This is a genomic window from Geomicrobium sp. JCM 19038 (genome assembly GCF_000698125.1).
Taxonomy (GTDB): Bacteria; Bacillota; Bacilli; order Bacillales; family Marinococcaceae; genus Geomicrobium_A.
Map to the genome: position 1 here is coordinate 1 of NZ_BAXA01000013.1, position 57671 is coordinate 57671.

The window sequence follows — 57671 nt, forward strand, 5'->3', positions numbered from 1 at the left end:
CCCAGCTCTTGCACCACTCTGCTCTCCTCTTGCTACACCATGCCCAGCTCTTGCACCACTCTGCTCTCCTCTTGCTACACCATGCCTAGTTCTTGCATCACCCTGCTCTCCTCTTGCTACACTCCGGCGCTGTACATACCAAAAAAGCGAGCCCATCTTCAGATAGACGAACTCGCTTTGAATAGGCACGATTAATGGATCGTTTTTTTAAGTTCATATCCTAAATTTGAAAAAGCTTCCGCTAGATTCTGAACGTATCCGACTTCTAATTCAAATAACCGATTGTTAATGTACGAGTGTTCAGCAAGGCTAACTGGTACGCCGGACAACATTACTTGGACACCCATTAGCTTTAATGCATTTACAAGTCTCTCAAGTAAATGTATAAACGATTGATCGGTTCGATTCATTTGCGACAAGTCGATGGCAATGTATTGACTTTTGGCGGGCAACGTAAGTAAGCGTTTCTTCAATAATCATCAATTCGCGCTTTTCATTAATGTTTCCTTGTAATGCCAATACGGCTAGTTGATCTGACACAGGAATGATTGGTGCACTTAGAAGTTTCATATCTTCATAAGCTTCATCCAATTCAATCATATAACTTAGAACTCCTGCGACTGTTTTCATAAACTCCACTTGTTCATTCGAGAAACTTTTTTCACCGCGATCCATTACACATAATGTACCAAAGGGTTGACCATTTTTACGATATAAAGAAACACCAAGAAAGGCTTTCACTTGAAATTGCTCAGTAACCGTTCGATCTTTCGTCTCTACATCAGTGAACAGATTAGAGATTGAGCGAACGTGCTCAGGATTTTCTAGCACGAGCTTACAATTTGAGTCTTCATAATTCACGACTACATCTGAAGGGACAATTTCTTCTGTCTTGTTATGAGAATTAAGCACCGTCATCACATTGTCATCTCTTCTAGCGACATAAGCTGTGTTTACACCGAGCTCATCGACAATTAACTCAAACAATTGATTGGAAACATCTACAAGTGATTCATGTGGATTTGGGATCATACTACAGTCGAACTCCTTAGAATAAGTTACACACAGTATAACACTTTATACTTCAACTGCCTTTTTAAACGATTTGTTTTTTTCTTCATTCTTGAAAAATCAGACCGAACTCTAGATCAAAATAAAGAAGGGCTAATGATCAACTTCCCATCACTAGCCTCTTTTTTATCCTTGTGCATCAACATTCGATTTCTTATGCTTATCCCAATACGACTTTTTCCATTGTGGCTTTATAATTCGGTAAAAGCCGATCGTGAGTAACGGCAAGCCGAAGATGGCAATCATTGCGTAAGCCATGAACGTATAGCCGTAAGCAATGAGATCAATAATTCCAACTTGCGCTAGCAAAAAGGCAGACACGAGCGTTCCAACTGACACAATCGCACGCTTTTTCCCAGAGAGTGGTGCCTTCCCAAACTCCTCGAATTGCTGGTCTACTCTCGTAATAAAAGCATGAATCATTCCCGTCGCCGTTTCGATTAATGTCCAGCCGACGATAAAACCAAAGAGTATCATGACCCATAACCCATATCCATCAAGCATCACGAGCCATGGGACAGAAGAACCGAGTACCGCTTCATCTGGGTAGAACCCGAGTAATGCAAAGTAAGTGAGAAACCACGGACTTGTCATTAAGAAACCTGCAATGAGCCCAGAAACAATCGTTTCTTTTACTGATTTCTGTCGTTTAATTGTAAAGAGTGCCGCAGGGTAAACGGCTAAATTGTACCCGACGTAAATAACTCCTGTCCACAATACCATCCAGATGCTAATTTCACCGGGGATAAAGCTCGTATCCCCTGTACGAAGAACTTCAACTGCGTTTTCCCACGTCGAGGAAATAACTAGAATGCTAAAGAACACGTAACCAACCATAAGCGAGATCGTTCCAATTGTTTTGAACTTCTCAATGAGGCGATCACCATAGAAATTCAACCAACCGACGAGCACCATCATAATGACAATTCCAATCCAATTCGGAATTCCCATCGTCTGATTCAGAATTTCTCCTGTTGCCGATGCAACGATTGAAATAATCAAAACGGCGAGCAAAAGATAGACAATATCAAACAAAAACCAAAAGGGTCCGATCAATTGCTTTAGAAGCGACCGATAATCAAAGACTTGGAATTTTCTTGCCATTTCAAATGTAAGTATGGCCATCACAGAAAACCCGATAAAAATCATGATGCCCGTAATCCAACCGAGTGCCCCAAATCCTGCACCGTACTGCACAATTTCCCGGCCGGTTGCGTAACCGCCACCGATCAATACACTTTGAAGTAAGATGGCCGGTAAAAAATAACGGCCAAATCCCCCATCCATAAATGATGCTCTCTCTTTTTTCTGAGCCAACGGGCTCTCCCCCTTATGATGTCTATATACGTCTTGTTGTTAGTCTAGCTCAATGGTTGAACGATCCACCGTAAATTCTTCAAGTGCTTCGTCATTAATTTCATAACCAATTCCCGCTCCTGTCGGAACTTGAATAACCCCATTTTCAGCAACGACTTCTGGTGAAATAATGTCCTTATGCCAATAGTTTGCTGAACTAGCTGTATCCCCAGGTAAAATAAATTGCGGCAATGTCGTCAATGCAATGTTATGAGCACGCCCGATCCCAGACTCTAGCATTCCCCCGCACCAGACTGGAATATCTTGTTCTTTGCAGTAGTCATGAATTCGCTTTGCTTCAGTTAACCCGCCAACTCGACCGATTTTTATGTTAATAATTTTGCAGCTTCCGAGTGCGATCGCCTTTTTCGCATCCGCTAAAGAGTGAATGCTTTCGTCTAAGCAAATTGGCGTCTCCATAGCTTCTTGCAATAAACGATGATCAATAATATCATCGTGTTCAAGTGGCTGTTCAACCATCGTTAAGTTCAATTCATCCAGTTGTTTCAAATGATCCAGATCTTCAAGCGTGTATGCGGAGTTTGCATCTCCCATCATTTGAATGGTAGGAAATTGCTTCCTTACTTCACGAAGCACATCGATGTCCCAGCCTGGCTTGATTTTAATTTTTATTCGCTTATACCTGCATCAACATGGGATTGGACCGTTTCAATTAAGTCCTCTACTGAATCTTTAATTCCGATACTCACCCCAACGTCGATTTGTTTCGCAACGCCTCCGAGAACTTCTGCTAACGGTTTATTTTGTTGCTTTGCATATAAGTCCCAAATGGCCCCTTCTACCGCTGACTTCGCCATGTTATTACGTCTAATAAACGCAAATCGCTCACTTACTTCTTTTGGATGAATGATCGGTTTTTCTTGTAATGCTGGTACGAGAAACTTCTCGATCATATGAACGTTCGTATCGACTGTTTCTTCGTTGTACCACGGGCTCGCAAACGCAACCGACTCCCCGTAGCCGACCTTTCCATCGCCATCACGTACTTCTACAATTAGAAATTCACGATCCGTAAAGGTCCCAAAGCTCGTCGTAAATGGAGCTTTCAAGGCCATGTTAAGTCGTCTAATTGTTACCTGTTTAAGGTTCATTGTATCGCCTCTATTTCGTCAGTTTGTAATAGGTCGTCTCGTTGTTAAGATCATTTTTAACACCGGTTGCAACGTAGCCCGCTTGAAACAATTCCACAAAGCGCTGTTGTGTTTCGAACCGCCACGCTTTTGCAAGCTCAAAGTTCTCTTCTTTGATTTGTTGGAAATTACTCGGTACAGCAATGTAATATGCTTCACCCGACTCGCTGTCAAAAGAGCTGTGCTCTGTAGGATGACCATGGTTATTACGTAGCAGAAGACGAACGTCGTTAATCACGACTTCTTCGACAGCCGTTGACTTCGTTAAATCCCACTCAATAATCATTCGATCTGTCGGAAGGCCTGTATTAAATTCATCTGCCATCTCACCATAATGATTGACCTTATAATAAGCACCGACCGCTCGTAGCTTTTGGATGTTTAAGTACGCATTTGGAGTTTCCAACGGGTCAAATGTCCACGTAATTTTTTGATAACCTCGTTCTCTGGCAAGCTCAGCTTGTCTTTGCTTCATTAAGACACCGATGCCTCGCTTACGATAGTCCGGAAGAAAACCTAACATGTGAGAACATAAGTACACGTCCCCTTCTACAAAACCTGGAAAGCTATACAAAAACCCAATCATTTTGTCGTCATCATAAGCACCGAGAATGATGCCACCATTTTTCAGTACTGTAAATGTTTGATGGACTTGTAACGGCTCCATTTGCCAAACCGCTTCTTCTACGTCCATCATCTCTTCTAATTCTTCCATCGTCGTAAGTTCTCGGATGGTAATCATGCACGGTTCCTCCTAAATGTCTACCGTCGTCATCGCTTCTGTTAGAATCTTAATTGCTGGCTCCATTTGTTTATGATCGAATGTCATATGAGGGTGGTGTAACCCTGGAGATAAATCGCAGCCAACCCCTAACATCGTCGCTTTCAATTCTGGATTTTTAATCGTGTAAAAATGAAAATCATCGCCTCCAGTCGTCACGAGACGAGGCTTTAATGATTCTTGTCCAACGGTAGATACAATTGCTTCTGATAATGCTTGCTCCGCTTGAGTAGAAATGACAGCTGCTGCGACATTTGCACTCGTTGTTAATTCTATCTGTACGTTATGTAGCGTTTCAAGTGAAGATCTAAATCGTTCGATATGAGCGATCACTTCTTCCATCGTCTCATTCGTTTGCGCTCGAACGTCGATCGAGAACGTTGCGCTTCCCGGAATAATGTTCGGGCTTTTACCACCAGCATAGAACGTCGTTAATTTCGCTGAGTACGGGTGCATCGGATTAATCTGCATTGAATTTAGCTGATGGAACAAATCCATACCGACTTGAATACTGTTTGCTGTCAAATGGGGCCTCGCACCGTGTGCGTCTTCTCCACGAATCGTGCCATTTATAAAGCGAGCGGCTCCATGTTGAATAGCTGGCGCGAACTCCCCTGCGTGTAATTCTTGAATTGGTCTAAGGTGCATACCGAACAAGAAGTCTACATTATCGGCGACACCTTTCTCAATCAATGCTAATGCACCTGTTCCCTTCTCTTCTGCTGGTTGGAAAATAAATCGGTACGTGCGATCAAGCGATTTTCGTTCATGAAGCTCAAACAGCACGCCTAATACGATTGTCATATGAGCATCGTGCCCACATGAATGATTTGGTCTCCACTCACCATCAACTTCTTGATAAACGGCGTCAATATCTGCTCTGAGTGCGACAACCGGACCGCCACTGCCAACATCAACGACAAGACCTGTAAGATCGTCAAACGTCTTCACCTTAATGCCCGCTTCTTCAATTACTTTCTTCAGAAATGCTGTCGTATTCACTTCCTCATAGCTCATCTCAGGGTTTTGATGCAAATATTCAAACATCTCTTGCAGTCGTGTTTTACGTTGTTCACCCATGATTGTCACATACCCTTCTCAACTTTCGCTTTTTTCTGATAAAGATAATGTCTATCTTACCTTAATTATTTATTCTGGTAAATACAGTGATATACTTTTGTTAAATAATAGTTTACTGGGTATACTTCTTAACGTGAAAAATCTACAAAGGGGAGAAAGATCAATGACCGGATTAATGGAAAACAAAGTAGGCATCATCACGGCGGGAGGTAACGGCATCGGCCGTGCAAGTGCACTTCTTTTCGCAAAAGAAGGAGCAACTGTCGTCGTTTCAGACATTAACGAAGACATGGGTAAAGAGACCGTACAGTTAATTAAAGACAACGGTGGCGAAGCATGTTTTTCCCGTGCAATGTTGCAATCGAGGAGGAAGTCATTCAACTCGTTCAAACGACCGTTGACACATATGGAAGGCTGGATTTCGCTCACAATAACGCAGGTATTGGAGTACCTCAAGCAAAAATTGTTGAATCAAAAGGAGAGGACTGGGATCGTGCGATGGATGTGACCGCGAAAGGCACGTATTATTCAATGAAACACGAAATTCCAGCCATGTTAAAGACTGGAGGAGGTTCAATCGTTAACACAGCTTCCACTGCTGGTCTCCTAGGCGTTGAAAATATGGGTGGGTATAGCGCGTCAAAATGGGCAGTTAACGGGCTTACAAAATCCATCGCACTAGAGTACGGTAAACAAGGCATCCGAGTGAACTCGATCTGTCCAGGTATGACGATGACCGCTAGCGTTAAACAATGGGAAGATTCAGCTCCCGAACAAGCAGAACACGTAAAAAACGCTATTCCACTCGGCAGAATTGGAGAGCCCGAGGACCAAGCTCAAGCTGCAGTATGGCTCTGTTCAGACCGTGCAGCATACATTACCGGTGTGAACTTGGCTGTTGACGGTGGACAAACCGCACAATAAACAAACCCAAAAATCCCTTCTACGTAGCACTTTATCACGTGATTACGTTGGAGGGATTTATTAGCTAACTTGAACCACAGTTCTTTACTACGTTCATTGGCATCACCACCACGAGCCATGCCTTCACACTAGTTCAATTCATTTATGATTGAAGCGGCTTAACATTCGTGACAGTAATAGACCGTGGATAAAAAACGATAAAAATTACAACGATCAGAAGCAAATAAAGAATAAATGACCAAAACGGCAAAGACATCCATAAATTCAATAGACCGTAAACGATTAACATGATGAGAGGGAAAAAGATCCACACTTTGTTGCGCTTGAGCGACTTCGCACTCAAGAACTGTAGTTCATCACAATAAGGACAATTCATCCCTAAATCCACATCAATGGCACTCGTCTTTACGATCGTTTGTTTAAGACGCCAACGCTTGTTGCATGATTCACAACGGGGCACACCGCTCACCACCTCTTTTAATTGCCTCAAAACTTAGGGAATTGCTTTATGAATAATCTCTTCCACAACTGCAGATTTTGCATCTGCATAATGTTGAACATGTCGCCATGTATGCTTTGATAATTCTTGCTTTTTCTCTTTATACTTTAGGAAATCTTCTTCATTTGACCGTAAATGATCGCGAAAGGCGAGCATCCGTACGGTTTCCTCACAACCCTCACTAAAAACATGAAGATTAACACCATCATCATTTCGTTTTAACAAGCGATGTTCATACCAATCGGGTTCACGTATGACGAGTGTATAACCGACAGTTTCTAACGCCTGTACATAGCATGATTCATCAGCAGAATCGCGAACGACCAATAGGATATCAATAATCGGCTTAGCACTCATTCTTGGAATCGATGTTGAACCGACATGCTCTAGCTGAACAACTGCGCTCTGTAGCGCACGATAAATCTTCTCTTCTTCTAGTTGATATTGTGTGGGCCATGTAGGGTCGTATTCATGTAACTCAATCGTGTTATTGTGAGGCTTCCGATCACCAACTGTGACCGCTTGTAACTCTTCATCGCTTCTTACTTGGTCGCTCATCACGAACCTCCGATTTTATGGTTTACGTTTCGTATTCTTCATAGGTTTCGCGTCGAAATTAAACTCAACTTTTCCTTCTTTTAACGTCAATCCTGCTCGGAATGATTTACCTGCCTTGCTTTTAAATCCCCTCAGCTGACTTGTGCTTCCTTTCGTTAGCAATCGTTTGGCGCTCGCTTCACTTAACGTTTTCTTCGCAATCGTTTTTGGTAAGACGAACTTACACTTGGTTTCACGATAACCAGAACATCCGTACACTCGACCTTTATTAATGACTGGTGAGCCACATAATGGACATAAACCGATCCCTTCTGATTTCGCCTCTTGCATGAGTAATTCCTTTTTAAAAGTGACTTCTTTTAATGACGCAGGGGCATGATGAATCAATTGATCGATGAATTGATGGATATTTGCGATGAACGTTGTACCTTCTTTTTCTCCTTTTCCGATTTGACGCAAAAACAATTCCCATTCCGCAGTCATATCGGCTTTACTTAACAAATTCCCTTCTACTGCTTGGCAAAGGATTTTTCCTTTTTCAGTAACGTTGACTTGGTTTTTTGACACGGTAATGTACGTGCGACTTTTAAGCGTCTCAATAATATTTGCTCGTGTCGCACCTGTACCAATGCCTGTCACTTCGTCGAGTATTGCGGTATTCTCTTCGTCTTCAACATGCTTGCCCGCAGACTTCATTAATGGAATTAATTGACCCTCTGTGTACAGTGATGGTGGCTTTGTCTCATCGGCTACGGTTTTCATAACCGTATCGACTCGTTCATCAACTTCCATGGCTGGTAACGATGGTTCTTCTTGTTTCTGCCGTGGTGAAAGTAACGCTTTCCAGCCCTTCTCTCGATCAACTTTTCCCTTCGCATGTAAACGCAGCCCATTTAAGTCGACTTCAACGTTCGTTTCTTCGAACTTGTAAAGCGGCGCGAACATCGCAAGTGTCGTAAGAACAACTTCTTTATAAATGTTCTGTTCTTCTGTTCGTAATGACGCGAGCCTTTTCTCTGTAGGAATCGTCTTTGTAGGAATAATTGCGTAGTGTTCCTGCACTTTCTGATTGTCCACATACCGCTTGCGCGGTTGAAGAAAAGCCGGTTCAAACTCGACACCGACCGCATTCATGTACGCAGACAACTTCGACTTTAAATACGAAAATTCAGCAGTTGTAATATGATTACTTTCCGTCCTTGGGTATGATAGTAACTTTTTCTCGTAAAGGCTTTGCATCACGTTAAGCACCTTAGACGGACTGTACTTCCATCTACGGTTCGCTGTTGCTTGAAGGGTCGCAAGGCTGTGTAACACTGGGGAAGGTAATTGCTTGTCCTTTTTATTTAGTACAGCAATGCTTCCTTCAGTCTCACGCTCAATGCCATGCTTTTCGTACAGTGACAACACTTCTTGTTTCGTCTTTAAACGCTCTTTATACTTCGCTTTAAATGTTCCGTTTTTGGCGGTAACGTTCGCTGTAATTTCAAAATATGGTTCTGGCTTGAAGTTCTCAATCTCACGTTGACGTAAGTAGATTAAGTACAACGTTGGTGTTTGTACACGCCCAACAGAAAACGTGTCATGTACACCTTGTTCCTGCAGTAACAGTGAGTACAGAGGCTGGCATTCATGCCGACGAGCCAATCACCGATTTGACGAGCTTTCGCTTCTTCGTACAATGACACGTACTTTTCCCCAGGTTGCAAGTTCTTAAATCCTTCTCGAACGACGTCATTTTCTTGAGAATTGATCCACAGCCGTTTAATCGGGATCGAGCGCTTAACAGCTGCTTTGTCGATAATTAACCGCGCAATATTTTCCCCTTCTCGGTCTGGGTCCGTCGCAATGACTATCTCTGATGCCTTCTTTAACCATTGTTTTACAATTTGAAACTGCTCTTGCTTACTACGTGGCACTTGAAACTCAATTCTCTCTGGGCGAATCGGTAAGCTTGCTAAACTCCAACGCTTCCATTCTTTCTTGTAATAGCCTGGCAAACAAAGTTCAACGAGATGTCCGACTCCCCACGTTAAAATCGCTTCTCCTTTAAAAAAACGTTCATCTTCAATGATGATGTAACCTTTTTTCTTAGTTGTCTTTGAAAATACCGCCGCATAACTCCGTGCTTGGTCTGGTTTCTCTGCCAAAATTACCGTCGTCAAACCTATTCCTCCCTGACGTGACACCGTATGTTGTCATTATACTAGAACAGCTAGACGCTAAAACATCTAAATTCAAAAACAAAACGGTGGTCACTCACAGAGTCACCACCGCGCTAATGCGTTAAGCAAAATTCATATATTGTGCAATCATTAAAAACACGACCGCTAACAAATACCAAACGAATAGCAGTGGCCAAATGAACTTCACCCATTTATCCCAGCCGACCTTAGCGATTGCCAGGGTTGCCATAAAGTATCCCGACGTTGGGTACAAAATATTGGCGAAGCCATCTCCAAATTGAAAAGCTAATACTGCGGTCTGTCGAGTAATGCCAACAAGGTCTGAGAGTCCACTCATAATCGGCATCGTGATAACCGCTTGTCCACTACCTGACGGAACGAGGAAATTAAACCCACCTTGTACGATCATCATGAATACTGCCGTTAGAGCCCCTGGCATCGCACTCACAACTTGACTCGTTCCATTTACAATTGTATCTAGTATCTGGCCGTCTTCTAAAATGACGGACACGGCTCTCGCAAAGCCAATCACCATCGCCCCGAGCAAGATCGTCTTAAATCCATCATTAAACGTCTCGGCAATCTTACTTACGTTAAGACCGGTGATCAGCCAATAACGATACCGATCGTTAAGTACAAACCTCCTAGTTCACGGAAGTACCATCCCCACTGGATGAGTCCAAAGATCATGAGCAATATACCTGCGAATAACACAACGATTGCAGCCATTTGCCGCTTCGTCGCTTTCACTTCAGTAATGTCATCACGACCGACAAACGTTTCATCAATGCCATCACCGTATACGAGACTTTTCGTCTTATCTTGCTTAATTTTACGCGCATAGCGACTTACGAAGATAATACCAATTGTCGTAATGACAAGAAAAATGAGCGCACGGTACTCATACCCAGAATATAAAGGAAGCTCACTCACTTCGTGGGCAACTCCAACTGTCGCTGGCCCCGTGATCGCTGCTGTAAATCCTGCTACGGTACTTACTAAGACAGCTGCAAGTGCGGTTAATCGATCAAAGCCTAATCGAACCATAAGAGGAATGACGGCTGGTGCAAACACGATTGATAGCTCAATGGCACTCGTAAATGTTGTTAAAAGGCTAATGGAAACATTAACACGGCAATAATCATTACAGGTCGATCGTGAAATGTCCTCCCTAATTTACTGACTCCAATGTCTACCAGCCCACTTCGTTCTAAAACGGCAAACATTCCACCAATCATCAAAACACCAAAGATAATTTCACCCGCAGCAATCAATCCTGACGGTACGGCAAACATTAAATCAAAGAAAGATAAGTACGTTTTATCGACTTCCGTAAACGTGCCCGGAATCAACACTTCTGTGCCGTTTTCATTCACTTCTCGGTCAAACTGACCTGACGGTACGATAAATGTTGCAACAAATGCCAAGAGTAAAATCGTAAGTAAGATTACATAAATATGCGGGATCTTTAGTCTACCTTTTGACTTGTCTTCATTTTGCTCACTCATTGTCTCCTACCTCTTTTCTGTATACGATCTTCTTGATGCACCGCTATAATTTTAAACTTTCTAAAAAAACTTAGTATTTACTATACCAGTAAATCGATGCTGTTAACATACGACAAAAAGCACTATGTTCCGTTAAAGCGATTATGTATAAGCAATCATATATGATGTTTACACTTTTTCATTACAAACAATTGAAATCGTATATGATCTTCTATACAATTTAACCTATGAAAAAAGAAAAGAGCTCAAAGAGCACCCAAGCATATGAAGTGATTAAAACGAGAATTCTAGATGGAACGTATGCTCCAAAGGAACGAATTATCATCGACCAAATCGCCAAAGAAATTGGTTCGAGCCACATCCCTGTCAGAGAAGCAATACGTCGCCTTGAAGCTGATCAATTCATCGAATACCGAGCCAATGTAGGGGCTGTTGTTCAATCGTTAAACGCTGATGCGTACAAAGAAACATTAGAATTCCTCTCTGTACTTGAAGGCTACGCGACCGCTATGAGCGTGGAATCATTAACAAAGGAAGATTTTTCACAGCTTTATACTCTGAACAAACAAATGAAAGAGGCATTGCACGCCTACGATTTACAAACCTTTGGACAGTTGAACAAAGCCTTTCACTATGTAATCTATGACGCTTGTGCCAATGAACTGCTCGTCAAATCAATTAAAGATGCGTGGGACAAGTTAGACACCGTACGTACAAGAGGGTTTCATTCCTTCCCATTACGTGCTAATGAATCGGTTCTTGAACACGATCAATTACTTGAAATGCTCGAACAAAATCAACCGAATGATCGGATTGAGAAGTTCGCAAGGCAACACAAACAAAATACGTTACGTGCTTCTAAACAAACGTAGAGCAGTTCTCTACGTTTGTTTAGAAGCGTCGAACACAAAGGAGCGAGTCACTTTGGTTAACGCATACGGTCGTATTCAAGGAACAGCTCAAGTTCAAAACCTTTGGCTTCAATCGTCTTCGTACACGGGGATTTTTGCTACAACAACTGCGCCTCTTGATTGCCCTATCGATGGCTCTGTTTATGGAACAGCTTTAAACTATAAAGGAGAATTAGCAAAACTCGGTCCGAAGCTTAACGAAGAACCCTACCTTGCCCCACCTCAAGCGCCAATTTTGTACATTAAACCTAAAAATACATTCATCGCTAACGAAACACCAATACCGTTTCCAGAAGATTCGAACTACCTAGAGGCTGGGGCTGCACTTGGGATTGTATTCAAAGAACAAACGACAAACGTTTCTCCGTTAGAAGCTTGGGATAAAATTCTCGGATTCACAATCGTAAATGACTTATGTATTCCCCACGACAATATCCATCGCCCTGCTGTGAAATACAATGCTCGTGACGGTTATTGTCCTGTCGGTCCATGGATTGTTGATCGTGACGATGCTCCAAATCCCGATCAAGTCGTCATTCGCGTCTATGTAAACGATGAGTTACAACAGACAGGTCATACGAAACAGCTTGTTCGTAACGTCCGCCAACTCATTTCAGATGTGAGCGCCTTTCTCTCATTCAATGCTAGAGATGTATTGCTCGTCGGCACACCTGAAAATCGACCACTCATTCAACAAGGCGATACGGTTTCAATTGAAATAGAAGGAATTGGGAAGTTAACGAATACGACTGTCTCTATGAAGGGGGGTGTACAATGAAACGAGCAAGAGTTGTCGTTGACGGTGCCATACATGAAGCTGTCGAACACAAAGGACAATTACGATTACCGAGTGGTCGAGTTGTGGCCAATGAAGATGTTCAATGGCTTCCTCCTGTTGTTCCAGGAACGGTTTTTGCGCTTGGTCTGAATTACGCAGATCATGCCAAAGAACTTGCATTTCGGGCACCTGAAGAACCACTCGTTTTCCTAAAAGGACCGAACACGTTCGTTGGGCATCTCGGGAAAACCGTACGCCCTGATGAAGCGAACCATATGCATTATGAATGTGAACTTGCAGTAATCATCGGAAAACAAGGGAAAAACATCCCTCACTCAGAAGCGTATGATTATGTCTATGGCTATACAATTGTCAATGATTACGCGATTCGTGATTATCTAGAAAATTATTATCGTCCAAATTTACGTGTAAAAAGCCGAGATACATGTACACCGATTGGGCCTTATCTCGTTGATTCATCCGATATTCCCGATCCAATGAACCTATCACTTAAAACAACTGTTAACGGAACTATAACGCAAACTGGTACAACAAAAGATATGATCTTTTCAATTCCTGTTTTAATCGAGTACTTGAGCAGTTTCATGACGTTAAACAAAAATGACATCATCCTCACTGGAACGCCTAAAGGACTTGCGAAAGTATATGAAGGCGATCTGGTCATTACTGAAATTGAAGGTCTCGGGCAGTTACATAATACGATCATTAGTAATCGTCTAGAAAGGTAAGGAGCACATGCCACATTTTATCATTGAGTATACCGATAACGTAAAAGACACAGTTCAGATCCGTGAGTTATTACTAAAAGTGAACACCGTACTTCGCACTCGTTCCGATCTCTTTCCAATTGGAGGCATTCGCTGCCGGGCAACGATGGTTGAGGACTATGTCATTGCGGACGACCTAGAAGACGATGCGTTCGTGCACGCAACATTAAAAATAGGTGCTGGTCGGACAAATGAGGAGAAAACAGAAGTCTGCGAGGCGATTTTCAAAGAATTAAGCGATCACTTTCAACCATTATTGGACACCCGTTACCTTGCCCTCTCTTTCGAACTTCAGGAATTTAGCGGTGCAGGTACGTACAAATTAAACAACATTCATACGCGATTTAAACGCTAAGACTGAACACTACGTTCAGTCTATTTTACATTTCTACATTCTGCAAATTCAGTGCCACGATATTAATTTTCGTCCCTCTCCTATATCAGAACCCTTCTGTACCATGGGTTAACAGTTAACTATATTTTTTTCATATATAACACGAAGTTTAATAATATTTAACCTATGATTATCCTCATGCTATATTGAAAGCGTTTACAAGAAATTGTAGGTAAAGGAGGCCATTCATGTCTACGCTACGAAACGATGTAAGTGAAGACGGCAAAAAAATCATCCAGAACATATCAACGATTCAACAGTATATAAACGGTGAATTTGTCGATTCATCAAGTCATCAAACGTTTACGAATTACAACCCTTATACGAATGAGCCGATTAACGAAGTCGCATCTGGAAATGATCGCGATATCGACATCGCCGTTGCTGCAGCAAAGAAAGCTTTCAACGGTGAATGGGGACGTTTACCGATTCAAAAACGAATGGTCTATTTAAATAAGATTGCCGACCTGATCGATGAGCATATTGAAGAAATTGCTCCCCTTGAATCCTATGACACTGGCTTACCGTTAAAGCAAACGAAAAAAATGGTCGCACGCGCGGCACAGAACTTCCGATTTTATGCAGAGATGGTGTCATCGACTTGTCGGTGAAGTCTACCAAGTCGATGATGAGTTTCTAAATTATACGATTCATAAGCCTGTTGGTGTTGCAGGACTTATTACGCCGTGGAACGCGCCATTCATGCTTGAGACGTGGAAGATCGCCCCTGCCCTTGCAACAGGCAATACCGTCGTATTAAAACCAGCAGAATGGTCACCACTTACTGCAAATCGTCTCGCTGAAATTATTCATAAAGCGGACCTTCCAAAAGGTGTCTTCAACGTCGTCCACGGCTATGGCGAAACTGCAGGTGCGGCACTCGTAAGACACCCCGACGCCCCACTCATTTCATTTACTGGTGAGACGAAGACGGGTGTAGAGATTCAAAAAAATGGTGCGGAAGCGATGAAACAATTCTCTATGGAGCTTGGCGGTAAGTCACCGATCATCGTTTTCGAAGATGCGGATCTAGACCGAGCACTGGATGCGTGCACGTGGGGCATCTTCTCCTTTAATGGTGAGCGTTGCACAGCTAATTCACGTCTATATATCCATGAATCTGTTGCAGAAGAATTTATAGAGCGACTTAAAACACGCGTTGATCACATTCAAGTTGGCGATCCACTAGATCTTAAAACCGAAGTCGGTCCACTCATTCACCGTGAACACTACAACAATGTGAAACAGTATTTGAAAATCGCCACAGAAGAAGGAGCAGAACTCTACCAGACGACGGTTCCTGATGAACTACGACAAGGGTGTTACGTTCCCCCAACACTTCTCTTAAATGTTGAGCAAGACATGCGTGTCGTTCAAGATGAAATCTTCGGCCCTGTCCTTTCTGTCATGACTTTTCGTGATGAAGCCGATGTGATTGAAAAAGCAAATGCCGTTCGGTACGGCTTAGCCGGTTACGTCTGGACGAAAGATTTACAACGGGGACACAGAGTTGCCCATGCCGTTGATGCTGGAATGCTTTGGGTGAATTCACAAAATGTTCGGGATTTACGCACCCCATTTGGTGGGTCCAAACATAGTGGAATCGGCAGAGAAGGCGGACATTACGCTTTTGAATTTTATACTGAAGTTCAAATCATACACGTTGCCATGAGCGACCACCACATTCCGCAATTCGGAAAACCAACGACAAGGAGCTGAATCAAATGCCTGCCAAAACTGGAGCACAATATAAAGAGCGATTAAAAAAAGCTCGCAACAACGTTTTTATCGATGGAGCACGCGTCGAAGATCCAACAACACATCCAGCGTTTAAGAATGTCATCCAATCGATGGCCAACTTATACGATCTCCAATATGACCAACAAGAAACACTTCTTTACACATCACCAACGTCTGGAACGCAAGTAGGCACGACATTCTTACAGCCAACGTCAATCGATGACCTCATTCGACGTCGTGAAGCGATTCAGGCTTGGGCGAGAACATCTGGAGGCATGATGGGCGCTCCCCAGATTATTTGAATGCCGAAGTGATGGCAATGGGTATGAACAATGAACTGTTTAAAGAAGCGGATCCAATGTTTGCAGATAATGCTCGCGCTTATTATGAATACGCAAGAGAAAACGACATTAGCCTCACTCATACACTCATTCATCCACAAGTGAACCGTGAGAAAGCGCAACACGAACAAAAGGATGCCAACATGGCCCTTCACCTCGTCGAAAAGAAATCCGATGGCATCATCGTTGACGGTGTGCGTTTGCTCGCAACTCAAGGTGGGATCACGGATGAAATTCTCGTGTTCCCTTCAACGGTCAAACCAGCAGGCGAGTTGGATGATCCGTATTCTCTCGCATTCGTCGTTCCAAACAATACCGAAGGGTTATCATTTATAAGCCGAGAATCGTTCGATCAAAACAAATCGACGTACGACCATCCATTAAGCAGTCGCTTTGAAGAAGGTGACGCGATTGTTCATTTTGACAACGTGTTTGTTCCTTGGGAAAAAGTGTTTGTATGTGGCAATTCGTCCATTTGCAACCGTACGTTTAAAGAGACAAATGCAGTCGTTCATATGTCTCATCAAGTCGTCGCCAAAAATGTCATTAAAACTGAATTCCTTCTCGGAACCGTGCTAAACATTATGGACTCGATTGGCATTGATGGCTTCCAACACGTGAAAGATAAAGGGACCGAAATTATGCTCACACTTGAGACGATGAAGTCTCACTTGTACCGCTCTGAACAAAATGCAACACTCGATCGTTCAGGTACGATGACTCCCGACTTTGAGGCTTTAAACGCTGCGAGAAACTACTATCCAAGAGTGTACCCTCGTCTCGTAGAAATCCTACGTATTCTTGGGGCCTCTGGTTTAATGGGAATTCCAAGTGAAGCCGATTTCCAAAGCCCTGAAATCGGAATGATTGTGAATCGCGCACTCCAATCAAAGAACCTTCAAGGTTACGAGCGTGTGCAATTGTTCCGCCTCGCTTGGGATATGACATTGAGTGCATTCGGCAGTCGTCAGATGCATTATGAATACTATTTCTTTGGAGATCCAATAAAGATGGGCATGGCTTACTTCGATCAATATGACAAGGAACCTTACAAACAGTACGTTCAAGACTTTTTGCAGCAAACGACCGCTGTGAAGCCTAACTTTTCTTAACGGGGAGTGATCTGATGACGAATCCAAACATTATCCGTGCGAGCCGTGCTGTGTTGCATGTCACAGACTTAGAGCAATCCTTTGCGTTTTACGATGCACTTGGATTCATTGAAACCGCTCGAGATGAAAACCACCTCTACTTGCGAGGACTTGAAGAACATAATCATCACAGCCTTTGTCTAAAAAAAGGCACTGAGCCTGTGGTTGAAGCGATTAGTTACAAAGTAGAAGCTGAAAATGATTTAGAAACACTCGCAAAACTTTTAAAAGCACGACCGAGACGTCCGCTGGCTGCAAAAAGGAGAACAAACCGCGATGGGTCGCGCCCTTCGTGTAACTGATCCTAGTGGACTAACCGTTGAATTCTATCATGAAATGGACACGGTCAATCGACTATTGCAGCGATATGACCTTTATAAAGGAGCAAAGGTGCAACGAATCGATCATTTCAATTGCATGGTCGAAGACGTAGAAGCTGCTCACAACTTCTACCTTCGTGAGCTCGGCTTCCGTTGTTCTGAATACACCGCAACTGAAAACGAGAACATTTGGGCTGCATGGTTACATCGTAAACCGAGTGTACACGACGTTGCTTTTATGAACGGATTAGGTCCTAGACTTCATCACGTTGGTTACTGGTTGAAAGATCCGATGAGTCTCATTGATGCATGTGATGTACTTGCTTCGATCGGCTATGGTCCGAACATTGAACGTGGTCCTGGGCGGCACGGACTATCTAATGCCTTTTTCTTGTACTTGCGCGACCCAGACGGTCACCGAATTGAACTGTATAACGGCGATTATTTAACGTCTGATCCTGACTTTAAACCGATTCGCTGGGACCTTAACGATCCAAGACGTGCAACGTTTTGGGGACATGTTGCCCCTGATAGTTGGTTTGAAGAAGCGTCTCACTTCCTTACGTTACAAGGAGATCAAACGGTATCCCTCACGGAGCCTAAATTAGAAAAGAAGAAACCGACATTTATCATCTAATCCACAGCCACCCAGAAAGGAGCACTTGCTATGATGGACGATCATCAATTTCGAACAGCAATGAGCAAATTTGCGACAGGAGTGACCGTCATTGCTGCTGAATATGATGGTGAAATTCATGGCATGACGGCGAACGCCTTTATGTCAGTGTCACTCGATCCGAAACTTATTCTCATTTCGATCGGTCACCACGCAAGATGCGTAAAATGATTGAGTCGTCAGGAACATTTTCAGTAAATGTATTATCTCGAGAACAAAAAGATACATCCATGCTTTTTGCCGGCCAAAAGCAAGCGACACAGCCTTACTCGTTTAATACGTTTGCAAATCTACCCATTGTTCAAGAATCACTCGTTTCGTTAGCATGTACCGTTCATAACACCCACCGTGAAGGTGATCATACGCTCTTTGTCGGGAATGTCTACAACTTACTCATTAATGATCATGCCGAACCTCTTACATTCTACAACGGTCATTATAAGAACTTACAATTTGAAGGAGTATAAAATCAGTAGTTAACTTTTTTTGGGAAATCAGGAGGAAATAAGGCATTTTTATAGAACGAAAAGAAATAGACGTTGTCATCACAGCGTCTATTTCTAATGGGGTGATCGATGGTGAATGTCATTCAGGCTTACTACATATTAAACATGAAAATTCTACTAAAAGAAATGCTGCCGTTACTATGGTCAACGGCACTCCCTGTCATCTTTCTTTTCATCAATGGTCAGTACGTACAAGAGACGATGTTTTTAAATTACTTTTGGGCAATCATTATTTTTGCCTGTTACATCTTTGGAGTTGGACTTCAAGCGGTACGGCTTCGAGAAGCAGGGCTACTCAAAACGTATTTTTCAATAAACCTTCACGGATGCTGTTTTTTATTTCGCTCGTACTCACACAAATGACTTCAGCTTTCATTAGCATGGTCATTTTGAACAGCGTTGCTGCAATGTTTTTTCCCGTAAACTTTTTGGAAGCGATGTTGTATTCAACCTTACTGATCTTTCTTGCTTTGCCTGTTGCGTTTTTATCAGCGAATTTGACGATGCTTCACAAGAGTAGCTATCAAACACTTAGCACAGTCATTGCGATTATTTTCTTCATCTCATTATTTACGCTAACTTTTGAACACATGATTAACTATGTAAATCCGCTTCTATACCTTTCTCAAATTTTATTTATGCAAGGCGCTTTCGAATATTTCGTTTATGTCATTGGATCGGCGCTTTGTATTATTACAGGAGTGTATAGCTTACGTAACTACCGAATAAATTCTATCATGAGAAGGTGAACCGCATGATTGCCATTCAGAATTTATCCTTTGCATCGATGATCGAGAATACGAACGTGAGCTTTCAACTTGGATTGAACTATATCTACGGGAAGAATGGATCTGGGAAGTCGACCTTCCTCGATTGCCTATCTGGAATTATTCACAATTATTCTGGAACGATTACCGGTAACGATGATCTGGTTTATATGAACCAAAACTTATACTTCTCGATGAAACTTAAAGTAAAGGACTACGTACAATTTGTTTTAACTCTTGATCGTGTAAAACATACGTACAATGATTATTTCGCTTATATTGAAAGCATCAGCTTGAAAACGTTCCTTGATGAAGCGTGGAACAGCGAAGTATCTATGTTGTCTGGCGGGGAACGCCGCAAACTGTTTTTCGTTACTACGTGTTATCTTGATCGTGAATGGTACGTATTTGATGAACCGTTTGCAGGTGTTGATGATGAAGGGAAGCAACTACTAACTACAATCTTAGAGCGTTTAGTCGCCTCTAAAAAAGGTGTACTCTTTACTTCTCATGAGCGAATCCCGTTTGAAAACATGGATGCGACCATGTATACGCTTGAGAACAAACAGATTTATACACCGTTTGAGCAGAAACAAACCGCTACTTCCAATCACTAAAAAGAAGCGTAGGCACATTGAACTCGTCTTCTCTTAGTTAGTAAACCTTCCCAAGTTGACATCATTCGTTTCAGTCCATACAATTTAAGTAATTGAAATGGAGGTTTTTGTTTGTATAACTTATGTTCATTACTGGGGTGTAAACGTTCTTAATACGCTTTTTTATTAAGAACGGATGTTATCTTATTTCCACTCAACGTAAAGGAGAATCATTGTGACAATTTCCATACGAGAGGAACGCCCTTCTGACTATAAAGACATTGAATGTGTCATTGAACTAGCTTTTCGACACGCAGAGCATACGGATCACCAAGAGCATAAGCTCGTAGAGAAGATTCGTGAGACTGATGCGTATCAACCTGATTTAACGTTTGTTGCAGTTGATGACGAACGCATTGTAGGACACATCGTGCTATCTAAGATTATAATTAAAAACAACAATGGTCATGCTGACTCCTTAGCACTCGCACCTGTATCTGTCTTACCTGATTATCAAGGTAGGGGTATTGGTAGGCAGTTAATTCAGCATGCCTTATCAAAAGCAACTGAAACTGGTCATGAATCGGTGATCGTTCTCGGGCACGAGGCGTACTACCCAAAGTTTGGGTTTACACGTGCAAGTGAATGGCAGATTAAAGCACCGTTTGATGTGCCTGATGAATCTTTTATGGCGCTTGAATTACGACCAAACGCACTACAACATGTGCACGGGATCGTTCATTACTCACGTGCATTTAACGAATAGAAACGATAAGGGGAATATTTATGTTACTGGCGGTTCTTAATTAATCCAGCAATTGGATACGAAGCATACGTTTTAAATTGCGTCTCCTAGGCGCTTCTTTGTCGTGCGTATGTTTCCTTATTAAGAACTCGTTCTAAAACTAGCGTACCCATCAGCAGACTGCGGGAAAATCCGTCTGTCTATTTGATCGCTGTGAACGGTTGTTCACAGCGATTTTTGTATATACTGTGTTCAACCGTTCCGGCGATCTTCAACAAGATCTTAGGAGGATATACAATGAACAACCAAACACTAGACGTCTTAGGCTATAACAAAGTCATTCAAGATATTAAGGACTACGCAAGAACCGAGCGCGGGAAAGAAACGATTCACCAATTAAAGCCAATGGTTAACGAACGAAGAATCTCCCAGTTACTCACTGAGATTGAAGAAGCAATTGAGATTTTGAAAATCAGCAGTAGCGTCCCAATTCACACGGTTGATGACATTGAACAACTCATCACCCAAGGAAAGAAAGGCTTATTTATACGAGCAGATCAGTTCTCACGTGTCCTTTCTTTTCTTGATCATTGCACGAAGTTAAAACGATTTATGAAGGATAAAGAATATGCTGCACCTACAGTAAGTGCATATGCCTTTTCGATCGAAGATGTCTCACAACTTGAAGAGACCCTTTCGTCTGCACTTCGAAATGGGCGTGTTGATGATTACGCATCGAAGTCATTAACGGACTTAAGAAGACAAATTAGTGAACTTGAGGACCGCATGAAAGCACGAGTGCAAGACCTTGCCCGTGGCAAGAAATACGCCACCTATCTGCAAGATACCGTCGTGTCTGAACGACAAGGACGATTTGTTTTGCAAGTCAAAAAAGAATACAAAGGCAAAGTACCAGGAACTGTCATGGACACGTCCGCTTCTGGTTCTACCGTCTTCGTTGAACCTGCTGAGATTTCTTCCATTCAAGAAGAGCTCAACCTTTACAAAATGATGGAAGAAGCTGAAGTTGAACGGATATTATTTGAATTGACTGCTGTGTTTTTAGATTATGAGCATACCCTCATGCTTGCACTAGACGTGATGCACAACTATGATGTTCTCTTCGCGAAAGCAAAGTATTGCCAATCGATTCATGGAACAAGACCAATTCTAACTGACGACAAAACGATGAACCTCATTGAGGCTCGTCATCCTGAACTAAAAGACAACGCCATCCCCCTTTCGATTGAATTCGGCGAAGAAGAACGGGCACTCGTTATCACAGGACCGAACACGGGTGGTAAAACTGTGACTCTAAAGACCGTAGGACTGCTCACGTTAATGGCTCAAGCAGGATTATTAATCCCAGCAAAGAGCGGTAGCAAAACGGGGATTTTCCAGCAAGTCTTCATCGACATTGGTGATGGACAGAGCATCGAAGACAATTTGAGTACGTTCAGCTCGAGGCTCGTCTCGATTATTCAAATTCTCGAGCAGGCAAACGACCACTCTCTCGTCTTCCTCGATGAGCTCGGTTCAGGGACAGATCCAGCTGAAGGAATGGGCCTTGCGATCGCCATCCTTGAGCAGTTGTACAAAAAAGGTGCGACGCTATTCGCAACGACTCATTATAATGAAATGAAGTCTTTCGCAGAGGAGTCTGAGGGCTTTCTAAACGGCTCAATGGAGTTCGATTTAGAAACCTTAAAACCGACGTACCGCTTGCTTCTTGGCGAAAGCGGTAAAAGCCAGGCGTTTGAAATTGCCTTGAAACTCGGTTTGCACCCACAAATTGTCGAACAAGCACACGAACGAGCTTACAAGGAAAGTAGCCATTATAAAGAACGCTTTTCGTCTGAGTCATTAAATAAAGATGCACTCAAACGGCAAATTACGATCAACCGCTACGCCGATTATAAGAAAAAGAAAACCGTTGGCGACGTGAAACAATTCGATCAAGGTGACAATGTAAAAATCCAAGCGTCAGACGAGATTGGCATCGTCTATACAGGACCGGATGAACGAGGCAATTATGTCATTCAAGTTAAAGGTGAAAAGAAAACGTACAATCATAAACGGTTAACACTGTATATTCAAGCTGAAGATTTGTATCCCGAAGACTATGATTTTGATATTATCTTCAAAAGTAAGTCGTATCGGAAAATCAAAAATGACTTGTCACGTAAACATGTTGATGGTTTAATTCTCGAAGACGAAGAATAAATTATTTAAAAAGACGAAACGGCATTAACTGAGCCGTTTCGTCTTTTTAAATTTAGTCTTTATCAGTTGTAGAAGAATCATCCTCATCCTCTCTGGATTGTTTACGAATAACAAGTTGTGGCTGGTTCGTAGAAAACTGGCTGCGTTCCGACCTGAGTGACTTGATGAGTGAAAAGACCATCATGAGTAGGATAATTGAGAAGGGAAAAGCCGCGATGATCATCACATTCTGTACGGCTTGTAGTCCTCCACTATAAAGAAGAGCAATTGCTGTAACCGAAAGTACCATCCCCCAAACGAACTTAATTCCATTCGGCGGATTGTTCGAACCGTTCGTCGAATGCATCCCGAGTACGAACGTAGCCGAGTCTGCAGACGTAATAAAGAAGACGGCAATCAGTACAATCGTAACAATCGACGTAATCGTACTAATCGGCATCGTACTTAACATTCCAAACATCATTTCTTCATTTGTTAATGCACTCAAATTGATGACTTCATTCAATTCTAATGACATTGCCGTTCCCCCGACGAATGAAAACCAGATAAATCCTACAATCGACGGAACAATTAAGACTGCAATTGTAAATTCTCGTAATGTACGCCCCCGTGACACCCGGGCGATAAACGTACCCACATAAGGAGACCACGCAATCCACCACGCCCAATAGAAGATCGTCCAATCATTAATCCACTCCCTTGCATCTGGGCTACCTGGAGCAATTCTAAAACTAAGTTCTGGCAACGTTTGCAAGTAAGTTCCTAGCGTATTCGTAAACAAGTTCAATGAAAACATCGTTGAACCAAACGTTGCGATAAACATAAGCAAAATTAATGCGAGAATCATGTTGAAATTACTAAGGATTCGAATCCCTTTGTTTAACCCCGTCATTGCAGACGTTAAGAACAAGACCGTTACAATAACAATAATAATGGTTTGAATCCAAAAATTAATCGGTAAATCAAATAAAAATGAGATCCCACCATTCATCTGAACAGCACCAAATCCAAGACTCGTCACAATACCCGTTACGGTCGCGACTAACCCAAATCCGTCAATGAACTTCCCCTTTAAACCATCCGTATTCATTAAAGGAGACAACGTACCGCTAATTAACCCCGGCTTTCCTTTACGGAAGTTAAAATACGCTAAACATACAGCGATAATCGCATAGATTCCCCAAGCGTGAATGCCATAATGAAAAAACACAAACCGCATCGATTCACGTGCTGCTTCAATCGTTCCTTCTTCAACCGTCGGTGAATTAATCGCAAAGTGTGACATCGGTTCTGCTGCACCGAAGAACACAAGTCCAATCCCCATCCCTGCACTAAACAACATCGCAAACCATGTTAAGTACCCGTACTCTGGTTTGTCATCATCTTTTCCGAGCTTAATTTTCCCGTACGGACTAATGATAATAAACAAACATACGAGTGCGAAAAGAGTTACGGCAATCAAGTAGTACCAGCCAAATGTACTTGAAATAAATTGCTGGACCGTTGCAGTAATTTGTTCGAGTTGGGTCGGTAAAAGTACTGCGGCTAAAATGACGACGAGCAACGCCCCTACAGCCCAATAAAACACTGGTTGAATTCGACCATGTGCTGTTTTCATAACAATTCCCGCTCCTTTATGTTCCATTCCTTCTGCTAGTGTGGTCGTTCTCCCCTTCGAACATGTAAGCGAACGATTATGTAACTTTTACCTATCTTTGCTAAGATGTGGCTTAGGAATCTTATTAGGTTAAGTACGATCATTTATTCAACACCACATTGACCTTCTGCTCTTGTTACTATAGGCTGTATAGTGCGTTTCATTTTGTGCAACACTAAAATGAAAACTTGTCTCATCTACTACACGATCCCATACGGAGTGAACAAATGCTTACATACAAAGATGCGTGGAAAGTCGTCGACTTTTGCGAGGAACAAGGGTACGTTACCCATAAAGGAACGTTACGACTTGAAGTCGTCCGTTCAAAAAAAGAAATTAAGAACTACCCCGAACATATTCATGAAGACCTACAAAGAGTAGGTGGTGTAAGTAACATCGATCCTCAAAGCTTGATTAGCACGATTTACTTATACCCCCATCAGGTTGCTGAAAATGTAAAAGCACACGGTCACAATTCAAAGGTTGTAACGGCTGTAACAGTCCAATTGCTGCTTCATGAAATGCGACATCACGTGCAACGCACGGAATTACGCAATTACGGTTGGGAATTGCAACAAGATTATCAGCTTTATCATGAACACGACCGAGCGAATGATCATTGGACTGAAAAAGATGCGGATGCCTTTTCGACGAACCTTCTTTACGACCATGCAACTGAACTTGCGAAATTGCTAAAAGTCCAAGAAGAGCGCATGCAGATCTATGAAAATCGTGCACACGATGCATATTCTGATTTTGACCGCTTTAAAGAACAGTACAAACAAATTCGCGAAAAAATCATTGAGTTAAACAAACAGGAAAACGCCTAAAAGCTAGGCGTTTTCCTGTTTTATATTTCCGCAATTGTTGTCACGTAAAAGGCACAAGCTTCATGAATTTTTTTCACTTCACAACTTTCATTGTTCATATGCGCAAGTTTGTATTCGCCAGGGCCAAAACCGATTGTCGGAATACCCTCTGAAACTGGCGTAACCGCGTTTGTCCCAAAATCCCAAAAATCAAATGCTGGCGGTTTCGAGAATACTTTTTCATAAGCGTTTACTAAGTACTTTGTGAGCGGATGGTCATCGGCAATATTCCACGGTTCATGTAAAGGTTCATAGTGAATATTCGCGCCTGTCCAACTCGTGCGATGCAAAGAACCGATTTCCCACGTTGCATCCAACCCGTTCACGATGTGATCCATCTCTTTTTTGACTGTCTCTTCATCTTCTCCGAGCACTAGTCGGCGATCGAGATAAATCTCACACTCGGAAGGAACGGCATTTAACGATGCACTCGTGCTTGATATGTTTGATAAGACGAGCGTCCCTGACGCAATTTCACGATGCATCAATTGATGATTTTGCTCTTCTACTCTGCGAATGACTTCTGCCATTTTATAAACCGCATTGTCTCCTTTTTCAGGAGCAGAACCATGGGCAGACGTGCCTAACGTTTTTACTCGTAATTGTGCTTTTCCCCGATGACCTAGGACAATTTTGTTGTCTGAAGGTTCGCAAATAATCATATAGTTCGGTTTCGTTTGAGGAAATTCTTTAAACAATTGTTTTAAGTTCTCACCATCACAGAACTCTTCATCAACGGTGCATGTGATGTAGACGGTCTTTCCATTCAGCAGCTGTAAATCTTTCGCCAATTTTGCAGCATACATTGAAGCCACAATCGATGATTTCATGTCAACAGACCCTCGTCCGTAAATTCTACCTTCTCTAAGCTCGCCTGCAAAAGGTGGCAACTCCCATTCGTCTTCCTCATGCACTTCTACTGTATCCATATGTGAATCAAACATCACAACGTTTTCACCATTTCCAACTCGACCCACGACGTTTCCAAGCGAATCGATCCATACTTCATCAAAATCTAACGATTCCATCTTAGCTTTGATCGTATGTGCGATTTCTTTCTCATCGCCTGAAAAGCTCTTAATCCGAACGAGCTGTTGTACAAATCCAACCATCTCTTGTTCATAGTCACGTAGTGCTTCATACAAGTTCTCCATCTAATACTTTCCCCTTTCCTTCATCAATCGTAAGCGTCGACCTTACAATCACGACGCTTACGTTCGTTTGTTATGAATGTTTCCCTTCCCAAACGACTTCACGATACGTTTGAACGTCGGTGTCACCCTCCGTATTAATGAGCAATACCCGCGAAGTTTCATTAAGACCAATTTGGTCTTTGAACGATTCCAACTCCTTGTTGTGCAGAAGTCGATAAAGCAGCCCTAACGTCACTGCGCCTGATTCTCCTGATGTAATTCGTTCATCCTCTTTAAGCGGGTTAGCGTACATTCTCATCCCGAGCCCCGCCACATCGTCCGTACACGAAAAGGCGCCTTCGGCAAGTTCTTGAAGCAACTCAAACGCAATTGTACTCGGCTCACCACACGCAAGTCCTGCCATAATTGTTTCCATATCTCCATCCACAATGGTACGCTCGCCTTGATTCTTGAACGATACATAATAACAATGTGCTTGATCCGGTTCGACGAGTATAACTTTCGGTGACTGATCACCATATGCATGATGCAAAAATGTTGCAATCGCTGCAGCAAATGATCCAACACCCGCTTGCAAAAACACGTGAGTTGGAGGGTTCTGAGCATTTCTTGCCAACTCTTCAACAATTTCATGTGCAATCGTTGCATAACCTTGCATAACCCTTAATGGAATGTCTTCATACCCTTGCCATGCGGTATCCTGCACGAGAGCATAGTTGAACTTCTCAGCAGTATGGGATGCGATTCTTACTGCCTCGTCATAATTAACGTCAGTAATCTCTGCATTCGCACCTTCGGTTTGGATCGCTTTTAGCCGCTCTTCCGAGGAGCCTTTAGGCATATAGACGATTGAGTTTTGACCGAGTTGACTTGCTGCAAAGGCAACACCACGCCCGTGATTTCCATCTGTAGCTGTAATAAACGTCAGTGGATTCTGCTCGTTTGCGAGTACACGTAGGTCGCTAAATGTGAGCTCACTCAAGCTTACACCAAGCGCATTAGCTAATTCTGCACTGACTGCATACAACCCACCAGTCGCCTTAAACGCATTTAAACGAAAGCGTTTCGACTCATCTTTTACGAGTATTGACTCCACACCTAGTTCTGTTGCGAGTCGTTGCAATGAACATAGCGGTGTCGGCTTATGATCAGGAAAACTAGCAAGAAATTGAGTCACTTTTTCAATAGCCTCTTTCTCGAAATGACTTCTAAATGAAGATTGTATCTCTCTTTTTTTATAATTTCGTTCATAATGAATGCCCATCGGTCTCCTCCCCTATTAATATGTAATATATTACTTTATTCGTTATTCGTCAATCACTTGGCGAATAACAGCAATTAAAACGTGACAATTCCTCTGAACCCTCTCGATCCATAATAAGAAGAAGCACCGTTATGATAGACAAACACCTGACCATAGCGATAATCGCAGAATAATGCGCCACCAAGTTCACGTACCGAAGACGGCGTTTCAATCCAACTCGACGTCTTTTGATCAAACGGTCCATATTTCTGGAGGTTTCGGTACTCTGATTCAGTTAGCAATGTAACGCCCAACTCCGCTGCCAAATCTTGTGCAGTATTCTCTGGTTGATGCTTCTTACGCGCTTCAAGACCAGCGCGATCAAAACATACACTTCTGCGACCTTTTGGGCTCTCTTGTGAACAATCGATAAAGTGAAGTGCTTCTGGTTCCTCTTCAAAAGTCACCAAATCAGGCTCTCCTTCGGTTCGTTCCATCTCATGTAAGACGTGGAGTTTTTCAGGTTGTGCTTCTAAGTTCGTGACAACTTCTGACCATTGTCGTCCAGGATGACGATGCATGTTTTTTTCAAAACGACTTTTCAAACGTTCTAAAAGCTGCACTTGTTGTTCTTCAGTTAATTGCTTCTTTGACACAATCATTCCTCCTTTTTACTTATCATTATTATCTTCTATTCTGATATGGAAAGCTAGTTCACTTTTCGCATAGTATAAGACAAATCCCGTTTTGCATTCTTGCGCTTATAGCCGAGAAAGTAGACCGTACAAAACACATGTACTATGATAATAGTGAACTGAACGAGTGGGGGTGTGGTTTTGGAACAAAGGGTAAGCGATGAGCAATGGCAGGCGATTAGTGAGAGTGATCAGACATATGATACGATCTTTTACTACGGGGTAACTTCTACGAAGATTTTTTGTCGACTCTTGTCATTCTAGAACGCCAAAACGGGAAAACATTCGTATATTCACATGCACAACAACTGCAGAAAAAGATGGTTATAGACCTTGCAAACGTTGTAAACCCGACTTATCCGAACGACCAGAATCGGCCTTGATCAATAAGGTAACGCAACACTTAGATTTTCATTATATGAATTCAATTACGCTTGAACAATTAGGAGAGCATTTTCATGTAAGCCCGTATCACTTACAGCGAACCTTTCAAAAACGAGTCGGCCTAAGCCCGAATGAATACATTACAAAACGACGCTTAGACGAGGCGTGCAAGTTATTAACACGTACCGACAGACCAGTGAACAGCATTGCTAAGACGGTCGGGATGCCTAACGCTGCACATTTTATTACTCGTTTTCGTGACTATTATGGACTTACCCCGAAACAATACAGAGAAAAGCAAAGGTAAAGGAGCGATCCATGTTGGACACTTATACACATCAGATCCACACACCCTTTGGACAAGTCACTGTATCAAGTGACGGTCACGCACTAACAGGATTGTGGTTTGACGGCCAAAAGTATTACGGCAAGACATTAGGAGATCATACGATTGAAAACCAAGGCTTACCACTGTTTACTCAAGTTGAAGCTTGGTTAAACGACTACTTCTCAGGTAAGCAACCAACACTTGATTTCGAAGTTAAACCTGCAGGTACTGAATTTCGTAAAACAGTTTGGAACGAACTTCTTTCCATTCCTTACGGAAATCTCATAACATATGGCGAAATCGCTCAACGTTTTTATGAGACTCAAGGCAAAAACATGTCCGCCCAAGCAGTCGGCGGCGCTGTTGGACACAACCCCATTTCTATTATTATCCCATGTCATCGTGTTGTAGGTTCAAATGGTAGTCTCACAGGTTACGCTGGTGGAATTGGCGTCAAAAAGAAGCTGTTACAACTTGAAGACATCGACCTCACTCATTTACACGAACCAACCAAGGGTACAGCACTTTGATGGATCAATTCGACGATTTACGTTTCTTTAACGTCAACGAATAAAGAAGTAACGAACTCCAAATCAAACCGAACGCCATCCACTCCACAACGGCAACAGCACTCTGAAAAACAAAAACACCCATTAAAAATACAATGGTCGGTGTAATGTATTGGAAAAAACCGACCGTTGTTAGCGAGACTGTTTGTACACCTTTTGAAAACCATAACAACGGCAAAACCGTAAGTAAACCCGCCAATACAAGCTTCATAGACACTTGAATCGATGATCCGAACATCAATGAATGTTGTGAATAAAAAAACAAAAGAATGCCTATTGCCACAGGAGTAGCGATCATCGTCTCCACCGCCATCCCTACGACCGCATCGAGTTTGACCTTTTTCTTAGCTAGCCCATATACTCCGGATGTTAATGCCAGCATCAATGCGATAAAGGGAAAAGTCCCGAGACCATATGTGACTAAGATCACCCTGTGAATGCCAAAGCGATCGCCGTAACTAAACATCGATTCACTCGGTCATGAAACACAATCACTCCGATCAAAATACTGACGAGTGGTGTGATATAAAGACCCAGGCTTGCTTCGATTGCAGCACCATTCATCATTGCGTAGATAAAGACAAACCAGTTCGTACTAATCGCTACTGAAGCGACACATAATCGAACAAGCTCCCCTCTGTTTGTATGAATTCCTCTAATGAAATGAATCAGTTTCACTCGCTTACTCGGAATCACACATGTAATGATTATGATGACAACAAATCCCCAAAGAATACGATGTGCCATCACTTCAAATTCATTGACAGGATGCAACAGATTCCAATAAATTCCGAGCATTCCCCACAATACGTAAGCAGCTAAAACGTATACGTAACCTGACATAATGGATCGATCAGGGTTTACACACCAACGCCTCAATTGTGATTCACTCACACGCCTTTTCTACCTGTGGTTGATCTATCATGAATTGATAAAATGCCAAATCAAGCCAGCGCTCGAACTTATAACCAACGTTTTTCATTGTTCCTGTATGTGTAAAATTGAATTTTTGATGCAATCGAATACTTCCTTCATTTGTAGCATCAATCCCTGCAATGATCGTTTTATAGTTCTCACTTGTTGCATCCTTAATAATTGCTTGTAGTAAATCTGTTGCGACACCCTTTTGCCGATGATTTATATCTGTGTAAATTGAATGTTCAATGGTGTATTGATACGCTGGCCAATCACGAAATGCTCCATACGTTGCAAAGCCAGCAATTTCTCCGCCTCGTTCACAAACAAAAACTGGATAACCGGACTCAAGCTTTTGGTTATACCACTGTTCTCTCTCTATGATTGTCTCCGGTTGATAGCTATAAACCGCTGTTGTATGCAGAATTGCATCGTTATATATCGCTAAAATCTTCTGTAAATCGTCTTTACAAGCTTTTCTAATCACCTGTAACACCCCTTTACGCTTTTCATCATTTTGCTATTTCAAGTGTAACGTCTGCATTTATCATCGTAAAATTGAAAAAAATCATTGCCTGTTATAGTATAAAGTTATATCAAATAGATATAGGTGATCACTTTGACGTTACAACAATGCCGTTATCTTATTTCAATCGCAAAATATCAATCATTTAACAAAGCCGCCACTGCGCTTTATGTCACTCAACCTAGCCTTAGTAAAGCAATCCGTAACCTCGAAGAAGAACTATCCATCACAATTTTTGAGCGAACGAATAGAGGCGTCTTATTCACAGAAGAAGGACGGGAACTTCTCTTTTACGCACAAAAGTTAGTTGCACAAGCAGAATCAATCATCTACCAATTCACCCAAAAACCAGAGACTAAATTAAAATATACGATCTCTTCGCAACACTATAGCTTTGCAATTGAAGCGTTCACTCATTTTATGAACCTGTTTCATCAAGACTATGAACTTTCGCTGCACGAGGAAAAAACAACCGATGTCATTGACGACGTTTACGCGAGTCGCAGTATTCTTGGTGTAATTTCCATTACGGACTTAAATGAACACTTTTTCGCACGCTACTTTACGTCTAAATCATTGACATTTCAGCAACTGGGGACCGTAAAACAACATGCTTTCTTGCGTAAAGAACATCCATTAGCAACCCAATCGATCATTCATTTAGAAGACTTGGAACCTTATCCTTACCTCACGTATCAACAAAACGATATGATGCTGCATTTTGCTGAAGAAACCTTAAACTTACATAATCGAAAACAACTCATCTATGTAAACGATCGTGGAACGATGAATAACATGCTCTCTCATACAGATAGCTTTAACATTGGAACAGGATGTATTGTAAAAGGATATATGAATGCAAATATTACATCTCGACCTTTGATGGACGGATCTATGATACGCATTGGCTATATTAAGCGAGATGACACCGTCTTCCCAGAAGAAATTATTAAGTTTATAGAAGAGCTCAACAAGTCTTTGCACCTTTCTCTTCCTAAATAAAGTAAAGCAACTGCCCATAGACGCAGTCGCTTTACTCGAGCATTATTTACTATTCATAAAGAAATATTTATTACTCTTTCGCAGGCGCATCACATGAACAACAACGCACCCTAACTTGGTTCGTAATCATTTGTCCATCACCAGATGCACCACCTGTTTCCCTGTACCGTGCATAGAGAACGATGTCTCCAACTGTTCCTTGTGGGATGATCGTCACTTGATTGCCAAGCTCATCGAACCAACCGATAAATTCATATCCTTCGACTGGTCCAGGGTTACGCAACACAATTGGCAGATCTTCCGGACGATAACTCGTTGGATTAGGATTGTTATTACCTAAAACGCCAATATACGTGATCGTATATTGAAGTGGCGAAGGATTAAACACCAGTACAACTTGATTGTTGAGTAGTTGAACCTCCCAATCTTCAAAACCGGTCACAGGCTTTAAAAAAGCATTCGCATCGGATTGAGTTAACACTGGATACTGTGGTGTAGGGACAGCAACTACTATAGGACTTCGTTCAGGATCTGGAAATACGTATTCCGTTGTATCAAGTTGAAACACTGAACCTGCAAACAAAGGATTAATGATTCGAATCACGTTCTCTACATCTACAATATACACACCGTTAATATCCGTTGTTAAATCTTCTACATTCATTGTTCCAGCATTGAAGATTCCAGGAGCAATAGGCGCTTCATTAGAGCCAATTGCTCCAAAATCAACGCGATTAATTAACGTTAATGCTCCAAAATTATTAATCGCACCTGCACGTACACTAGCGTTATTATCAATAATTCTACTGTTTGTAATGATCATGCTTCCATTTGTGTTAATTGACACTGCTCCACCGATTGCCGCTTCATTACGATTGACCTCTGAATTTGAGACTGTCACATTAGCTAGGGAGTTAACAAAAATCCCTCCAGCTTCATTGCCAGCTGTATTTAAATCAATCATACTGTTTTGCAGCTGCACTATAGCGCCATTGTTTAAATACACAGCTCCTCCATTATTTACTGCTATATTTGCACGAGTCGTACACGACGTAATGATCGACTCTGTATTCGTATTCAAAAATATAGCCCCAGCATTTGTTGCTGAAACATTATTCGTAAATGACGTGTTGTCGAGATTCATCGTTGCAGCATTATTAACAAACAGTCCAGCCCCATTTACTGCTTCGTTTCGCTCAAACGTGTTTCTTGATAGTAAAGAGTTGCTATCGTTGTTCAAATAAACAGCTCCACCATTAGCTCTAGCAATGTTCTCCGTGAATACGGTATCAACGATTTCTGGTGTTGTACTCGCATTAGCAAAGATCGCTCCCCCGTTACTCGCTACATTCATCATACATTGACAGTTTGTGATAGTTGTTGCTGTATTTATATTTGCAAAAAGCACTCCTCCATTTGTAGTTGCCTCATTTTCTATAAACGTAACCGCCGTACAACTTAACGTTGCGGTTTGATTTGTGTAGATCGCTCCCCCATTACTACCAGAGAAGCTACCACTAATCGTGGAGTTTGTAATTACTACTCGTTTATTTGTCCCCCCCACATAAATCGCTCCACCGATCCCTACAGCGCTACAATTTGAAATGATGGAGTTATTAATAACATTGACAGCGCTAGCTCCTCCGACCATTAAAGCACCACCACGAAAAGTTGAAGATGAATTTTGCAATGTCACATTGTTAGTATTCAATGTTCCTGTCGAATTAATTAAAGAAGATCCATCTTCTAAGCCAATCGTACTGCCACCATCAACAATTAAATCTTGCAACAATAACTGACCGTTTGCCGTGATATTAAAGACGTATCCTGAATAAGCTGTAGAATGTTGAAGTAGCGTCGTTCTTTCAATCCCTTGAATAGCCACAGCATAATTTATCGTTATTTGTCCCTCTATAACAATATCGTTCGTAACAATAATTACAGGTGCATTCATCGCTAAAGCGATTAACAGCTCTTGATAACTAGAAACATTCATCTCAAATGTCCCCCCCTTTTTCTTAAATGTTTGCCTTATAATTAAACTATGTCCTTATGGAAGATCACTATTGTGTGCATGTCTACTTCTTATAAAAATGTGCTCTCTAGCCGGGTTAATTGATTGCGCGCATAAAAAAAAGTAACTGCAATTGCAGTCACTTTCTCAAAAACATTCTAAGCCCAACTCTTACGCCCCAAGCGATGCCGTCTTCTGAGAGATAAAACGTTAACGGCTTCCCCGTTTCTTCGATTACTAATGTGGTCGCGTTCTCCGCTCGTAAACTAAGCTTACGACCGTCCATTGTTATAGCGAGCCGATCACTCTCTTCCGTGATGTGTGCCTCGGTGTTTCCTTCTCTAACATAATAAACGCCTAACAACCGCTTCTTTTCTTCATCTATCATCGTATACTCAGTTTCTTCAATCATTGACTGTTCAAGCGGCAAATCTAACGCCACATTCGCTATCGCTCGCCAAAGGTCGTCTGCCGGTGCATCTGAGCAATTGAGCAGTACGACAATGACCGTATCTTCTTCAGGAATAAATCCGAAGTACGAAGAGACACCTGGTTGACTTCCACCATGACCAACGAGCGTTTTGCCTTCATAATTCGAGACGACTTGTAAGGCATAACCATAGGAAGAAAAGTCATTCACCTCGATCAACGGACGCCACATACTCTTAAGCACACGTTCACGAATTGGAAACCGAGCCTTTCGAAACGACGGATCTGTATATAGACGACTATAGGTTATTAAATCAACGGCTGTCGAACGAATGCCTCCACCAACTTCATAGTTTCCAAGCTTTGGCCAAGCAACGGCTTCCTGATGATTTTTCTCTTTGTTATATACGTACGGAATCGACACATTATCAAACCGTTCAAGGTGATCTACATCGTATGTTGAGCGTGTAAGACCTAATGGTTTTAATAGCTTCTCTGTTACGTATGTGCGGTATGACTGACCACTAACCTTCTCAATAATCGCTCCGAGAAGCAAAAACGTATCGTTACAATAACTGAAATAGTCTCCCGGCTCAGCAAATAGCTCGTAATCTCCATTTCGCAAATAATCAAGGTGTTCATCAAAACCATCTAGTTGAACACAACGTCGCAATGGCGGGACACCTGTCGTATGCGATAGCAAATGGGAAATTGTAACTTTATCGGTACTTCCTCGACGCAAGGAAAATTGGGGCAAGTGCTTAACAACTGGTCCTCAATGGATAACTGCTTTTGATCGTGCATGTGCATAATCGCTAGAGCTGTAAACGATTTAGTTATCGAAGCTACACCAAAGATTGTATCTTTCGTAACGGGTAGTTTCTGTTCAATATCACGATAACCGAACCCTTTTGAATAGACTAGCTGATTGTCCTTACTTACAGCAATTGAAGCACCTGGAATTGCGTAGGCTTGCATTTGTGACTGAATGTAGGCTTCAAGTTCGTTCCACTTCCTACGTTCTTGCGGGGAGCTTGCCATACACATTCTCCTTCTTATTTTACGTCTTTAAAGATTTGCTTTTGGATGTTTTGACGCTTCTCGTAAATGTTAATGACGATCACTTTAAGAACGGCATACGTGGGAATTGCTACAATCATTCCGATAAACCCAGCGATATTTCCTGCGGCAAGTACGAGTGTGATCACAGTTAATGGATGAACACTTAGCTTCTTACCCATAATGTTCGGCGTAATGAGGTTACTCTCAGCTTGCTGTACCGCAAGTGTGATCAGCGATACCCAAATGGTTAACACCGGATCTTGAATGAGCGCAATGACAAACGCAGGGAAAAACGCGAGCCAAGGACCGAGAAATGGAATCATATTTAGTAAAAACGCGAGCAATGCGAGTAATAATGCATATTCAAGTCCAATGAGAGAATAACCGGTAAAAAGCAAAACAGCGAGTATAAAAGCTGCTAAGACTTGGCCTTGAACATAGCTTTTCAGTGCAAAGTCAATCTCACTTAAAAGCTTCTTAACCCATTCTCTTCGTTCCCCTTGAAACAGGTTGTAAAGAGCAGGAGCAAATTTCTCGTGATCTTTTAACATAAAGAAAAAGAAAAATGGTACGAGAATCAAGGTTAATGCCGCTGAAACGGCCCCACTAAGAAAAGATACGAGATAACTAGAACCAACGATAATGATATCCTCAATCGAATCCAACACCGATCCAAAGGTTTGTTCTAAATCAATAGGAAACGTTCCGTCATCGTTAAGAAATTGTATAACAATTGCCTCAAACTGTTGGAAAATCATCGGTACATTTTGAATAAACTTATTGGCTTCTTCAATGAGCGGATCGAGAATTAAACTTGCCATGATAGCGATAAATACCGCAACGATTCCCAAAATCGCTAGAGCACTTGCCCATTTCGGCATATACCGAACGAGACGACGTTGCAACGGCTCCGTAATATAAAATAACAAACCAGCTAAAAGAACTGGAATCATGATCGTCGTCAAAATAATAATTACTGGTTCAAATAAACCACTGATTTCCATAAAGTCTTCACGATCAGAATGAGCAATAGCAAGCCAATCCCTAATTGAAACCATACTTTATTTAACATTAATTTAACTCCTACCTTTATGTATCGACCATCCGGTATACTGCAATGATGCCTACTCTATCTTTCACACATCTAATCGAAAAGATCAATAGAACAGAAGCCTTCGTAACGATTTGTTCACGTGAGCAAAATCTAGCATTACGCTCTTACTTCTTATTATTTCCCGGAAAATAATACGCATAATGATGTATTCTAGTAGGCAGTTTCTAACCTTTAGGTCTCCACCTGCCAAACCCACCTTCTGTGTTAATGATTTGCCCAGTAATCCAGCGGGCTTCTGTTGTAAGTAACCAAGCGATCAACCTTGCTGGGTCTTCAGGTTGCCCGTAACGACAAAATGGAAACATCGGCTTTAGCTGTTTCCACGTTGTCTCATCCATATAGCCTGTGTCAACGGGACCCGGGTTAACCGTGTTCACTCGAATTTGTTGGTCTGCGAGCTGGTCAGCAATCGTTAACGTACTATCTGCCAGCCCTCCTTTTGTTGATGCATACGCAATTTCACCTGGCATCGGTCCTAAACGTTGACCAGACGTCATAAACAAAATTGATCCTTCACGATTTTCATCCAATTGATGCGCAAAGGCTTGTGCAAGAAGAATGGAGGAACGCGTATTGACTGCCCAATGGTTATCAAGCATTTCTGCATTAAGCTCCCCAATTGCTCCATCAGATCCACTCATGGCATGATTACACACCAAACCATCCACTTGACCAAATGCATCAACAGCTACGTTCATTACCTGATCTGGGGTTTCTTCCTTTTGAAAGTCACCAGAAATATCAAGAAAACGCGCATCACCGATAAGCTCTGACTGAATTCCATTAAAAACCTCACTCAGCTGGTCACTTCCCCACTCTTGTTCTTCATCATGAGGTTGATAATGATGGGCAATAATTGATGCCCCGAATGCCGCGCATTGCTTTGCCACAGCATATCCTATTCCTTGACGGCGACTAACCCCGGTGATCAAAATCACACGACCTTTTAACGGATATTGATCTCTTAACAACTGACTCATCGTTTCACCTCGTCTAGTTAACATTCCATTGATATGAAAAAAAGCGGGGTGTCTCCCCGCTTTTTCGTTACCTCAATTATAATCAACATGCATCATTCATTCAAAAATGATCCGTTGAATTCTGTTTAATGGCAACCCAAATTTCAACTTTTTCTTCAACACTTCGAATCATTTCAGGAGCTTCGTCCAATTCATACTCAGTCATTGGAATCCATTCAGAATAAACACGCTCCCACGTCTTTAACATCGCTTCAGGCATTGGTCCTTGGGCATGAAAAACTGCCCACGTTTTAGCAGGAATTGTGAAAGTCTCAAACTCTTTTGTCGCTTGCTGATCTGTTGCTGTTGCAATCATATACGTAACATCATTTGATTGTTTCGCATTAGAGATGTGCAAAATGCCAGGGAATGATGAGTGATCATACGGTTTGAGCTGCTCTTCAATCGTCTCAAGCTGTTCCCAGAGCATTGGCTCAAACTCTCCTCCTTCTCCCATTGCAACATTCTCTTTTTTTCCGACGACTGTAAACGATTCTTTTTCAACAATCCGATATTCCATTTCAACCGCTCCCTTAATCATAAATTGGAAGGTCATTCGCGGAAAAGCCCTTAATGATGCATCTGAATAATAAACTTCACTAGGGGTTATACCGTGTAAAGATTGAAACGCCCTTGAAAATGCATCTGGAGAATCATACCCGTACTTCATTGCTACATCGATGACACGCACATGATGATGTTTTAAATCAAATGCCGCTAACGTCAGACGTCTTCTACGAATATATTCTGCAATCGAAACACCTGTAATAAATGAAAACATTCTCCTAAAATGATGATCCGAAAATTGAGCGATGTTTGCGACCTCTTTGTAATTCACTTTTTTCTCCAAGTTTTGTTCAATATAGTCAATGGCATCATTCATTCTTTTTAACACGTCCATCGTGATGACCTCCCTTCTACATTAAGAATAACAACCTTAAATGAGCCACTCCCGCTTGAAATCGTTCCGTTTAGTCGGAATGACGCTAACGCAAATTGCAACATTGACCTACGACAAAACTAGCGCTCCTATAAAGATCGTGTTAAGATGGGAACAAACGTTCTGGAGGATATGCAATGAATAAGCTTACACCCGGTGGCAACATGCGATGGGAATCGATGCGTATGATTCTGCCTGAACACCGCGAAGCATGGCTTACACACCAAGAAGAGAACAAAAAGGTTCAACAACCTGTTCTTGATGAACAACATTGGCAAGAATTCGAGTATATTCTGTCAGAAGCAATGGAGTATCACCAGTTGTTAACGTTTATCTTTTGGCATGACGGGCACTTTTACGAAATCATCGGTCATTGCCATTTTATTAATAACACCCAGAAGCAATTTCATATCCTTACCGTCGATGAAGAGATCCATTACTTAAAGTTTGACGTTCTGATTAATCTTGCTTTGCACTAACCGTTAAGCTTCACGGTTACTTTGTTCTTTAATGAATTGCATACGATCATTAAAGAGGGTTGGATAAGAAAAGTAACCGAGCATAATACTTGTAATTACGGCGGTCGTTAACAATAAGAATAAGATGAGCAATTGGAACATCACAGCCTGAACTGGATCCGCACCGGCAATGATTTGTCCGCTCATCATGCCAGGCAATTGCACAAGGCCGATCGTCTTCTGAGCTTCAATCGTCGGAATGATGCTTGCTTTGATCGAAGTTACTAAAGGACGATGTACCGCTTGCTTTGGCGTCCCTCCAAGCGATAAGATCAATTCCGTCTCGTCATGTCTTGACCCTACTTCAGCTGTAAAACGATTAAGAAAGAGTATGCCAAGCACCATAGAATTCCCTATCACCATACCACTAATGGGAATGATGTATTGAGCAGTCGCTGGAATAATATTAAGGCTTAAGAGAATACCTTGCGTTAACACTTGTACGAATAGAAACGTAACAACTAGCTTCCACGTAATTCCTGGAATGCTAGAACCTTTCTTTCTTGCGTTCTCCGTAGCAGCACCAATCATTAAAACAATCATTAAGACAATATACAAAATGCTTTCTGAGTCAAAAACAAACTGCAACAAATACCCGACTGCAAGTAATTGAACAATCGAACGAACGGTTGCGACGATCGTATCTCTTTCAAGACCAAGATGTAACGTCTTTGAAAGAACGAGCGGAATCGCAACAAAAACTAAGGCAATCATAAGTGTTAGGAAGCTCATTCGACTTCCCCCTTCACAAAACGTCGAACGTCTTCATTTTCGGGGTTTCGAAGGAGATTACTCGGTCCTGACTCTACCAACTCGCCATCAATCATCACCCATGTGTAAGCACCGATTTGTAATGCTTGGTCAAGATGATGCGTAATCCAAATAACAGTCGTTTTGTAGCATTGATTAATATGTACAATGAGTTCTTCAATCTCTTGTGTCGACACACGATCCAATGAGGATGTAATCTCATCTAATAACAAGATTTTAGGGCGGTTTACGAGTGTCCGCGCAATTGATACCCTTTGCTTTTGTCCACCAGACAAATCATGACTGTTCCGTGTTAGAAACTCTTTTCCTAAACCAACCACTTCAATATACTCCTCTGCTTCGTCGTCAGTCAGTGATTCACCTTGTAGCGCTCTTGGTAGTTCCAAATTATCCCTTACCGTGCCTGTCATCATCGTTGCGCTTTGCAACACAATACCGACCTCTCGTCGTAACTGCACCGGTTCATAGTCACCAATCATAACCCCATCAATCCATATATCACCTGAGCTCGCTGATAAGAGACCATTACATAATCGAAACAACGTCGATTTCCCTGCGCCAGAAGGGCCTACTAACGTAGTAATTTCACCCCGTACAAAGAAGCCCGTAATTGACTCAAGAATCGTCAATTCCTTTGTTGCAAAGCTCACTTCATGAAACTGAATTGCAGCTTCATCCTCCATCATGCTGTCACTTCCTTTTGCATTTAACCCGCTACCTACCATTCCTTTTATTTTCTCGATCAAAGTAAAATTTATCCACTACTATTCTACTCTTGAAATAAAAAAAAACGCCACATTGGCGTAGAAAATATCAAGAGATTCTTTTCTTGTATTTCTTCTTCTCTATTGAAATAATCGTTTGACGGCTGACCCCAATATCCTCTGCTAATTGCGCTTGAGATAGATCATGCATCGCACGAAATACTTTAAGGGTATTGTTCATTTTTTTCTCCTTAGAAGACATAACGATGAAATACAAAAACGAGCGAAGCATGTAGCATGACGATACTTGCTAAAGCAATTAACGCAGCATCTGTAAAGTTAGCGATCTGTCCTGTTTCATACATCACTAAAAACAATTTAACATAGCGTAGCGATTTTTCGACAAACAAAAAATAGATCCACACGTTTGATTGTGTGAACTATCCCAAAAGAAACCTTTATTATGTTTAAATGATTCCCATAAGAATCCCAAGAATAATCATAATAATGCTGAATCCCCACATCCAGAAGAATGAGTAGCGAATGTGTTGTCCCATGTTCGCTCCAGCTAAACCGACACCTAACCAAAGTGCTGGAGAGAACGGGCTAACAAATGTACCGATGATATTTCCTGTGAGCATTGCGTAAGCTGTTGACGCTGACTCGATCCCTTGTGTACTTGCGATCGAATCTACAATCGGAAGCAAAGCGAAATAATACGCATCTGTACTTGTCAAAAGATCCATTGGTACCCCAAACAAACCAACGATAATATGAATGTAAGGAACGACAAACTCCGGCATCACACCAATGGTTGCAAGAGCGATATTCTCAAGCATACCTGAATTGTCCAAGATTCCTAAAAATACACCCGCTGCCAAAATAACAGCTGCCATCATTAATGCACTAGGTGCGTGTGCTTTCACTCTACCCATTTGATCATTCACCGTTGCATAGTTAATTGGAAGAGCAATGGCTACACCTAACATAAATGCATACTGTGGCGGTAAAAGTGATGAAATCATCGTAACTAACACTGCGATCGTTAACAACAAGTTGATCCAAATAATAGCTGGATGCTTGCGTGGTTGTTCACTTGCAGCAGCCATTTCTTCGTTTTGGCGTTTTACAAACTCATCAGCGATGCCCTTCACGTTAACATTTTCATTTAACGTAATCTCACCAGCTTTTACACGCTTTTCAATTCTTCTTTTCTCTCTAATCCCTAATAATGTTGCAAGTCCTAGTATTAATACGAGACCCGCGAGTTGTAATGGAATCAATGGTAAGTAAAACGAAACTGGATCCGTTCCTATAACCGAAGCCGCTCTTGCTGCTGGGCCACCCCAAGGGATCATGTTCACGAGCCCGGCACTGAGTGCAATAAGTAGAAGCAACAAATAGCGACTCATATGAAGTTCTTTATATAGCGGCAATAACGCCGGAATGGAAATCAAGAATGTTGATGCGCCAGCTCCATCAATTTGTGCAACCATACCAATGATAGCGGTTGCAATCGCGACAACAACAACGTTACCTCTAGTTACTAGAATCATCGACCGTACAAAAGGATTAAACAATCCACTGTCTTGCATGATTCCAAAGAATATAATGGCGAAGATAAACATAACAACGACGCCCATTACTTGACTCGTACCCGCTTCTAAAAACTCTGTAATCTCTGCGAAATTAAAGCCAGCAATTAAAGCACCGAGAATTGGAATTAATGTCATTCCTACAATCGGGCTGATTTTCCCCCAAATTAATAGACCTACAATTAGAAAGATAATCGCTAAACCGACAACGGTTAGCCAAATCGAAACATCTGGTTGCATTTGAAATCCCCCTACATTGGTTACATTCCGACAATCTAGTAAACCGCTTTCAATACTAGTCACTATAAGGGAATAGAATTTAAGCGTCAATATAATCTGAATAAAATGATTGTTTAAACCATTGATTGTAATTATGTAGATTTAAATAGACTTTTGTTCATTATGTTCACAGGTTTTCATTATCTATATATAACAATAACCGTTGTAGACTCTACAACGGTTACCTAGAAAAATATTTGCGTTCCGGTCTACCAACAACCCCGTAAACAGGCATGGCCACAGCACGCTCAAGTTGAATTAAGTATTCTAAATATCTTCTTGCTGTTGTTCGCGAAGCTCCTAGCTTTTCGCCCATTTCTTCTGCTGTAATTCCTTCTGCCATTGCTTTTAAGAGTTGATGAACGTGTTGTAATGTCATCCCATCAATTCCTTTAGGCAAATCATGAAAAGCGTTGCTCTCTGGCTTTAATGATCTTCCAAGTAATTGATCAATATGTTCTTGATCAAAAGGAGCAAAGCGATTCATCAAATTAAAGTACGAAACGTAGTTTGCCAGAGACTGTTCCAATCGTTCGAATGAATGGCTTTTAATAATATAATCGTACACTCCATATCGAATGGCCTGTTGTACATGATCTCGTTCATCCGAAGCTGTAATAACAATGATATCTACATTGGGCGCTGCAGCTTTTACGTTCATGATTTGTTCAACGCCAAGTCCATCTGGCAAATACAAGTCTAATAAGATTAAATCGATGTCTTGCTCATTTATTTGATCCATCATCGTTTGCACATTTGTCGCTTTGCCAACACACTCAAATGACGCGAATTGACCAACGAGAGATTCATGAACATTTGCGACACGAAAATCATCTTCACAGATGAGCACTCGAATCATTGCTTTGCCCCCCTCTTAATTGCTTAGGTAAATAAACTGTAAACACCGTCGTTTCCCCTTGGAAGCGATGATATTCCAGGAAGCCTTCATAATCTTCAACTAATGCTTGTACTATAGCAAGGCCATACCCTCTTTTACTTCCTTTTGTTGAATAACCTTTTTCAATGACATGATCTAAATCAGCGGATAGTCCCTGCCCGTTATCCGTTACCTCAACAATGAGATCTTTTCCGTAATCTGAAATCGAGACAGTCACAGCCGGTTGGTTATCGCTTAACGAAGCTTCTAACGCATTGTTAATGACATTACCAATAATAGAGATAATTTGTGAATCACCGATGTGAGCAGGTAACCTTTCTAGCCGACTCTCTGGATCTATTGAAAAATCTACCTTCAACTCTGAAGCACGTCCATATTTACCAACAAGAATAGCCTGAATCGTCGTATCCTTAATATAATTGGTGACGAGATGGTTTTGCTTATCTTTCATGGAAGTTTCGTGTGCGATAAACGATTTCGCTTCTTTAAAGAGCCCAAGATGCATATACCCAGAAAGTGTATACAACTTATTCGTAAACTCATGATTTTGCGCTCTTAGATCTTCTGAATAGCTTTTAATGTCAGACAAAGTGTTCGCCATCTCAATCATTTCCGTTTTATCTCGAAAGCTACTCACAACACCTTGAATGTCATTACCATCCAGGATCGGTTGGCGATTCACAATGATCGTCTGACCGTTGATAAACAATTCATCGTTGTATTCTGCTTTTTTTGTACGAAGTACCCGTGGAATTTTCGTTTCTACTATAATCTCTTGGACGTTTTTACCGACAATGTCACCTGAAACGTTTAAAATTTTTCGTGCAGATGAATTGAGTGAAGTAATTACTCCACTTGAATCAACGGCTATAACCCCTTCACGGATTGCAGCAAACGTTGCCTCACGTTCGTGATAGAGCGCCCCAATTTCTTTAGGCTCAAGTCCATACATATCTTTTCGAATACTTCTCGATAAAAGCATGCTTCCTAAAGCCCCCATAACAACGATAACCGACGTAATCAATACAATAACTCCGATACGCTGCCACATTTCAGCATGGATATCCTGAACGAGAAATCCAACAGAGACAACACCAATAATTTCACCATCAGAACTATGTATAGGCGTTTTTCCACGCAGGGACATACCTCTAGTTCCTTCAGCTACTGATACATACGACCTCCCTGCAATTAATGCCATATCATTATCTCCACCAACCATGCTTCACCAATTTTCCATTCATCGGGATGGGCGTATCGCTCTCCTTCATCGTTTCCAATCACGATAAACTCTGCTTCCATATCTCTTTGATAATGATCGGCATATTGTTGCAATAATTCCGAAGGATTGTCATCTGTAAATGCGTCAACCACCTCAGGAGAATTTGCGATGTGAACGGCTGAACTTAACGCTTGATCTCCAAGACTCTCATAAATGTTGTGATATTCTATATAAGCTAAAAACGCTGCCATGGAAAGCGCAACAATGGCAATAAGCCCGACCATTAATCCGAATATCTTCGTATGCATCTTCACTGCATACCAAGCCACCTTTTCACTTGCGATTAAAATCATTCAGTCTTTTGTCAAAAATGATAACACGTTTGATTTTACATTATTTTTTGTCATCATGACGAAAAAACATGGGCACAGAAAAAACCAAATCGTTCGATTTGGTTTTCAGAGCATTACACATTCATATGTTTAAGCCTTTCATACGCTTCTCGAAGCCAAGGATGAACAATTTTAAGTGATGGACTGTGATACAACTGATTTACAAAATAGAATGATCCTTGCTCTAACGACTGTTGCATTGCTGCGCGCAACTCATCTACATACGGCGGCTCTCCAGTTTGATCCCATTTCAGTTTATCTGCTAGAAATACGATATGATCGAGTGTACTCGGCTGTTTGTGCAGCGTTGTGTGCGTTTCAATAGCGGTTAATAACTTTGGATTTTCAATATGAAAGATTTCTTTGGCAATGACTTTACTAATTTTTTGATGAATAATCATCGGGATAATGTATTCTTCTTCATACAGCTCAATCCCTAATTGTGTTGCAACGCTCACTCTGTTTTCGTTTGGAACAATCCCACCTATATCGTGTAACAACCCCGCACGAAATGCTCCATTTGCATCCTCACCGTACGTGTTTGCTAACGCTTTCGCTTCATAAGCAACTTCCAAACAATGCTCGTAGATTGATAAACAATCGTAAGCAACAAAAACCTTCTTTACTTGCTCCTTAAATGAATCTTCAACGTTTATGATCGTACGAATCTCTTCAATGATCGAAATGGAGATCACACCCTTCCTCAAATGTTACGGACTCTTCTTATAATAAAGATGGTAACGACTTACTTCACTGAATCCTAATTTATTCGCAAGTTGCATTGAGGCTTCATTCACCTCATCGCAATCCCAAACAGGAGTGATCTTCCGTTTTCTACATTCTCTTACATATCCAAGTACTAATTCCGATGCAATCCCTTTGCCCCTAGCATCTTCTCTCGTGTAAATGTCAATATTGGCTTTTCCTTTACTTCGAAAAATTGACGTGCATTCCGCTACAATTTCACCTATCTCATTTTCAGCATAATAGCCAATGCCATACTTTAAATAAGCTTCTACACTTCCCCATTGTTCAACGTAATAGCATTCATCAAATTGTTGACTCTTTACGATTGAATGCTTATTAATCTCATAAACTGGCAACTTAAACGAGCTCTGGAGCTGAACTTCCTCGTTCAGATGATACACAACCCTCGACATTTTCATCGTATTCTCCGTTTGTACGGTTTCAAAAAATTCATCCCATCCTGTACTCGGTGAAAACAACGTAAACCGTTCATGTCGTTTCTTCGCGTAAAATAACATGAAGCTCGCGCAAAACGATCATCGAGTTCTCCTTGAAGAGAATACGTACCGCCTTTAGTAGCAATAAGAACTGCTTTAGGTTGTAACCGATCTGAGTAAACAGCTCCTTCAATGAACCCTTCTACAAACCCAACAGTTTGTGTTGGTGATAAGTCGTCGAGCAGATTCATCGCTAATTTAGGATTAATTTTTTCTAACATGAGCCTATACCGGCCACATTTCAACTGGATTAAGTTCATAAATTCCTTTATCTCGGTACATGAAATGTGCCATAACAAACTCTCGTCTTACTGTTGCGTAATCGTCATAATACGTTTGAATATAATCATTAATTTCTTTTTCATCATAAGACTTTCCGTGCTCTAATCCACGCAACATATGCTCTAAAAGAATAAGCTTTCTTTCTTTGTGCAGGCAATCGCTCCAATCGCCCGGTTTGATCTGTGAAGTTCTGAATAATTTTCGTCTTCTCTTCTTCAGAGGCGGCGTATTGCTCATCCATTGCATTCCCTCCTACAACGATAATGGCGTGTGCGAGACGCTTTAACTTACTTTCATTTAAATAATAATAAATCGTATTTTTATCGCGACGCTGATAGACAACATCAATGTCCTTAAGCTTCTTCAAATGGTGTGAGATTGTTGGTGCTTTTAAGCCTAACTTCCCAGCAATAGCTTGACCGTGAAGGGGGCCTGAACGCAACAAGCTAATGATACGTATTCGCGTTTTGTCTCCGACGGTTTTATGAAAGTTAACGATTTTATCAAGTTGCATTATTCCACCCCTATCTAATTAGATTATAATCTAATTAGATAATCATTTAAATAGTTAATAAAAAAACTCTGAAATTTTATTCAGAGTACTAGCTTCTCTCGTATTTATTGATGATAGATTGAAGATCACTGATCGCATCGATGAGCGTAACATTCGATTGCTCATTGGTTACGCGAATGCCGTAACCTCGAATCCCAAGCTTTGTTGCCAAATCAACATCCACCCTTGAATCACCTACGATGAATGAATGGTTCAAACGGATATCCGGATAGTTCGTTATCGCCTGTTCAATCATTCCGACGTTAGGCTTTATACACCTACAGTCTTCATCCCTTCTATGGGGACAATAAAAGACTTCTTGAATCGAAATGTTATGCTCTTTCAAAACACGAAGCATTCTGTTGTTCACTACATCATATTGTTCATATGAAATGTATCCTTCATTAATCAAATACTGATTCGTGATGATGATAATCTTATATCCTTGCTTTTGTATATGACGCAACGTCTCAATAGCTCCATCAATAAATACAGGCTTATACACATTTGTCCATTCATGGTCCTCATAATCTTCAATAATCGTACCATCGCGATCAAAGAATGCTACGTTCATAGAAATCAACTCCGTTGATGGATATGTTATAATAATCACTTAAATTAGGAGGGGTAAATTGACGTTGTTTAAGTACCGACCTGTACGCCTCATCTTTTTATTTTTTGCATCTTACGGGTCATTAGTTTTATTTCAATCACTATTTGGTGAAATTCGTTGGCTTAATAACCTTGGGTTATCCTTAACTTTGACTGCGTTTTATATACTGATCGAATACCACGACCAAATTTTTAAAAAGTACGCTGCACAAAAACAAGCAGAGAGAAACGAAGACTACTAATTAACAAGCTTCTTCAGCCCCAATAATACATAAGAGCGGGCAACTCGCATGCCCGCTCTCCAACGATCGTTACATTTTTTGCCTTTGACTAATTAAATACGAGAACAAGAAACCAATGATTAGAAGCAGCACACTCGCAATCACCTGACCGATTGTCTCTGGTATACCAATGAAAAGCACGATAATTGATCCCGCTAAAAGCCCAACAATTCCTGCATACGTGCCTTGTCGGTAGTGCTGCAACAAAAACCGTACAAGCTTCCCAGTAATGAGCACACCAATAACAACACCCATTCCAACCGTGGCGATCACATCAATTTGCAAGGCAGTAATCGCATTTGTGGCCGTATAATACGCACCAAGAATCATGAGAATTAACGCGCCACTGATCCCGGGCAACACGAGCGCAATACTTGCAAGCCACCCAGAAAAGAACAGGAACAAATAATCCGTAAACACTAGATCGGTCATAATCGTCTTTTCTGGTGCAAACACCACGTTCAACATAACGAGGAGGATAAAGAACAACACCATCAGTGCGTAATGCTTTCCTTGATAAGGAATATTTTTAGCGTTTCCAAAATGGCGCATTCCACTAAACCAGATAAACGGAAGCATTCCAATAACAAGGCCGATAAATAAGAAGTGCGTCGGGACTGGATAGTTATCTAAAAAGAACTGAACCAGTTGAATTGACAATAGAAAACCAATGACAATTCCGATTCCGACAGGAATTAAGTACAATACAGCTCGCCTAAAATGCTTTGACGTAAGGTCACTAATTGACCCAATAATATTTTCATAAATGCCTACTAACATCGCAATGGTACTACTACTTACGCCTGGTACCGTTTCGACCATCCCCATTGCAATGCCTTTCCAAATGTTTTTCCAGTTCATCCAATTCTCCTTCATGATTGTCCGAGACTTAATGCCAAAGAGAACCTTACGTATGTAAGAGTTTTGACATGACATATTCATTGTAAAACACATCATCGATGCGTAGCGACTTTCTTTTTTCACCTTCAATTGTAAATCCACACTTTTTATAAAGCCGTATTGCCCGTTCATTCACTGTTACGACGCTTAACTCCATTCGAACGACACCACGTTGTTTCGCCCAACTGTCCATGTAGTCAAACAACTTCTGCCCGATACCTTGCCCTCTGTACGACTGCAGCACCCCTATGACAAGTCGGAGGGAATGATTAATTCGATGTACTTCTCCCCCAATAGCAATCACGTATCCGATAAGCTTAGTTTCATATTCTGCAAGCACAATCGTCGAATGGCCGTTAGCAATAAAGTGTTGAATCATTGATTCTTGCTGTTCAATCGTAAGGTTTCGTTCTCCTGGTTCCATGAGCATAAACGATGCTTCTGATTCAACCGTTGAGATGAGAGTACGTAAACGCTCAGCATCCTCACGTTGAACTTCTCTTATGTGCATACGCCTTCTCCTCCGTTCAAGTAGCCCTCCCTATTTAAAAAACAACATGACCTTTCTAGTAAACTTTCTTATCTTATTATACGTCACCTTACTCTATTCGTTTCACCTGTTCCCAAACTCTTTACAATTCCTTCCTGTTAAAAGACACGTTAACATAGGCTCTAAACCTTTCGTTAACGTGTCTTTATCACTCATCGATTTCGATCGTTCGTGCGGTTCGCTTCGCCGTTTCCTCATCAAACAACCTTTCGACGACATGCAATGACATTTGAATGCCTGCAGAGATCCCGGCAGAAGTTATGACTTGCCCCGCATCGACATACTTTACTCCACGAATGACTTCAACATCTTCAAAGGTATGCTCTAGCATCGATAAGGCTACCCGGTTCGTCGTCGCTTGCTTACCTGACAATAAGCCTGCTTGCCCGAGGAAAAAGGCTCCTGTACACACTGAAGCGACGAGCTGTTCACGATGAACGTTAATCCAATTAATTATCTTTTTATTCTGCTGCACAAGTTGCATCGCTTTAAGGGGACCACCTGGTACAATAATAATGTCAAAAGCAGGATGATTATTAAAACAATAATCAGGTGTTACACGTAAGCCATTGTGTGCAGTTACCGTTTGACCGTCTTCTGATACCGTACTAACGCGGAAAGGCTTAGAATCTAATTGATTCGTAAATAACTTGTTCACATCGCTTTCTTTAAAGACCGTTAAGTTAAACACTTCAAATGGCCCTGCGAAATCTAACACATCAACATAATCAAATAGCAAGATCCCAACCTCGTACGTTTTCTGCATCATTTCACCCCTTTGTTTCATAATACCCCATGACGGTATATAAAAATGACACAAAACTGTGAATTTTACTCGCGATCATCTTGAATACCTACCACACTTGGTCTAATTGAGGCGCATAAAACTCGAGTGCCTTTTTATAACGTAAAATCTCTGCATCGTTCGTCGTTTCAGTGATGCATTGCAGCAGTAGTTGCGTTGTAGATTCATAGTTTCCTAGATTGTATAACGTTAATGCATGAAATACCTTTAACGCATAGTCATTAGGAAACGACTCAATGCCTTTTCTTAACGTTTTATCAGATTCCTTATACATCCCAAGTGTACGATATGTACTTCCTAGCCCCAAGTATGCTCCTTGTAAGTCTTCGCTTGATAAGCCCTCTTGTATCGCTTTTTCATAATAGCCAACCGCTTCTCGCTCATTCCCTTGCGAATCACAATTGGATGCATAATGATAGTAAACGTCACCATGGCAATTCGTGTTACTTATAAGGTCATTAAGGATTACATTCGATTCCGCAAACTTTCCTTGCTTTTGCAGTTCTAGTGCTTCTTCTAGTTGCTTTTTGCTCATTGTTATCGCTCCTATGTTTCATATCGTAAAACACCATTCACCGTTTTTCATAATAGGAATCTTCTTATTGTCACTCAAGCCATAAACATCCATGATTTCATCACCAATCATCACAATCTTGATGGCACCACGACGCTACTGGATCTTTTTCGTACAATTTTAGAATGTCACCTAGAAGTTCATTTAAACGATGAAACGCCTGATCACTTTCTAGATCTGGAAAAATTGCATTTGCCCACGCAACTGTCGGCGCGTTAACGACGACCCATTTGTTTCGATTTTCCATTCCAACTTTGCGAATCGGTGCCATTGCTTTTGCTTTAACCTCTATGAGCTTGGCAGCTTTTTTTCGTAGCAAATTCGACTCTAGCTTTTCAAACGACGGTGCTGTTATTGAGATCGTGGAGTAACCAGCTTCTAGATCCGTCCACTCGGATTGTACGAGTGAATCAGGATAATGATGTATGTACGGACTACCTATGTAATGAGCCCGAGCAAGCTCAACTTCTGGATCACGCAAATCTAGCTTCACATACGATGCACCTGACAAATAAGCTTCTTTTGTTATTTCACGAACCAACGGCAAATGTTCAGGGTTGAAGTTCACTTTAATAAGATCACCAGACTGCACAGCAATTCCATTTTTAACAATAACCTTTGCATACGTTGATAATTGCATTGAACACCCCACATAAGAATATGGCTACCTTTCACTTTCGCTAGGCACTACTTAAATCCTTTTATTCCACAACAAAGGAAGCTCGGTACAACACCGAGCTTCCTTTGTTTGCGTTTAACGTATTCTCTGCACAGTCGTGACAGAAATTTCATCTTTTTGTTCTGCCTCGATATCATCAGTCTGATCAACACCGATCCAACCTTGCAGTGTGTCTCCTGTTTGTAGTTCTTCTATTGAAATAATCTCCTCATCTTCATCTAAGATAATTCCTGATTCAGGGTGAAGTTGAAGTATGATTTCTTCACTTGAAGTCTGAGATAACACTAGAAGATTAAGCGTCTGATCGTCATCACTCAATTGAATATCTACAATTGTACCATCTACTGTTGGTTCGTTTGTAGGTGCTGGGCTCCCGAATGCACCACAAGCAGATAGTAGCATTGCCGTACTTAGGAAGAATAGAATTGCTTTGCTTCGAATCGATCGTCACCCTCTTCGTATCTTTTCTATTCGTCTCTACCCGCCTAAGTGATCAATTAACCTTCTTCTTTCGAATACGCTGACAATGGTTGATACTGAAAATGATGAGTGACAATCTGTGGCACCTCGGACAAGTCCTCGATAACGACATCCGCAAACTGTAACTCTCCTTCTTGAGCAAAATCAAAACGGCAACCAATCGAAAGAAGATTATTGTCTTTAGCCGCTTGAATATCCGACATCCGATCACCAATCATGATCGCTTGTGTTACGAAATGCTCTTTGAGAATGGTTTTTACTAAGTCACTTTTACTCAAGGATTCAATTTGTTCAATGCTATATGTACCTGCAACAAAACGATCCAATGCAAAATGGGAAACGATTGATTCTAAGTACTTCTTCAAACCATTACTTGCAACGAATATCTGAATATCATTTGCCTTTAGTTTTTCAAGTACGTCTAACGCATTTGGATACAATGCGCCTAAACCCTCTCCAATATTACGGATAAGTCGTTCTAAAAAATACTGATCACTATACATTCTTGTTGCTCCAGAGCAGTCAGGAAGCAGTGTTTCCCATACTTTAGGTAGAGGAACCCCCATTATATCCCGGTACAATTGAAGTGGGGTTTCACCTTCCCATTCACCTTGTAGACGTAACTGTTCGAACGTATCTTCTAATGATGTTTCTAAAATTCGATCTGTTTGAAATAAGGTTCCATCCATATCAAAAATAACTGCTTTCATTCTCACACATCCCATAAGATCAATTCTTCATTTTCTTAATTGTAAAGACTCATACTTCCCGTACAATTACATTTTCATTAGTATTGTGATGATTACAACTTCTTTGTAGTATGCTACTACTAGGAGGTGATCATCATCAAACGACTCCCAGAGTTTCTTTTGCTTGGCGTAGGGCTTACGTTGCAACTGTTTGTCACTGCGGTTCTACTTATCAGCTTATCGTTTGCAACGGTTTCAGCACAACTCCCATTGCCGGGTGTCGGCACACAAGCATTCGCCTGGTTCGTATTCGCCGTTCATTTCATCGGACTCATACTCGTAATTATTACTACATTGCACATTAAGAAATCGACGCGTAAAGCAGGACTGCGCTTGTTAATCATTGGCGCTACCATGCTCATTGTGACACTTGGGCAACGCTCATTCAATCGGTGTTGTTTATTGTTGCTGGCGTATTATTTATGGTGCGACTTCAAGATCGGGCACCAACAACTGCTGCAGGATCAGCCTAAATTTCCCTTCAACCAAACATACTTAAAACGCTCATGAGAATGCTCATGAGCGTTTTAACGTCCGTCACTCTTTAATGCTTGCATTCCAAACGACTGGGGCTTCAAACAATTCAAAGCCTTCAACATCCTCATGGACAGCGACAAATGAATCGTAATGCCCGAGTACAGTCGAAGAGCCGATTTCATATAAGTACTGCTGCACGTTCGCCCACTCCTCAGCTGCTTCCTCTTGTGATGCTGCTTCGCGAACAGCCATTAACCCTGACCTTACTTGTTCATCATCAAGACCCGCCCATTCTGGTGTAACAGCTAAAAGCTGTGGTGGCGTTAATTGGTAACCCGTGCTCGCCAAAAACAAATCCCAGCGACTACGATCATCCTTCGTTTCTAAAAACGTCGCAAAATCAAATGTATCTACGGAAACATTCATACCGATGTTGCGCAATTGCTCTTGAATAACGAGAGAACCATTATACATTTCATTGTAGTCAGGTGTTGTAAGAATCGTAATTTCTTCACCATCATAATCCGTTTCTTTTAGGAGTTGCATCGCTAAATCAGGATCCGCTTGGTTGTAATAGTCGGCCCCAGCATCGGTCGCCCACTGCTCCTGATTTTCATTTAAATACCCAGGATCAAGAGAGAACAATTCGGGCAGCGGATAACTTGCAAGCATAATTTCCTCGTTATCGAGTGCCGCAAGTACGACATGTCGAAGCTCTTCATCTGATAAAACACCTTCGTTCGTATTGAAAAACGCCGTTAACGTCCCCCCAGGAACCGATTCAATCTCAATGCTTTCATCTTCTTCAAGTAAATCGTAGTTTTCTAACGGAATACTGTCGGCAATGTCATAAAGGCCAGTCTGCAAGCCCGATATTCTCGTGAAATGATCCGACACGAAGTGATATGTTAACGCCTCTGTTGGCGCATTAATTTCTCCTGTAAAACCACTTGGCTCCCCTTCTAAAGACTGAAAATCATCATTTCGAACGAGACGGATGTACTGATCTTGTTGCCAATCATCGAATTGATACGGTCCTGTGCCTACGTATTCTTCGAAGCCATCTGCAGATGCGGATTCAACAATCTCTTTTGGCATAATCGATGGGAATTGTGCTTGTGAAGCTAACAGAATAAGAACGTCTGACGTGGCTTGCTCGACTGTTAATTCCACAGTATAACGATCTACTTCAGTGAACGTCGCACCGTCTAACAATTCTTTCGCTCTGGAGGAAACTGTTAACCAGCGATTCATCGATGCGACCACATCTTCTGCTGTCATTTCCTCCCCATTGTGAAATTGAATACCTTTACGAAGCGCAATCGTATACGTTTTACCATCATCACTTAACTCATAAGACTCCGCTAATATCGGTTGCGGCTCATAGTTCCCATCTAATTGAAACAGCTGTTGATAAATGTTTCCTGCAATATCGAGCGCAACCGCAGAAACCGTCTGCGCAGTATCAAGCGTAGGCGGTTGAGCCGTTTGGGCAATGTTCAATTCATCTCGAACGCTTTGCTCTTGCTCTACCTCACTGCTCTCGCTTTCACTTGCACTTTCCTCAACTGCACTAGGTGAACTACAAGCAACAAGCGCCCCTAAAACGACCGCTGTTCCAAAAGTTGTTATGCCCCGTCTTTTCATTCAATCTCCTCTAATCTATATGTATTCTTACCTATTTAGTAGGCTTAATACGTTCAGTCTAGACAGAAAAGTGAAATAAGTCAATGAGCAACGAACATCTAGAAGGGAGTTGTCCATGAAAGAACAACTCCCGCGTATGCAACTATTAATAATAAAGTACTTCTACTTTATTACACGTTAAACAGCGTCTCATCAACTCATCTCCACTAAAATGATGCGAACACTGCTGTTGAATGTGTTCAAGCGTTGCTTCAAGTTGTTCTACTTCGACTTTCTTCTCTTCAATGAGGTGCTCGATTTGCTTCACTCTACCATCCATCGATTTCCCTCCTGATTATCGGTACAACTTCGCACCCGCATCAACAAACTCATTTGCCTTTTCTTTTAAGCCGGTCTGAATCTCTTCTGACTGTGACGTGGTAAGCTTGCGAATATCATGAGAAATTCGCATACTACAAAATTTCGGACCACACATTGAACAAAAGTGAGCTGTCTTTGCTCCTTCAGCTGGTAACGTTTCATCATGATAAGCCATCGCCCGATCTGGATCTAACGAAAGGTGAAATTGATCGCGCCAGCGGAATTCAAACCGCGCTCTCGATAAGGCATCATCTCGTTTTCTAGCTCCCGGATGACCTTTAGCAAGGTCTGCGGCATGTGCGGCGATTTTATACGTAATGACCCCTTCTCGAACGTCGTCACGATTTGGTAGCCTAAATGCTCTTTAGGCGTCACATAGCAAAGCATCGCTGTACCATACCACCCAATCATCGCTGCGCCAATCGCAGATGTAATGTGATCGTAGCCTGGAGCAACGTCTGTCGTTAACGGCCCTAACGTGTAAAACGGGGCTTCGTCACACACTTCTAACTGCTTATCCATATTTTCTTTAATGAGATGCATCGGCACGTGCCCAGGCCCTTCGACCATAACTTGTACATCGTATTGCCACGCTCGCTTCGTTAATTCACCTAATGTCTCAAGTTCAGCGAACTGCGCTTCGTCATTCGCGTCCGCAATCGATCCTGGACGCAAGCCATCACCGAGCGAAATGCAAATGTCGTAGGCGCGTAAGATCTCGCAAATCTCATCAAAGTGCGTATACAGAAAACTTTCTTCATGATGAGCAAGGCACCATTGAGCCATAATCGATCCACCTCTAGAAACAATGCCCGTTAATCGATTCGCCGTTAACGGAACATATCGCAATAAAACACCCGCATGAATCGTAAAATAATCTACACCTTGCTCCGCTTGCTCAATGAGTGTATCCCGATAAACGTCCCAAGTCAGATCTTGAGCGACACCGTTTACTTTCTCCAGTGCCTGATAAATCGGAACCGTCCCAACTGGAACAACGGAGTTACGAATAATCCACTCCCGCGTTCGATGAATGTTCTTTCCGGTTGAAAGGTCCATAATGTTATCTGCACCAAAACGGGTTGCCCACGTCATCTTCTCTACTTCATGTTCAATCGAAGACGAAACAGCCGAGTTACCAATGTTCGCATTGATTTTGACGTGAAAGTTTCGACCGATAATCATCGGCTCACTTTCCACATGATTAATGTTCAACGGAATAATCGCCCGCCCCTTGGCAACTTCTTCTCGAACAAACTCCGGTTCCATCTGTTCACGAATGGCAATGAACTCCATCTCAGGCGTGATCATGCCTTTTTTGGCATAATGAAGTTGGGTCACACATTGACCTGGTAGCGCTTTACGAACGGTATGTTGGAATTCTACTTGTTGTTGATCATACGTCGATGATTCACTACGAGCTCCATTGTCTTCAGGCTTTATTCGGCGTCCCTCATACTCTTGTGTATCCTTTCTTTCTACGATCCAATTTTCCCGAATAGCTGGCAGCCCTTCTGTTAACTGAATATGAGCGTTTTCGTCCGTATATGGTCCACTCGTATCGTAGACGAGAAGCGGTTCATTGTGCGTTTCCCTGCCGTCTTCATGAATGGTTGGACTTAACGAAATTTGTCTCATCGGCACTTGAATGTCAGGACGGGAACCTTGAATATACACCTTCTTACTACCTTCAAACTAGTCAACATTTCAATGTTTTCTTGTTGCACACTTTTTGTCATTTAAGCCTCTCCTTCAAACTAATTCCTAAAGGACGAGATCAAGAGCATACAAAAAACCAGATCGCAATAAATCGACCTGGTTTATCCATACAAGAAGTAATGACTCATAGATAACTTCCCTACGCTGGCATGATCCAGATCAGGTCCGAAGAGTCAAGAAGCTTCATTGCGCTTCCCTCTCAGCCCAGCTCATTGGGCTCCCCTAGTTAAGGTTATTTAATTCTGGCACAAGTATAGAATGGATTGAATAATAAGTCAAATCAGAATTTATCTGAGGAGGTGCAACTTCTTATTGATTATTGCGGATCAGGTGTGAATAGTTGCTGGAACTTCCGTTCATCAACATCTTCGTTTTCCAATTCAATAATCATAAAGCTCCATTGATCTTCC

The 57671-nt window shown here is 41.7% G+C and carries 60 protein-coding genes, 11 pseudogenes and 1 riboswitch (1 of these 72 running past the window's edge); of the genes and pseudogenes, 23 read left to right on the forward strand and 48 right to left on the reverse strand.

Going from position 1 to position 57671, the window contains the following annotated elements:
* The 7 genes and pseudogenes from JCM19038_RS23860 to JCM19038_RS15110 all read right to left on the reverse strand — a co-directional run.
* Positions 1-189: hypothetical protein (locus JCM19038_RS23860; RefSeq protein WP_042419627.1), on the reverse strand; the 189-nt coding region annotated here is incomplete at its 3' end.
* A gap of 2 nt (positions 190-191) precedes the next feature.
* Positions 192-410 (reverse strand): hypothetical protein, encoded by a 219-nt coding sequence (locus JCM19038_RS25570; protein WP_081831835.1) that lies wholly within the window; start codon positions 408-410, stop codon positions 192-194.
* The gene (locus tag JCM19038_RS15090) at positions 373-1032 is read right to left on the reverse strand and encodes a GAF domain-containing protein (protein ID WP_052361760.1); all 660 of its coding nucleotides are present in this window, start codon (positions 1030-1032) and stop codon (positions 373-375) included. The genes JCM19038_RS25570 and JCM19038_RS15090 overlap by 38 nt, the downstream gene beginning before the upstream one ends.
* A 165-nt stretch (positions 1033-1197) precedes the next feature.
* A complete protein-coding gene (locus tag JCM19038_RS15095; RefSeq protein WP_193745146.1) occupies positions 1198-2388 on the reverse strand; it encodes a hypothetical protein in 1191 nt (396 codons plus the stop codon).
* Between the two features lie 39 nt (positions 2389-2427).
* Positions 2428-3539: pseudogene (gene menC, locus JCM19038_RS15100) on the reverse strand (o-succinylbenzoate synthase).
* Between the two features lie 10 nt (positions 3540-3549).
* On the reverse strand, positions 3550-4320 hold the full coding sequence (locus JCM19038_RS15105) for a GNAT family N-acetyltransferase (RefSeq protein ID WP_042419629.1): 771 nt from the start codon (positions 4318-4320) through the stop codon (positions 3550-3552).
* A gap of 12 nt (positions 4321-4332) precedes the next feature.
* A complete protein-coding gene (locus JCM19038_RS15110) occupies positions 4333-5439 on the reverse strand; it encodes an amidohydrolase (RefSeq protein WP_042419632.1) in 1107 nt (368 codons plus the stop codon).
* A gap of 175 nt (positions 5440-5614) precedes the next feature.
* Between JCM19038_RS15110 and JCM19038_RS15115 the strand changes: the two are divergent.
* Positions 5615-6363: pseudogene (locus JCM19038_RS15115) on the forward strand (glucose 1-dehydrogenase).
* Positions 6364-6505: 142 nt separating this feature from the next.
* Here JCM19038_RS15115 and JCM19038_RS21120 read toward each other — a convergent pair.
* From JCM19038_RS21120 to JCM19038_RS25575, 6 genes and pseudogenes are all read right to left on the reverse strand, one after another.
* Positions 6506-6823, reverse strand: a complete 318-nt coding sequence (locus JCM19038_RS21120; protein ID WP_052361761.1) for a TIGR04104 family putative zinc finger protein — start codon at positions 6821-6823, stop codon at positions 6506-6508.
* Positions 6824-6856: 33 nt separating this feature from the next.
* Positions 6857-7420: a GrpB family protein gene (locus tag JCM19038_RS15125; RefSeq protein ID WP_042419634.1), complete on the reverse strand. Its 564-nt coding sequence runs from the start codon at positions 7418-7420 to the stop codon at positions 6857-6859.
* Between the two features lie 15 nt (positions 7421-7435).
* Complete coding sequence (locus tag JCM19038_RS15130; protein ID WP_238554450.1) at positions 7436-9067, reverse strand: type IA DNA topoisomerase; 1632 nt, start codon at positions 9065-9067, stop codon at positions 7436-7438.
* Positions 8959-9585, reverse strand: a complete 627-nt coding sequence (locus JCM19038_RS23870; RefSeq protein ID WP_238554451.1) for a toprim domain-containing protein — start codon at positions 9583-9585, stop codon at positions 8959-8961. Before JCM19038_RS23870 ends, JCM19038_RS15130 begins: the two co-directional genes overlap by 109 nt.
* A 121-nt stretch (positions 9586-9706) precedes the next feature.
* The gene (locus JCM19038_RS24570; protein ID WP_081831837.1) at positions 9707-10216 is read right to left on the reverse strand and encodes a Na+/H+ antiporter NhaC family protein; all 510 of its coding nucleotides are present in this window, start codon (positions 10214-10216) and stop codon (positions 9707-9709) included.
* Positions 10213-11114 (reverse strand): annotated as a pseudogene (locus JCM19038_RS25575) (hypothetical protein). The gene JCM19038_RS24570 and the pseudogene JCM19038_RS25575 overlap by 4 nt, the downstream one beginning before the upstream one ends.
* Before the next feature lie 227 nt (positions 11115-11341).
* Here JCM19038_RS25575 and JCM19038_RS15140 point away from each other — a divergent pair.
* The 13 genes and pseudogenes from JCM19038_RS15140 (at position 11342) to JCM19038_RS15195 (ending at position 23050) form a co-directional block, all read left to right on the forward strand.
* Positions 11342-11986: a GntR family transcriptional regulator gene (locus JCM19038_RS15140; protein ID WP_042419637.1), complete on the forward strand. Its 645-nt coding sequence runs from the start codon at positions 11342-11344 to the stop codon at positions 11984-11986.
* A 52-nt stretch (positions 11987-12038) separates the two neighbouring features.
* Entirely contained in the window at positions 12039-12803 is a 765-nt protein-coding gene (locus tag JCM19038_RS15145; protein ID WP_052361768.1) for a fumarylacetoacetate hydrolase family protein, read from the forward strand.
* Entirely contained in the window at positions 12800-13552 is a 753-nt protein-coding gene (locus tag JCM19038_RS15150) for a fumarylacetoacetate hydrolase family protein (RefSeq protein ID WP_042419640.1), read from the forward strand. The genes JCM19038_RS15145 and JCM19038_RS15150 overlap by 4 nt, the downstream gene beginning before the upstream one ends.
* A gap of 7 nt (positions 13553-13559) precedes the next feature.
* On the forward strand, positions 13560-13946 hold the full coding sequence (locus JCM19038_RS15155; protein ID WP_042419643.1) for a 5-carboxymethyl-2-hydroxymuconate Delta-isomerase: 387 nt from the start codon (positions 13560-13562) through the stop codon (positions 13944-13946).
* 227 nt (positions 13947-14173) lie between these two features.
* Positions 14174-15704, forward strand: a pseudogene (gene hpaE, locus JCM19038_RS15160) (5-carboxymethyl-2-hydroxymuconate semialdehyde dehydrogenase).
* 5 nt (positions 15705-15709) lie between these two features.
* A pseudogene (hpaB, locus tag JCM19038_RS15165) lies at positions 15710-17178 on the forward strand (4-hydroxyphenylacetate 3-monooxygenase, oxygenase component).
* Between the two features lie 14 nt (positions 17179-17192).
* Positions 17193-18174, forward strand: a pseudogene (gene hpaD / locus JCM19038_RS15170) (3,4-dihydroxyphenylacetate 2,3-dioxygenase).
* A 60-nt stretch (positions 18175-18234) separates the two neighbouring features.
* Positions 18235-18680: pseudogene (locus JCM19038_RS15175) on the forward strand (flavin reductase family protein).
* Between the two features lie 108 nt (positions 18681-18788).
* Positions 18789-19082 (forward strand): hypothetical protein, encoded by a 294-nt coding sequence (locus JCM19038_RS21140; RefSeq protein WP_052361770.1) that lies wholly within the window; start codon positions 18789-18791, stop codon positions 19080-19082.
* 26 nt (positions 19083-19108) lie between these two features.
* Entirely contained in the window at positions 19109-19468 is a 360-nt protein-coding gene (locus tag JCM19038_RS21145; RefSeq protein WP_152549472.1) for a hypothetical protein, read from the forward strand.
* Between the two features lie 5 nt (positions 19469-19473).
* Complete coding sequence (locus tag JCM19038_RS15185; protein WP_042419645.1) at positions 19474-20103, forward strand: ATP-binding cassette domain-containing protein; 630 nt, start codon at positions 19474-19476, stop codon at positions 20101-20103.
* Positions 20104-20317: 214 nt separating this feature from the next.
* Positions 20318-20848, forward strand: coding sequence for a GNAT family N-acetyltransferase (locus JCM19038_RS15190; RefSeq protein WP_042419647.1), 531 nt, complete (start codon positions 20318-20320; stop codon positions 20846-20848).
* Between the two features lie 276 nt (positions 20849-21124).
* Positions 21125-23050: a DNA mismatch repair protein gene (locus JCM19038_RS15195; protein ID WP_042419650.1), complete on the forward strand. Its 1926-nt coding sequence runs from the start codon at positions 21125-21127 to the stop codon at positions 23048-23050.
* Between the two features lie 52 nt (positions 23051-23102).
* Here the strand turns inward: JCM19038_RS15195 and JCM19038_RS15200 are convergent, their stop codons facing one another.
* Entirely contained in the window at positions 23103-24668 is a 1566-nt protein-coding gene (locus tag JCM19038_RS15200) for a BCCT family transporter (protein ID WP_042419849.1), read from the reverse strand.
* A gap of 266 nt (positions 24669-24934) precedes the next feature.
* Here JCM19038_RS15200 and JCM19038_RS15205 point away from each other — a divergent pair, with 266 nt between their 5' ends.
* Entirely contained in the window at positions 24935-25537 is a 603-nt protein-coding gene (locus JCM19038_RS15205) for a hypothetical protein (RefSeq protein ID WP_042419653.1), read from the forward strand.
* A 20-nt stretch (positions 25538-25557) separates the two neighbouring features.
* On the opposite strand, the gene JCM19038_RS15210 is transcribed toward JCM19038_RS15205, so the two are convergent.
* The 3 genes from JCM19038_RS15210 to JCM19038_RS15220 form a co-directional block, all read right to left on the reverse strand.
* Positions 25558-26730, reverse strand: a complete 1173-nt coding sequence (locus JCM19038_RS15210) for a YgeY family selenium metabolism-linked hydrolase (RefSeq protein WP_042419655.1) — start codon at positions 26728-26730, stop codon at positions 25558-25560.
* 70 nt (positions 26731-26800) lie between these two features.
* Entirely contained in the window at positions 26801-27994 is a 1194-nt protein-coding gene (locus JCM19038_RS15215) for a diaminopropionate ammonia-lyase (RefSeq protein ID WP_042419657.1), read from the reverse strand.
* A 74-nt stretch (positions 27995-28068) separates the two neighbouring features.
* Positions 28069-28635, reverse strand: coding sequence for a DUF4256 domain-containing protein (locus JCM19038_RS15220; RefSeq protein ID WP_042419660.1), 567 nt, complete (start codon positions 28633-28635; stop codon positions 28069-28071).
* Between the two features lie 168 nt (positions 28636-28803).
* On the opposite strand from JCM19038_RS15220, the gene JCM19038_RS25580 reads away from it, so the two are divergent.
* From JCM19038_RS25580 to JCM19038_RS15230, 4 genes and pseudogenes are all read left to right on the forward strand, one after another.
* Positions 28804-28932 carry an Ada metal-binding domain-containing protein gene (locus JCM19038_RS25580; RefSeq protein ID WP_081831840.1) on the forward strand — a complete coding sequence of 43 codons (129 nt, stop codon included), beginning with the start codon at positions 28804-28806 and terminating at the stop codon, positions 28930-28932.
* A pseudogene (locus tag JCM19038_RS25585) lies at positions 28931-29011 on the forward strand (Ada metal-binding domain-containing protein); the annotation flags it as partial. The gene JCM19038_RS25580 and the pseudogene JCM19038_RS25585, both read left to right, overlap by 2 nt.
* 75 nt (positions 29012-29086) lie before the next feature.
* Positions 29087-29359 carry a helix-turn-helix transcriptional regulator gene (locus tag JCM19038_RS21980; RefSeq protein ID WP_081831841.1) on the forward strand — a complete coding sequence of 91 codons (273 nt, stop codon included), beginning with the start codon at positions 29087-29089 and terminating at the stop codon, positions 29357-29359.
* 14 nt (positions 29360-29373) lie between these two features.
* Positions 29374-29910 carry a methylated-DNA--[protein]-cysteine S-methyltransferase gene (locus tag JCM19038_RS15230; protein WP_373903143.1) on the forward strand — a complete coding sequence of 179 codons (537 nt, stop codon included), beginning with the start codon at positions 29374-29376 and terminating at the stop codon, positions 29908-29910.
* A gap of 4 nt (positions 29911-29914) precedes the next feature.
* Here the strand turns inward: JCM19038_RS15230 and JCM19038_RS21150 are convergent, their stop codons facing one another.
* From JCM19038_RS21150 to JCM19038_RS15240, 3 genes are read right to left on the reverse strand one after another with little or no spacing between them, the layout of a single operon-like run.
* On the reverse strand, positions 29915-30415 hold the full coding sequence (locus JCM19038_RS21150; RefSeq protein ID WP_193745148.1) for an EamA family transporter: 501 nt from the start codon (positions 30413-30415) through the stop codon (positions 29915-29917).
* Positions 30376-30843 (reverse strand): EamA family transporter, encoded by a 468-nt coding sequence (locus JCM19038_RS21155; RefSeq protein ID WP_152549474.1) that lies wholly within the window; start codon positions 30841-30843, stop codon positions 30376-30378. The genes JCM19038_RS21150 and JCM19038_RS21155 overlap by 40 nt, the downstream gene beginning before the upstream one ends.
* Complete coding sequence (locus tag JCM19038_RS15240) at positions 30836-31351, reverse strand: GNAT family N-acetyltransferase (RefSeq protein ID WP_042419665.1); 516 nt, start codon at positions 31349-31351, stop codon at positions 30836-30838. Before JCM19038_RS15240 ends, JCM19038_RS21155 begins: the two co-directional genes overlap by 8 nt.
* Positions 31352-31483: 132 nt before the next feature.
* On the opposite strand from JCM19038_RS15240, the gene JCM19038_RS15245 reads away from it, so the two are divergent.
* Positions 31484-32392 (forward strand): LysR family transcriptional regulator, encoded by a 909-nt coding sequence (locus JCM19038_RS15245; RefSeq protein WP_042419666.1) that lies wholly within the window; start codon positions 31484-31486, stop codon positions 32390-32392.
* A gap of 70 nt (positions 32393-32462) precedes the next feature.
* On the opposite strand, the gene JCM19038_RS15250 is transcribed toward JCM19038_RS15245, so the two are convergent.
* The 5 genes and pseudogenes from JCM19038_RS15250 to JCM19038_RS15270 form a co-directional block, all read right to left on the reverse strand.
* Positions 32463-34388 (reverse strand): right-handed parallel beta-helix repeat-containing protein, encoded by a 1926-nt coding sequence (locus JCM19038_RS15250; protein WP_042419669.1) that lies wholly within the window; start codon positions 34386-34388, stop codon positions 32463-32465.
* A 157-nt stretch (positions 34389-34545) separates the two neighbouring features.
* Positions 34546-35882, reverse strand: a pseudogene (locus JCM19038_RS15255) (serine hydrolase domain-containing protein).
* 8 nt (positions 35883-35890) lie between these two features.
* Positions 35891-36955, reverse strand: a complete 1065-nt coding sequence (locus tag JCM19038_RS15260) for an AI-2E family transporter (protein WP_238554452.1) — start codon at positions 36953-36955, stop codon at positions 35891-35893.
* 220 nt (positions 36956-37175) lie between these two features.
* Positions 37176-37991 (reverse strand): SDR family oxidoreductase, encoded by an 816-nt coding sequence (locus JCM19038_RS15265; RefSeq protein WP_052361780.1) that lies wholly within the window; start codon positions 37989-37991, stop codon positions 37176-37178.
* Positions 37992-38091: 100 nt separating this feature from the next.
* Positions 38092-38931: an AraC family transcriptional regulator gene (locus JCM19038_RS15270; protein ID WP_042419675.1), complete on the reverse strand. Its 840-nt coding sequence runs from the start codon at positions 38929-38931 to the stop codon at positions 38092-38094.
* Between the two features lie 176 nt (positions 38932-39107).
* On the opposite strand from JCM19038_RS15270, the gene JCM19038_RS21165 reads away from it, so the two are divergent.
* The gene (locus JCM19038_RS21165) at positions 39108-39449 is read left to right on the forward strand and encodes a YolD-like family protein (protein ID WP_052361782.1); all 342 of its coding nucleotides are present in this window, start codon (positions 39108-39110) and stop codon (positions 39447-39449) included.
* 3 nt (positions 39450-39452) lie between these two features.
* On the opposite strand, the gene fetB is transcribed toward JCM19038_RS21165, so the two are convergent.
* From fetB to JCM19038_RS15320, 12 genes and pseudogenes are all read right to left on the reverse strand, one after another.
* Positions 39453-40220: an iron export ABC transporter permease subunit FetB gene (gene fetB, locus JCM19038_RS15280; RefSeq protein WP_042419677.1), complete on the reverse strand. Its 768-nt coding sequence runs from the start codon at positions 40218-40220 to the stop codon at positions 39453-39455.
* Positions 40217-40945: a phosphate ABC transporter ATP-binding protein gene (locus JCM19038_RS15285; protein ID WP_042419680.1), complete on the reverse strand. Its 729-nt coding sequence runs from the start codon at positions 40943-40945 to the stop codon at positions 40217-40219. Before JCM19038_RS15285 ends, fetB begins: the two co-directional genes overlap by 4 nt.
* A 127-nt stretch (positions 40946-41072) precedes the next feature.
* On the reverse strand, positions 41073-41204 hold the full coding sequence (locus JCM19038_RS21985; RefSeq protein ID WP_152549475.1) for a helix-turn-helix transcriptional regulator: 132 nt from the start codon (positions 41202-41204) through the stop codon (positions 41073-41075).
* Positions 41205-41214: 10 nt separating this feature from the next.
* Positions 41215-41373, reverse strand: coding sequence for a hypothetical protein (locus JCM19038_RS22945; protein WP_193745149.1), 159 nt, complete (start codon positions 41371-41373; stop codon positions 41215-41217).
* A 57-nt stretch (positions 41374-41430) separates the two neighbouring features.
* Positions 41431-42798 carry a CitMHS family transporter gene (locus JCM19038_RS15290; RefSeq protein WP_042419682.1) on the reverse strand — a complete coding sequence of 456 codons (1368 nt, stop codon included), beginning with the start codon at positions 42796-42798 and terminating at the stop codon, positions 41431-41433.
* Between the two features lie 220 nt (positions 42799-43018).
* Positions 43019-43696, reverse strand: a complete 678-nt coding sequence (locus JCM19038_RS15295; protein ID WP_042419684.1) for a response regulator — start codon at positions 43694-43696, stop codon at positions 43019-43021.
* Positions 43674-44936: a sensor histidine kinase gene (locus JCM19038_RS24580; RefSeq protein WP_052361784.1), complete on the reverse strand. Its 1263-nt coding sequence runs from the start codon at positions 44934-44936 to the stop codon at positions 43674-43676. Before JCM19038_RS24580 ends, JCM19038_RS15295 begins: the two co-directional genes overlap by 23 nt.
* Positions 44927-45265, reverse strand: a complete 339-nt coding sequence (locus JCM19038_RS21170) for a hypothetical protein (RefSeq protein WP_255343389.1) — start codon at positions 45263-45265, stop codon at positions 44927-44929. Before JCM19038_RS21170 ends, JCM19038_RS24580 begins: the two co-directional genes overlap by 10 nt.
* A 158-nt stretch (positions 45266-45423) precedes the next feature.
* Positions 45424-46044: a bis(5'-nucleosyl)-tetraphosphatase (symmetrical) YqeK gene (gene yqeK, locus JCM19038_RS15305; RefSeq protein ID WP_052361788.1), complete on the reverse strand. Its 621-nt coding sequence runs from the start codon at positions 46042-46044 to the stop codon at positions 45424-45426.
* 15 nt (positions 46045-46059) lie between these two features.
* Entirely contained in the window at positions 46060-46614 is a 555-nt protein-coding gene (locus JCM19038_RS15310) for a GNAT family N-acetyltransferase (protein WP_052361790.1), read from the reverse strand.
* 204 nt (positions 46615-46818) lie between these two features.
* A pseudogene (locus tag JCM19038_RS15315) lies at positions 46819-47389 on the reverse strand (metalloregulator ArsR/SmtB family transcription factor).
* An 88-nt stretch (positions 47390-47477) separates the two neighbouring features.
* A complete protein-coding gene (locus tag JCM19038_RS15320) occupies positions 47478-48002 on the reverse strand; it encodes an HAD-IIIA family hydrolase (protein ID WP_042419687.1) in 525 nt (174 codons plus the stop codon).
* Between the two features lie 58 nt (positions 48003-48060).
* Between JCM19038_RS15320 and JCM19038_RS15325 the strand changes: the two genes are divergently transcribed.
* A complete protein-coding gene (locus JCM19038_RS15325) occupies positions 48061-48282 on the forward strand; it encodes a hypothetical protein (RefSeq protein ID WP_042419692.1) in 222 nt (73 codons plus the stop codon).
* 69 nt (positions 48283-48351) lie between these two features.
* On the opposite strand, the gene JCM19038_RS15330 is transcribed toward JCM19038_RS15325, so the two are convergent.
* The 7 genes from JCM19038_RS15330 to JCM19038_RS15360 form a co-directional block, all read right to left on the reverse strand.
* Positions 48352-49182, reverse strand: coding sequence for a DUF368 domain-containing protein (locus JCM19038_RS15330; protein WP_042419695.1), 831 nt, complete (start codon positions 49180-49182; stop codon positions 48352-48354).
* Between the two features lie 46 nt (positions 49183-49228).
* On the reverse strand, positions 49229-49732 hold the full coding sequence (locus tag JCM19038_RS15335) for a GNAT family N-acetyltransferase (protein WP_042419698.1): 504 nt from the start codon (positions 49730-49732) through the stop codon (positions 49229-49231).
* A 187-nt stretch (positions 49733-49919) separates the two neighbouring features.
* Positions 49920-50537 carry a DJ-1/PfpI family protein gene (locus tag JCM19038_RS15340; RefSeq protein ID WP_307190047.1) on the reverse strand — a complete coding sequence of 206 codons (618 nt, stop codon included), beginning with the start codon at positions 50535-50537 and terminating at the stop codon, positions 49920-49922.
* 88 nt (positions 50538-50625) lie between these two features.
* On the reverse strand, positions 50626-51111 hold the full coding sequence (locus JCM19038_RS15345; protein ID WP_042419703.1) for a tetratricopeptide repeat protein: 486 nt from the start codon (positions 51109-51111) through the stop codon (positions 50626-50628).
* A 100-nt stretch (positions 51112-51211) separates the two neighbouring features.
* Positions 51212-51790, reverse strand: coding sequence for an aminopeptidase (locus JCM19038_RS15350; RefSeq protein ID WP_042419705.1), 579 nt, complete (start codon positions 51788-51790; stop codon positions 51212-51214).
* A 114-nt stretch (positions 51791-51904) separates the two neighbouring features.
* Positions 51905-52231: a hypothetical protein gene (locus tag JCM19038_RS15355; RefSeq protein WP_042419707.1), complete on the reverse strand. Its 327-nt coding sequence runs from the start codon at positions 52229-52231 to the stop codon at positions 51905-51907.
* A gap of 95 nt (positions 52232-52326) precedes the next feature.
* Positions 52327-53019, reverse strand: a complete 693-nt coding sequence (locus tag JCM19038_RS15360; RefSeq protein WP_042419709.1) for an HAD hydrolase-like protein — start codon at positions 53017-53019, stop codon at positions 52327-52329.
* A 126-nt stretch (positions 53020-53145) separates the two neighbouring features.
* Between JCM19038_RS15360 and JCM19038_RS15365 the strand changes: the two genes are divergently transcribed.
* Positions 53146-53568, forward strand: coding sequence for a hypothetical protein (locus JCM19038_RS15365; RefSeq protein ID WP_042419711.1), 423 nt, complete (start codon positions 53146-53148; stop codon positions 53566-53568).
* A gap of 27 nt (positions 53569-53595) precedes the next feature.
* Here the strand turns inward: JCM19038_RS15365 and JCM19038_RS15370 are convergent, their stop codons facing one another.
* From JCM19038_RS15370 to JCM19038_RS15380, 4 genes and pseudogenes are all read right to left on the reverse strand, one after another.
* Positions 53596-55182 (reverse strand): ABC transporter substrate-binding protein, encoded by a 1587-nt coding sequence (locus tag JCM19038_RS15370; RefSeq protein WP_042419713.1) that lies wholly within the window; start codon positions 55180-55182, stop codon positions 53596-53598.
* Between the two features lie 145 nt (positions 55183-55327).
* A complete protein-coding gene (locus JCM19038_RS22415; RefSeq protein WP_152549476.1) occupies positions 55328-55501 on the reverse strand; it encodes a serine protease in 174 nt (57 codons plus the stop codon).
* Between the two features lie 177 nt (positions 55502-55678).
* Positions 55679-57180, reverse strand: a pseudogene (gene thiC / locus JCM19038_RS15375) (phosphomethylpyrimidine synthase ThiC); the annotation flags it as partial.
* 200 nt (positions 57181-57380) lie between these two features.
* Positions 57381-57495: riboswitch (TPP riboswitch) on the reverse strand.
* Between the two features lie 82 nt (positions 57496-57577).
* On the reverse strand, positions 57578-57671 hold the end of the coding sequence (locus tag JCM19038_RS15380; RefSeq protein ID WP_042419716.1) for a hypothetical protein. The gene runs 716 nt beyond the window's last position; the window shows 94 of its 810 coding nt (coding positions 717-810); the start codon falls outside the window, past its right edge; it ends in the stop codon at positions 57578-57580.

Coding starts and splice junctions, on each gene's coding strand:
- JCM19038_RS15265 (WP_052361780.1), bottom strand. CDS start 37,991: ATGAGTCAGTTGTTAAGAGATCAATATCCGTTAAAAGGTCGTGTGATT.
- JCM19038_RS21150 (WP_193745148.1), bottom strand. CDS start 30,415: ATGTTTAGTTACGGCGATCGCTTTGGCATTCACAGGGTGATCTTAGTC.
- JCM19038_RS21985 (WP_152549475.1), bottom strand. CDS start 41,204: ATGAACAATACCCTTAAAGTATTTCGTGCGATGCATGATCTATCTCAA.
- JCM19038_RS15330 (WP_042419695.1), bottom strand. CDS start 49,182: ATGAACTGGAAAAACATTTGGAAAGGCATTGCAATGGGGATGGTCGAA.
- JCM19038_RS15090 (WP_052361760.1), bottom strand. CDS start 1,032: ATGATCCCAAATCCACATGAATCACTTGTAGATGTTTCCAATCAATTG.
- JCM19038_RS15195 (WP_042419650.1), top strand. CDS start 21,125: ATGAACAACCAAACACTAGACGTCTTAGGCTATAACAAAGTCATTCAA.
- JCM19038_RS15340 (WP_307190047.1), bottom strand. CDS start 50,537: ATGCAGAAAACGTACGAGGTTGGGATCTTGCTATTTGATTATGTTGAT.
- JCM19038_RS15215 (WP_042419657.1), bottom strand. CDS start 27,994: ATGGGCATTCATTATGAACGAAATTATAAAAAAAGAGAGATACAATCT.
- JCM19038_RS15270 (WP_042419675.1), bottom strand. CDS start 38,931: ATGGACGTGTTAAAAAGAATGAATGATGCCATTGACTATATTGAACAA.
- JCM19038_RS15150 (WP_042419640.1), top strand. CDS start 12,800: ATGAAACGAGCAAGAGTTGTCGTTGACGGTGCCATACATGAAGCTGTC.
- JCM19038_RS21170 (WP_255343389.1), bottom strand. CDS start 45,265: ATGCATACGAAGATATTCGGATTAATGGTCGGGCTTATTGCCATTGTT.
- JCM19038_RS21980 (WP_081831841.1), top strand. CDS start 29,087: ATGAATTCAATTACGCTTGAACAATTAGGAGAGCATTTTCATGTAAGC.
- JCM19038_RS15345 (WP_042419703.1), bottom strand. CDS start 51,111: ATGAGCAAAAAGCAACTAGAAGAAGCACTAGAACTGCAAAAGCAAGGA.
- JCM19038_RS15110 (WP_042419632.1), bottom strand. CDS start 5,439: ATGGGTGAACAACGTAAAACACGACTGCAAGAGATGTTTGAATATTTG.
- JCM19038_RS15185 (WP_042419645.1), top strand. CDS start 19,474: ATGATTGCCATTCAGAATTTATCCTTTGCATCGATGATCGAGAATACG.
- fetB (WP_042419677.1), bottom strand. CDS start 40,220: ATGAGCTTCCTAACACTTATGATTGCCTTAGTTTTTGTTGCGATTCCG.
- JCM19038_RS15220 (WP_042419660.1), bottom strand. CDS start 28,635: ATGATTGTGTCAAAGAAGCAATTAACTGAAGAACAACAAGTGCAGCTT.
- JCM19038_RS15105 (WP_042419629.1), bottom strand. CDS start 4,320: ATGATTACCATCCGAGAACTTACGACGATGGAAGAATTAGAAGAGATG.
- JCM19038_RS15370 (WP_042419713.1), bottom strand. CDS start 55,182: ATGAAAAGACGGGGCATAACAACTTTTGGAACAGCGGTCGTTTTAGGG.
- JCM19038_RS15360 (WP_042419709.1), bottom strand. CDS start 53,019: ATGAAAGCAGTTATTTTTGATATGGATGGAACCTTATTTCAAACAGAT.
- JCM19038_RS15250 (WP_042419669.1), bottom strand. CDS start 34,388: ATGAATGTTTCTAGTTATCAAGAGCTGTTAATCGCTTTAGCGATGAAT.
- JCM19038_RS15290 (WP_042419682.1), bottom strand. CDS start 42,798: ATGCAACCAGATGTTTCGATTTGGCTAACCGTTGTCGGTTTAGCGATT.
- JCM19038_RS24580 (WP_052361784.1), bottom strand. CDS start 44,936: ATGGCATTAATTGCAGGGAGGTCGTATGTATCAGTAGCTGAAGGAACT.
- JCM19038_RS15155 (WP_042419643.1), top strand. CDS start 13,560: ATGCCACATTTTATCATTGAGTATACCGATAACGTAAAAGACACAGTT.
- JCM19038_RS15210 (WP_042419655.1), bottom strand. CDS start 26,730: ATGGAGAACTTGTATGAAGCACTACGTGACTATGAACAAGAGATGGTT.
- JCM19038_RS21140 (WP_052361770.1), top strand. CDS start 18,789: ATGGTGAATGTCATTCAGGCTTACTACATATTAAACATGAAAATTCTA.
- JCM19038_RS15200 (WP_042419849.1), bottom strand. CDS start 24,668: ATGAAAACAGCACATGGTCGAATTCAACCAGTGTTTTATTGGGCTGTA.
- JCM19038_RS15310 (WP_052361790.1), bottom strand. CDS start 46,614: ATGTTATTTTACGCGAAGAAACGACATGAACGGTTTACGTTGTTTTCA.
- JCM19038_RS15285 (WP_042419680.1), bottom strand. CDS start 40,945: ATGATGGAGGATGAAGCTGCAATTCAGTTTCATGAAGTGAGCTTTGCA.
- JCM19038_RS15355 (WP_042419707.1), bottom strand. CDS start 52,231: ATGCTACTATCTGCTTGTGGTGCATTCGGGAGCCCAGCACCTACAAAC.
- JCM19038_RS15125 (WP_042419634.1), bottom strand. CDS start 7,420: ATGAGCGACCAAGTAAGAAGCGATGAAGAGTTACAAGCGGTCACAGTT.
- JCM19038_RS15260 (WP_238554452.1), bottom strand. CDS start 36,955: ATGGTTTCAATTAGGGATTGGCTTGCTATTGCTCATTCTGATCGTGAA.
- JCM19038_RS22415 (WP_152549476.1), bottom strand. CDS start 55,501: ATGGATGGTAGAGTGAAGCAAATCGAGCACCTCATTGAAGAGAAGAAA.
- JCM19038_RS21165 (WP_052361782.1), top strand. CDS start 39,108: ATGAATAAGCTTACACCCGGTGGCAACATGCGATGGGAATCGATGCGT.
- JCM19038_RS25570 (WP_081831835.1), bottom strand. CDS start 410: ATGAATCGAACCGATCAATCGTTTATACATTTACTTGAGAGACTTGTA.
- JCM19038_RS15350 (WP_042419705.1), bottom strand. CDS start 51,790: ATGCAATTATCAACGTATGCAAAGGTTATTGTTAAAAATGGAATTGCT.
- JCM19038_RS15295 (WP_042419684.1), bottom strand. CDS start 43,696: ATGATTCGAGTGCTCATCTGTGAAGATGATTTTCGTGTCGCAAATGTT.
- JCM19038_RS15205 (WP_042419653.1), top strand. CDS start 24,935: ATGCTTACATACAAAGATGCGTGGAAAGTCGTCGACTTTTGCGAGGAA.
- JCM19038_RS15140 (WP_042419637.1), top strand. CDS start 11,342: ATGAAAAAAGAAAAGAGCTCAAAGAGCACCCAAGCATATGAAGTGATT.
- JCM19038_RS15320 (WP_042419687.1), bottom strand. CDS start 48,002: ATGAACGTAGCATTCTTTGATCGCGATGGTACGATTATTGAAGATTAT.
- JCM19038_RS15335 (WP_042419698.1), bottom strand. CDS start 49,732: ATGCACATAAGAGAAGTTCAACGTGAGGATGCTGAGCGTTTACGTACT.